Source organism: Bradyrhizobium sp. SZCCHNR3119 (assembly GCF_032487775.1).
Classification (GTDB): Bacteria; Pseudomonadota; Alphaproteobacteria; order Rhizobiales; family Xanthobacteraceae; genus Bradyrhizobium.
The window spans coordinates 1,249,640-1,306,120 of the sequence record NZ_JAUEUV010000001.1; the positions used below are offsets into that span (position 1 = coordinate 1,249,640).

Below are 56,481 nucleotides of genomic sequence, written 5' to 3' on the forward strand. Positions count from 1 at the left end.
GACGTGGATGCCCGGCACAAGGCCGGGCATGACAGCAGAGCGGAATGCCTACCCCCAGTTCACATCATGCCTCGCGAGCACCTCGCGCACGCCGGCAACGAGCTCGTCCTCCTTGCAGGAGAACTGCGCCGGCCGGCTCTCGCGCCATTCCTGGTTGGAGGCGATCGCGGCCGCCGCCTTGGCGCCCTCGATCAGATCCTTGATCTGCACCTCGCCGCGCGCCTTCTCATCCGAACCCTGGATGATGACGCAGGGCGCGTTGCGGCGGTCGGCATATTTGAGCTGGTTGCCCATGTTCTTGGGATTGCCGAGATAGAGCTCGGCGCGGATGCCGTGATTGCGTAGCTGCGAGACCATGGCTTGATAATCGGCGACGCGATCGCGGTCGAACACAGTGACGACCACAGGTCCGAACGCCGGGCGCGTGTCGAGCTTGCCCAGCATCGTCAGCGCCGCCTGCAGCCGCGACACGCCGATGGAGAAGCCGGTCGCGGGGACCGGCTCGCCGCGAAAGCGCGAGACGAGGCCATCGTAGCGCCCGCCGCCGCCGACCGAACCGAACCGCACCGGCCGTCCCTTCTCGTCCTTGGTGTCGAGCAGCAGTTCGACCTCGTAGACCGGGCCCGTGTAGTATTCGAGGCCGCGGACGACGGAGGGCTCGATGCGAACGCGGCTGTAGCCGTAGCCAGCCGCACTGCAGAGTTTCGCGATCTCAGTCAGTTCATTGATGCCGTCGGCATAGGCCGCGGACGACATGAACAATTTCCGCTGGGCGACCGAGCCCAGCACCGTTGCATTGAACTGCAAATCCTGCTCGTCGTTTTGAAACGCCGGCTGAGCCACCTTCATCTCAAAAAAGGCCAGCAGCGCCTCGATCTGGTTGTTGTCGAGACCCGCGCCCTTGGTGAAGTCGCCCTTGCCGACCTCACCGCCATCCCAGCGGCCTTCACCGAGCAGCTTCCTGATTTCCGCGATCGGAAACTTGTCGGCCTTGTCGATCGCGCGCAGGACTGTGAGCCGGCGTCCTGCATGCTCTTCGCCGCCGATGCCGATCGCCTCCATCACGCCATCGAGCACCTTGCGGTTGTTGACCTTCACGACATAAGAGCCGCGCGGAATGCCCAGCGCCTCCATCGTGTCGGCCGCCATCATGCACATTTCGGCGTCCGCCGCGGGCGAACCCGACCCCACCGTATCGGCATCGAACTGCATGAACTGGCGGAAACGGCCGGGGCCCGGCTTCTCATTGCGGAATACGTAACCGGCCCGATAAGACCGATACGGCTTCGGCAGGTGATCGAAATTCTCGGCGACGTAGCGCGCGAGCGGCGCGGTGAGATCGTAGCGCAGCGAGATCCACTGCTCGTCATCGTCCTGGAACGAGAACACGCCCTCGTTGGGACGGTCCTGGTCGGGCAGGAATTTGCCGAGCGCGTCGGTGTATTCGAACGCCGGCGTCTCCACCGGCTCGAAACCGTAGCGCTCATAGACGGCGCGGATCTTCTCGACCATCTCGCGCGTGGCCGCGATCGCGGCGGGACCGCGATCCTCCAGCCCGCGCGGCAGCCGCGCCTTCAGCTTCTGGGGTTTCTTGGGTTTGTCGGACATGGCGGCTTGGTAGCAGCCGTCGCACAAGGCGGCAACCGCCGCTGACATGCTTCAGTGCTGCGAGCTGCTCACATGTGGCGAGAGCCCCCGATCGCCGCGCATGCGGTGCGCTCCCTCCCCACTTGCGGGGGAGGGGTTGGGGTGGGGGGCGCCGCGGGCAGTCTGCGTGGAGCTACCCCCACCCCCGCCCCCTCCCCGCAAGGGGGAGGGGAGCCTACCGTCCCTGTGGCACGGTTCGCCCGGCTTACTTCACTTCGCGGATCCAGTTGTGCGGATCGGGGCTGCGGCCATACTGGATGTCGACCAGCTTCTTGCGCAGGCCCATGGCGACCGGACCGGCCTCGCCGCCGCTGATCAGGAAGTCGCCGCTCGCCGAGCGCACCTTGCCGATCGGCGAGATCACCGCGGCGGTGCCGCAGGCGAAAGCTTCCTTCAGCCGGCCGCTCTTGGCGTCGGCGCGCCACTGGTCGATCGTGTAGGGCTCCTCGCGCACCACCGTGCCGGCATCTCTCGCCAGCGTGATGATCGAATCGCGGGTGATGCCCGGCAGGATCGTGCCCAGCGGCGGGGTCGACAGCGAGCCATCGTCGAACACGAAGAAGACGTTCATGCCGCCGAGTTCCTCGACATAGCGGCGCTCGACCGCATCGAGGAAGACGACCTGATCGCAGCCGTGCTCGATCGCTTCGGCCTGGGCGCGCAGGCTCGCGGCGTAGTTGCCGCCGCATTTGACGCCGCCGGTGCCGCCGACCGCCGCGCGCGTATATTTCTCGGAGACCCAGATCGACACCGGCGCGGGTCCGCCCTTGAAATAGGAGCCGACCGGCGAGGCGATGACGGCGAAGAGATATTCGCCGGACGGCTTCACACCGAGGAACACCTCGTTCGCGATCATGAAGGGCCGCAGGTAGAGGCTGCCCTCGCCGCCCGGAATCCAGTCGCGGTCGATCCGCACCACCTGCTCGACGGCTTCGATGAACAGGTCCTCGGGTAGTGGCGCCATCGCCATGCGCTCGGCCGAATTCCAGAACCGCTTGGCATTGGCATCGGGGCGGAACAGGTTCACGCCGCCATCGTCGCGCTTGTAAGCCTTCAGGCCCTCGAAGATCTCCTGCGCATAATGCAGGACGGCCCCGGCCGGATCGAGCGGGAAGTGGCTGCGGACGATGATCCGTGCATCGTGCCAGCCCTTCGCGTCGGTGTAGCGGACCACGGCCATATGGTCGGTGAACACCCGGCCGAAGCCCGGATTGGCGAGCTTCGCCGCGCGCTCCTCCGCCGAAATTGGATTGCTTGCCGGCTCGATTTCGAACGTCAGACTCATTTTTGCTTTCCCCGCTGTCCTGGCCATCGCGAGTTGTGGGGACCGACCGATCTGTTCGGCCCCGCTGGCTTGATCAATCCGGACGTCACGACCGCCGGCCCCAGGGCCGGTTGCGGTGCCAGCAAGTCGATGAGGACATGCTTTTGCGCTGGGCGGAAGTCCAGTATGTTTGCCGAAATGCCGCTCGACAACACGGTAGATCGCTGCCCAAGCCCTTTGCCGCCTGCGACGGCTTCTTTGGGCCAATGGGACAACCTGACCTCCGATCGAAAAGACCTAAAATTTCGTCGGGACCGACCGTTTTGTAACATTGAACCCAAGATACGTCAATATGGCTGACATAAATTTCTCGACGTCCGCGCCAGGCTCCGATTCGCGCTCTTCCGAGCCCCAGGCGGCGGCTGGGGACGACCGGGCGTTGCGGTGGGACATCATCGAGCTGTTGTTCTTTGCCTATCGCGATTTCGTCGGCGATGCCGATCACGAGCTGGAAGCTTTCGGCTTCGGCCGCGCCCATCACCGGGTGATCCATTTCGTCACCCGCTATCCCGGGCTCAAGGTCGCCGATCTCCTGGACGTGCTGCGCATCACCAAGCAGTCGCTCGGGCGGGTGCTGAAGCAGCTGCTCGACGAAGGCTACATCGTGCAGAAGACCGGTAACAACGACCGCAGGCAGCGCCTTCTTTTCGCCACCCCCAAGGGCGAGGCGCTGGTGACCAAGCTTGCCGGCTTGCAGACCCGGCGCATCGATCGTGCGCTGGAGCAGATCGGGCCGGCAGGCGCGGACAAGGTCCAGCAGTTCCTGCGCGCGATGATCGATCGCGACGACCCGGACAAGGTGCTGGAAGCGATCTTCAAGATGCCCGTCGTCACCGTAAAGGAGTGATCGTGCCGCTCGCCGCCATCACCACCCGCGCTCCGCAGACACCCGCCGACGACGCGCCGCACCTGCTGCTCGTCGATGACGACCGCCGCATCCGCGATCTGTTGTCGCGCTTCCTGCGCGCCGAAGGCTACCGCGTCACCACGGCGATGAGCGCGAGCGATGCCCGCGCCAAGCTCACCGGCCTCCATTTCGATCTCTTGATCCTCGATGTGATGATGCCCGGCGAGAGCGGCTTCGACCTCGCCCGCTTCATCCGCACCCAATCCTCGGTCCCGATCGTGATGCTGACCGCGCGCTCCGAGCCGGAGAGCCGGATCGAGGGACTGCAGCTCGGGGCGGATGACTATGTCGCCAAACCGTTCGAGCCGCGCGAGCTGGCGCTGCGCATCGGCAATATCCTGAAGCGGGCGGCGCCGCCGCCGGCGGAAGAGGTGATCGAGCAGGTCGCCTTCGGTCCCTTCAGCTATCATCTGGCGCGGGGCGAGCTGAAGCAGGGCGAAGAGGTGATCCACCTCACCGATCGCGAGCGCGAGATGCTGCGCATCCTCGCCAATGCCCGCGGCGAGACCGTGCCGCGCGGTGCCCTCACCGGCAACGGCACCGTGAACGAGCGTGCGGTCGATGTGCAGATCAACCGGCTCCGCCGCAAGATCGAAATCGATCCGGCCAATCCGCTGTTCCTGCAGGCCGTGCGCGGCATCGGCTATCGGCTGATGGTGGCGGGGTGACGTGCGTGAGAGATCGATTTCCGATGATGGCATCATACCGAGCCACAAGCGCGTTGCGCTCCCTCTCCCGTAGGGAGAGGGTTGGGGTGAGGGGTTACGGTCTTTCGATCGAGAGCTCCCCCTCACCCGGATTGCTATGCAATCCGACCCCTCCCCGCAGGGGAGAGGTGTCCCGGATTCGCGGCGCCGTTGTCGGTGCGAAAGCCGCCGTCCGACTCACATGACCACCCTCGACACCGGCTTAGCCTTCATCCGCACTGCCTCGCGCCGCGTGTCGGCTGCGAACGGCTGGATGGGCCATGCGTTCAAGAGCTGGATGCCGACCGGGCTCTACGCACGTGCGCTCCTGATCATGATCGTGCCGATGGTGATCCTGCAGACGGTGGTGGCCGGCGTGTTCATGGAGCGGCACTGGAACACGGTGACGCGACGACTCTCGACGGCCGTCGTGCAGGACATCGCGGCGCTGATCGACATCTACAAAGGCTATCCGCAGGACAAGGACCGCACGATGCTGCGGCGGATCGCCCAGCAGCGGCTCAATCTCGTGGTTGATTTCCTGCCCGCCGGCGACATGCCGCCGCCAGGGCCGAAACCGTTCTTCAACCTGCTCGATCAGTCGCTGTCGGGCCAGATCGGCCGGCAGATCAGCCGGCCCTATTGGATCGACACCGTCGGCCGCTCCAACCTGGTCGAGATCCGCATTGCGCTCGACGACGCGGTGATGCGCGTGTTCGCGCAGCGCAGCGCGGCCTATGCCTCCAACACCGACATCTTCCTGTTCTGGATGGTCGGCACCTCGTCCATCCTGCTCATCGTCTCGGTGCTGTTCCTGCGCAACCAGATCAAGCCGATCCTGCGACTGGCGGATGCGGCCGAGAGCTTCGGCAAGGGCCGCGAAGCCCCGAACTTCCGGCCGCGCGGCGCGCGCGAGGTGCGGCGGGCGGCGCACGCCTTCCTGGAAATGAAGGCCCGGATCGAGCGCACCATGGACCAGCGCACGGCGATGCTCGCCGGCGTGAGCCACGACCTGCGCACCATCCTCACCCGCTTCAAGCTCGAGCTCGCCTTGCTCGGCGACGGCCCCGAGATCGATGCGATGCGCAAGGACATCGACGAGATGTCCGGCATGCTGGAAGACTATCTCGCCTTCGCTCGCGGCGACGGCGGCGAGGTGGCGCAACCGACCGACATCTCGAACGCGCTGGAGGAGTTGCGCAGCGATGCCGAGCGCAACGGCCACACGGCCTCGGTCGCATTCCGGGGCCTGCCGGTCGTCACGGTGAAACCGCAGGCGTTGAAGCGCTGTCTCGGCAATCTCGTGTCCAACGCGGCGCGCTATGCCGACACGATCGCGATCTCAGGCCATCGCGATCACCGCTACCTCACGATCACCGTCGATGATGACGGCCCGGGCATTCCGCAGGCGATGCGCGAGGAGGTGTTCAAGCCGTTCCTGCGGCTCGATCATGCGCGCAATCAGGACGAGGGCGGCACCGGTCTCGGGCTTGCGATCGCCCGCGACATCGCCCGCTCCCATGGCGGCGACATCATGCTGGGCGAGAGCCCGGCGGGCGGCCTGCGCGCGACGGTGCGCATTCCGGTGTGAAGGCTGCAAAAGCATGGCAGCCAAGCGACAGGCTCGCGGAGTGTAGGAATCGGACGCTCGGGTGTCGCCGGGGCCTCAGTGATGCCCCTGTGCCTGCGCTCGAATCCCGCCTACTGCTTGGCGCCGGGAATCAATGCCTTCAGCTTGTCCATGTCTTTGACGTTCAGCTTGAAGCCACCGCCTGGCATCACGATGTCACCGGGCTTCTGACCCGGCTTGCAGGCCCCCAACCACTTCGCCTCGATCGTCATCGTGGTGTCGCGCAGGACCTTGGCCAGGCTGGTGTCGCGCACGACATTGCTCACGCCCTCGCTGTGTGAGGTCGTCTTCACCGTGTAGGCCGAGTTGAAGTCGCCGGTGATCTCGGCATGTGAGGCGGTGTTCACGCCGCGCATGCTGCATACCGAATCGACGACATAGCCGGTCGGCGTCTTCTGCACGTCCTGCTTGGAGCAGATCTGCTTGGCCATCGGCGAGACCATGTTGTTGAGGTCCTTGTCGGTGGTCTCGTCGGTGCAGTGCTGCATGGTCATGTCGGGCATCTGCGAGCCCGTCCTGACCATCTTCATTTCCCAAAGCCCCGGCTTGCGGGTCGGCAGCTCGGCGGCGAATGCGTTGCTGAGGGATGCCGCGAGCAGCACGCTGCATCCCAACAGCTTCGCGCCGACCTGTCCGCGGATCATATTCGCCTCAGCTTCCCGGGTGATTCCAGACCGGCTCAGTACAGCGTGCGCAACGGACGCTGCGCCGAGTCGTACGGCACCCAACGGCACGAGAACGACAAATAGCCGCCATACCGGGCGTCCACCGCCAGGAACTTGACCACCTTGCCGTAGGACGCGCAGTGGTCGACCGCCAACTGCCTGGCATCGGTGGTCTGGGCGAGCGAATAGGCGATGATGCCGCCGGTGTCATTACCCTTGAATGCCGGCACCCAGTCGGCCCGAGCCGGGCCTGCAGCCAGCGCGACGCCCACGGCCATCAGCCCGACGGCCTTGGAAACGACGTCGAAAAAACTGGGCTTCGTCATCAGCATTGCAATCTCCATCGGTTAGCTCCCATCCTAAATGGGCTGTCCGCGCAAGAAAAGAACACCGCGCGCGGAGTCCCCGACTTGTCGTGGAGTGTTGCCGCGTTGCACTTGACCTCATCAGGCCGGCACGGCACGTTCCATTCTTCTCTCCAGCTTTGCGGATGGCCTATGCGCGACCTCAGCATCTCGTTCAAGACCATTGGCGCTGTCTGCGGCGCGGTGCTCGGCGTTGTCACGGCTGTTGCCCCAGCGCAAGCTGCCAACCCGCTCGAGCTGAACTTCTGGCTGTCGGGTCCGAAATATGATGGCCGCCTGTCCCCCTGCGAATCGGCCCTGTCCAGAGTCGCCAGCGACTTCCGGGACAAGGAAAGCACGTTCTGGAATTCCTCGTTGACCATCACGGGCTTTTCAAACATCCACGAAATCGCTTTCCGGCCCTGGCAGTCCGACAATATTCCGCGACGCTACTGCACCGGCACCGCGATGATCAGCGACGGCAAGGCGCGCACCGTCAATTTCTCGCTGATCGAGGATGCCGGCTTTGCCGGTTACGGCGAGGGTGTCGAATTCTGCGTGGTCGGCCTCGACCGCAACTGGGCCTTCAACCCCGCCTGCCGCGCGGCGAAGCCCTAAGACTCCCACCGACTGAACGGGACTGGACGAGACGCGTCGCAGGCTTTCGCCGGCGCGCGGCTCCAATTTTGTTCTTGAATTGTTCTTTCGCCTCCTGGTAGAGTTCTCGCCATGTTCCTGGGAGCTCGCCATGTTGGATCGGTTGTCTGATCGCCTGCCCACCTACTCCGGCCGCGGACTGCGGACAATTCAGATCCTCGCCGCTCTCGCGCTCAGCGGGATCACCCTGTGGTCGGCCCAGCTCTCGCCAGCCCAGGCGCAAGACCGCCGCCAGAACGCACCGGGCGCATTCGATTTTTACGTGCTGTCCTTGTCCTGGTCGCCCTCGTTCTGCGCGGACGTCGAGGAGCGCGGCAATGGCGGACGGTCCCAGCAGTGCAGCGGCCGTCCCTACTCTTTCGTGGTCCACGGGCTCTGGCCGCAATATGAGAACGGCTATCCGGAGTATTGCGAGCAGCCGTCGCCGCGGCTGCCGCGCAACATCATGGTCTCGATGCTCGACCTGATGCCGGCGCCGGGGCTGATCTACAACGAGTGGGACAAGCACGGCACCTGCTCCGGACTGCCGGCCAAGGCCTATTTCGAGACCATCCGCAAGGCTCGGGCGGTGATCAAGATTCCGCCGGAATTCCTCGACTTGTCCGAGCCCAAGACGGTGACGCCGGCCGCGGTCGAGGAGGCCTTCGTCAAGGCCAATCCCAACCTCACCAATTCCGCCGTCGCCGTGACCTGCAACCGCACCCGGCTCAGCGAGGTCAGGATCTGCCTCTCGAAGGAGCTGCAGTTCCGCTCCTGCGATGAGATCGATCGCCAGGCCTGCCGCCGCGACGAAGTCACGATGCCGCCAATCCGCGGCGGCTGAGGCCCGCGATCTCGTTCAAGGCGTAATCCCTGGAACGGCGCCATCGCTGATGAGCGCTGTTTCCGTGATGATGCAGGGTTACTTTCGTCGCAAGACGTCGTAACTCACAGCGATGAACTACCGTCACGCCTTTCATGCCGGCGGCTTCGCCGACGTCATCAAGCACATCGTGCTCACGCGCATCCTGATCTATCTGCAGGAGAAGCCGGCCGCGTTCCGCGTGATCGACACCCATGCCGGCGCGGGTCTCTACGACCTCACGGGCGAGGAGGCCAGCCGCAGCGGCGAATGGCGGACCGGAATTGCCCGCATCATGCAGGCGCGGTTCTGCGATCAGGCGCTTGCTCTGGTGGCGCCCTATCTCGACATCGTCCGGGCCTTCAATCCCAAGGCCGAACTCGCCGCCTATCCCGGTTCGCCCTTGATCGCGCGCGCCCTCCTGCGGCCGCAGGACCGGATGACGGCCTGCGAGCTCGCACCTGTCCCGCGCAAGCATCTGATCGACGTGCTGCGGCGCGATACCCAGGCCCGCGTCGTCGATCTCGATGGCTGGGTGGCGCTGCCGGCTTTCGTGCCGCCAAACGAACGGCGCGGCCTCGTGCTGATCGATCCCCCCTTCGAGGCGAAGGATGAATTCGAGCGGTTGGGCGAGCGCTTCGCAATCGCATTCGCCAAGTGGCCGACTGGTATCTATTTGCTCTGGTATCCAGCAAAGAGCCGCCGTGCGACCGACGAGTTGGTGCAGCACGTGGCGGGGCTGGCGGCGGCGGCAAAACCGCCCGGTAAGTTGTTACGTGTCGAGTTCAGCGTGGCGCCGCAGGTCGCCGGAGAGGGGCTGGCCACTACCGGCCTCCTGGTCGTGAACCCGCCCTGGACGTTGCATGACGAGCTTAAGGTCATCCTGCATGAGTTGGAGAAGCCGCTCGGCCAGGGCGGGGCCGCGCGCTTCCGGCTCGAGTTCCCCAAAGCCGGGGCCGGCAATTAGTCGAAAATCCATAGGCAATTGCCGAGGAACCGTAGTAAAATAACTGATTGAGACTGGCTTTACGTTCCGCTTCCGCGAATGGTTGCGGCGGGGTGATCAAGGCCCAACAAGAATCCGAGCGACCCGACACATGCACAATGTCGGCTCGTAAAGGTGGCCACGCTTTCCGATTCAGTGATGCCCGGTCGGACGCTGCGCATGTCGCGCAGTGGAGGAAGCAATGCGGGGGGAGGAGTTTCCCGATGCCAATGACGGGTACGGTCAAGTTCTTCAATGGTGAACGCGGCTACGGCTTCATCAAACCGGATGATGGCGGGCGCGACGTGTTCGTGCATATCACCGCGGTCGAGCGCGCCGGATTGAAGGATCTGACTGAAGGACAGCGGATCAGCTTCGAGGTTGAACCGGACAAGAAGGGCAAGGGCCCGAAGGCGGTCAATCTGGTGCTGTCGTCGTAAGGCCGCCGATCGACACTCGTCCGCAGTTTGCGGCGGAGTGCGAAGGCGAGGAATACGAACGTCCTTTTGTTTGTCGTTTGAACTTGGAGCCGCGGACGGCGCAGCCGGCTCGTGTGCGGCGAAGCTCGCAGCCGACATTCGCGTAGATGATGCAAAAAAATCCCGGCCGCGCGCGGCCGGGAGGTTATGATTTTTGCGGTTTCTTCTTCCTATCAGAAGTGGAAGTTGATGCCTGCGCGCACCACTCCAAACCGATAGTCGTTCTTCGCCCCCGTAACCACGAAATTGCTGCTGTCGAGATCGACATAGAGATATTCGATCTTGGCGGTCCAGTTCTGCGCCAGCCCGAATTCGGTGCCTGCGCCCAAGGTCCAGCCGATCGTCGAATGCGATTCGGACAGGCCGAAGGTTTCGCCGCGCAGCTCGCCGAAGGCGAGACCGCCGGTGCCGTAAAACAGGATGTTGTTGAAGGCGTAGCCGGCGCGGCCGCGCACGGTGCCGAACCACGGGTTGGAGAATTTCCAGGGCGCGAAGGTGTCGTTGGCGCCGGTCAGGTTGATGTCGCCCTCGATGCCGAACACCCAGGGACCGGTCTGCCAGTTGTAACCCGCCTCGATCCCGCCGGTGATGCCCGACGGCTTGGTCGGATTGTTGCCGACCTCGCCCCAGCTGTAACCGAGCGTGCCGCCGAGATAGGGGCCGGCCCAGCTATAGGCATTCAACGGCTGGTTCACCGTGTAGCCCGGACGCGGTGCATAGTTGAAATCGGCGGCCTGCGCCGACACCGTTCCCAGCGCCCCGAGCGCAACCGCGCCGGCGACGAACCTCTTCATGACCTACTCCACGCAACACCCGTGCCCGCCGGCTGCGTGCGGCGCCTGCACGAGGCAGCGCACCTGACCGGCATGGTTACGGAACTCCAGCTTTTTTCGTGAAGATTTATCGAGAGTTTGAGGTTAAAGCCTCATTAAGCGCGGTTACCGGCCGCTTAACGTCCTTAATGGACGGTTACCGCCGCGCCTGTGCATGGGCGCCGCCGCGTGCTGGCATGCGCAGCCCCCAAAGCTTAAATTCGTCCCATGGCCACCCACAGCTCCGATCCACCAAAGGCGCTCGCGCCCGAGATGAAGCGCGCCGACGCCTCGCCGCAGCCCCTGGAATCCCCCGACATCGATCCAGCCGCATCCTCGACCGACGAGGACGAGGAAGGGCGCCTGCCCGAGCTGACCGAGGAAAGCACCGAGGTTGTTGCCGAAGGCCCGCTTGCGATCGGCCATGAGGCGATCGAGAAGGCGGTGCGGCTGGCCCCGACCTCGCCTGGCGTCTATCGCATGCTGAATGCGAACAACGACGTGCTCTATGTCGGCAAGGCCAAGAACGTCAAAAAGCGCCTGTCGTCCTATGCGCGGGCCAACGCACCGCTGCCGGCGCGCATCCTGCGCATGATCGCAGCGACCGTGAACGTCGAGATCATCTCGACCACGACCGAGACCGAAGCGCTGCTGCTCGAGGCCAACCTCATCAAGCAGCTGAAGCCCCGCTTCAACGTGCAGCTACGCGACGACAAGTCGTTCCCCTATATCCTGATCACCGGCGACCATTGGGCGCCGCAGATCCTCAAGCATCGCGGCGCGCAGTCGCGGCCCGGTCGCTATTTCGGCCCGTTCGCGTCCGCCGGCGCCGTCAACCGCACCATCACAGCGCTGCAGCGCGCCTTTCTGATCCGCTCCTGCACGGATTCCTTCTTCGAAAGCCGTACCCGGCCCTGCCTGCTCTACCAGATCCGCCGCTGCGCCGGCCCGTGCACCGGCGAGATCGATTTCCCCGGCTATACCGAGCTGGTGCGCGAGGCGACCGACTTCCTCTCCGGGCGCAGCCATGCGGTGAAGCAATTGCTCGCGGTGGAGATGGAGAAGGCCTCCAGCGAGCTCGAATTCGAGACCGCGGCGGTCTATCGCGATCGCCTCGCGGCACTGTCGGCGATCCAGTCGCAGCAGGGCATCAATCCACGCACGGTCGAAGAGGCCGACGTGTTCGCCATCCATCAGGAAGGCGGCTATTCCTGCGTCGAGGTGTTCTTCTTCCGCACCGGACAGAACTGGGGCAACCGCGCCTACTTCCCGCGCGCCGAAAAGACCTTCACGCCCGAAGAGGTGCTGGCGGCGTTCCTCACCCAGTTCTATGACGACAAGCCGCCGCCGAAACTGATCCTGCTGTCGCACGAGATCGAGGAGACCGAGCTGCTGGCCGAGGCGCTCTGCGTCAAGGCCGGCCACAAGGTCGAGGTCACGACGCCGAAGCGCGGCGAGAAGAAGGAATTGGTGATCCACGCGCTGACCAATGCGCGCGAGGCCTTGGGGCGCAAGCTCGCGGACACTGCGACGCAGAGCCGGCTGCTGGAGGCGATGACGTCCACGCTCGGCCTGCCGACCGTGCCGAAGCGGATCGAGGTCTACGACAACAGCCACATCCAGGGCACCAACGCGGTGGGCGCAATGATCGTGGCCGGCCCCGACGGCTTCATGAAGAACCAGTACCGCAAGTTCAACATCAAGTCGGAAGGGCTGACGCCCGGCGACGACTATGCGATGATGAAGGAGGTGCTGCAGCGCCGCTTCAAGCGGCTGTTGTCGCCGTCGGAAAAGGACACCGCGCGCGCCAAGGAGGACGATGTCCCGCAACGACCCGACCTTGTCATCATCGACGGCGGCCGCGGCCAGCTCAACGCCGTCAGAGAGATCTTCAGCGAGCTCGGCGTCACCGATGTCGCGCTGATGTCGGTCGCCAAGGGTCCGGACCGCGACGCCGGCCGTGAGACGCTGTTCATCCCGGAGCGCGAGGCGATCAAGCTCGAGCCGCGCGATCCCGTGCTCTATTTCATCCAGCGGCTGCGCGACGAGGCGCATCGCTTCGTGATCGGCTCGCACCGCAAGCTGCGCAAGAAGGACATCCGCGAGGCCGGCCTGCAGGAGATCCCCGGCATCGGTCCCGCCCGCAAGCGCGCCCTGCTGTTGCATTTCGGCACGCTGAAGGAGATCGAGCGCGCCTCGATGGCCGATCTCGGCAAGGTGCCCGGCGTCTCGGCCGAAAGCGCGCGCAAGATCTTCGAGTATTTCCACAGCCAGCCGAATTAGGGCATGTATTGACAAGCGAGGGGCGCGGAACAGACCGCCTGTGACGTCCGTTGTGGTCCAAGCGGAGCGACGCCTTACTTCACCCAAATGTAAGATCGAACATATAGACCGCGAATCCGAGGCAGGCGCGGGACAGGCATCTCAACCGGGGCATGACATGGTCAATCGAGTAGCGGCGCCGCAATCCACCGGAACGATGCGGCGCTGGGGGCTCTCCGCCATCGGGGTGCTTGCAGCAACGCTTGCGTTGACCGCCCATGCCGGGGCACGGCAGGCGCGCCCTGCCCACACCGCGGAGGCTGTGGCGCCGCGCGAGGCCGGCGAGCCGATCATGGCGATCGTGTCGATCAAGGCTCAGAAGGTCACGTTTTACGACGCCGAGGGGTGGATCTATCGCGCGCCGGTGTCGACCGGAATCACGGAGCGCGAGACGCCGGCGGGTGTCTTTGCCGTGATCGAGAAGGACAAGGACCATCATTCGACGCTCTACGACGACGCCTGGATGCCGAACATGCAGCGCCTGACCTGGAACGGCATCGCGCTGCATGGCGGGCCGCTGCCCGGTTATCCGGCCTCGCATGGCTGCGTGCGGATGCCTTACGGCTTTGCGCAGAACCTGTTCGACAAGACGCGCATCGGGATGCGGGTGATCATTGCGCCCGACGATCCGGCTCCGGTCGAAATCTCCCACCCGGCGCTGCTCGTCCCGAATGCGCAGGCGCTGGCCGCCGCATCTGGACGTGCCGAGACGCTGGCGCGCGAGGCCGCGGACGCGGCCCAGGCGGCCGACCAGGCCAAGCAGGCAGCCGCCGCGAGCTCGCGCGAGGCGACCTCGCTCACGACCTCGTTACGTAAGCTGGAAAGGGCCAAGACTCGCGCCGACGCCGAGCTCGCCTACACCGACAAGCTGCTCGCCGCGGCGAAAACCGACCAGGCCAAAGCGCGCGCCGAGGACCTGAAGCAAAAGGCCGCCCTCAAGGCCACCGATATCGGGACGCAGCTCGAAGCCGCCAAAGCCGACTCGAAGCCGAAACTCGATGCTGCCGCGGCAACGAAGGATGCGACCAAGGCGGCGGAGGCCAGGAAGGCCGAAACTGCCAAGGCGGCGACCGAGGCGAAGCTCGCGCTCGAGCCGGTCTCGGTCTACATCAGCCGCGCCACCCAGAAGCTCTATGTGCGGCGCAACACGCACAAGCCGGCGCGGGACGGCGGCGGCGAGGTGTTCGATACCAGCATCGAGGTTCCCGTCACGATCCGCGATCCCAACAGGCCGATCGGCACGCATGTGTTCACGGCGATGGCACAGAACGGTGCGGGCCTGCGCTGGAGCGTGGTCACGATCGACAACGGCGACGACGCCAAGACTGCGCTCGACCGCATCACCATCCCGCAGGAGGTGCTCGATCGGATCGCGCCCACCGCATTGCCGCGCTCCTCGATCGTGGTCTCGGATGAGCCGCTCAGCGAGGAGACCAACTATCGCACCGAGTTCGTCGCGGTGCTGAGCAACCAGCCCCAGGGCGGCTTCATCACCCGTCAGCCGACGGCCGACATCGTGAGCAGAGACGATACGTACGACGACGGCTACGGGTCCTATTACCAGCAGAGCTGGGACTCGCAGCCCACCTACACCCGTCGGCGCGGCGGCCAGAATTATCGCCCGATGCAACAACAGGGGTTTTGGCCCTCCTGGTAAGGCGCGCCAGGGCGGATACACGCCTCCGCCTGCTCTCGAAGGAGATGATCCCGATGCGCTCCAAGTAGATATTGACCCGGATAAAAAAGTAAGGCAATTATTATCCGGGTAATAATTACGGAACACGCGATGACCCCGGCCCAACGCAAGGCGGCCCTTGCCGCCTACAAGGAGCGCAAGACCGCCGGCGGCATCTATGCCGTCGTCTGCCGGGTCACGGGCCAGCGCTGGATCGGCCGCGCCGCGGACTTGGACAAGATCCAGAATCGGCTCTGGTTTACGTTGCGCCAGGGCGGCCATCCGCACGCCGGTCTACAGGCCGCCTGGTCGGCCCATGGACCCCAGGCCTTTGCGCTGGAGGTGTTGGAACGGCTCGACGACGAGGCGGTCGCCTATGTTCGCGACCGGGTTTTCGCGGAGCGCCAGGCCCACTGGCGCAAGGTCCACGGCGCAGAAGCGATCTGACCGCCCCGCCGGGCTGGCGCCCTGCCGATCAGTCTGCTTAATGGCGTTTTGAAATCGCGTTGCCGGCCTGCGCGCCAGCTCATATCTCCCGCGAACGGCTTCAATGCGATTAGCGTAATATCTCCGTCATCTTCCAGAGGGCACTCCTGCTCTACGGTTGACGTCCGCGCGACAGCAGTATTGGTACATCGGATGAACATCGCCACCGCCCGTGGGACCAGCAAGATCTCGACGTCCCTGCCGAACATCCTGACCTATGCGCGGATCGCCGCCATACCGGTCGTGGTCGGCTGCATCTACGCGCAATCGATCCTGGATTATCCGCTGTGGCTGCGCTGGGTCGCCGTCGCGGTGTTCATCGCGGCCGGCGTCACCGACTATCTCGACGGCTATTATGCGCGGATCTGGAACCAGCAATCGGCGTTCGGCCGCATGCTCGACCCGATCGCCGACAAGCTCCTCGTTGCCTCCTGCCTTCTGATGTTGGCGGCCGACGGCATCATCCATGGCTGGACCTTGTGGGCTGCGATCGTGATCCTCTGCCGCGAGATCCTGGTCTCGGGCCTGCGCGAATATCTGGCGGCGCTGCGCGTCAGCGTTCCCGTCACCAAGGTCGCGAAATGGAAGACCACGATGCAGCTGGTTGCGATCGGTTTCCTGCTGGCGGGCGAGGCCGGCGACATGGTGGTGCCGGTGGTGACCCAGATCGGACTCGTGCTGCTGTGGACCTCGGCGATCTTCACGATCTACACCGGCTATGATTATTTCCGTGCCGGCATCCACCATCTCATCGAGGAAGACGCCCGATGAAGGTGAAATATTTCGCCTGGGTGCGCGAGCGAATCGGCAAGGCCGAGGAGACGATCGAGCCGCCGGAACACGTGCACACGGTCTCCGAGTTGATCGCCTGGTTGAGCGACCGTGGCGAGGGTTACGCCTACGCATTCGAGAAGCCGAAGGTCATTCGCGCTGCGATCGACCAGGCCCATGTGCAGCCGGACACGGCGATCTCGGGCGCGCGCGAGATCGCGTTCTTCCCGCCGATGACCGGCGGCTGAAACCGCATCGCGCGTCGAACAACAGGACGCCCATGACTGCCATCGTCACCGTCCGCGTGCAGCAGGAAGACTTCGACACGGCGCGCGAGATCGCCGCGCTCAGCCGCGGGCGCACCGATGTCGGCGCGGTCGTGACCTTCTCCGGCATCTGCCGCGGCAGCGACCACAACGCGCCGCTGGCGGCGCTGACCCTGGAACATTATCCCGGCATGGCCGAAGCCGAGATCATGCGGCATGCCGAACAGGCGATGGCGCGCTGGCCGCTCGCGGGGCTGACCGTGATCCATCGCTACGGCCGCATCACGCCGGGCGAGAACATCGTGCTGGTGGTGACGGCGTCGAGCCATCGCCAGGCGGCATTCGAAGCCGCCGAATTCCTGATGGATTATCTGAAGACCAACGCGCCGTTCTGGAAGCGCGAAGAAACCGAGGACGGTACGAGCTGGGTCGAGGCCAAGAGCCACGACGATGCAGCCGCCGCGCGCTGGAAGGCATGATGACGAAACCGGTCAAGAAGGCGTCCCCGCCCAAGGTGTCCAACCTGCCGAAGGTCGGCGCGGGCGAATTGCAGACGCTGCTCGATTACGTCCGCTGCGCCGTGAGCTGTTTCCAGGCGGCCGAGCTTACATTCGCGCATGGCACCACGGACCCGATCGCGGAGGCCGCGTTCCTGGTCGGCGAGGCGCTGCACCTGCGCCCCGAGCAGTTCGAGAGCTTCGCTACCGCGCGCGTCACCGCAACCGAAGGCAAGACGATCCTCGACCTGGTCGAAGCGCGGGTGACGACGCGCAAGCCCGCCGCCTATCTCGTCAACAAGGTCTACATGCTGGGCTTGCCGTTCTATGTCGACGAGCGCGTCATCGTGCCGCGGTCTTTCATCGGCGAACTTTTGGAGTCGCATTTCGGCGGCAGCGAGAGCGAGGGCACATCGCTGATCGACGATCCGTTCGCGGTGGAGAGCGTGCTCGATCTCTGCACGGGATCCGGGTGCCTTGCGATCCTCGCCAGCCGCCATTTCCCGGACGCCACGATCGATGCGGTCGACATCTCCAAGGATGCGCTCGCCGTGGCGGAACGCAACGTCGCCGATTACGGCCTTCAGGACCGCATCTCGCTGCATCGCGGCGACCTGTTCGCGCCGATCAAGGGCCGCCGCTACGACCTGATCATCAGCAACCCGCCTTACGTCGATGCCGAGGGCATGGCAGCCCTGCCCGATGAATGCCGCGCCGAACCCAAGCTCGCCTTCGACGGCGGTGCTGACGGCATCGACATCATCCGCCGCATCCTCGAGCACGCCCGCGACCACCTGACGGCGGAAGGCGGCCTCTTATGCGAGGTCGGCCGCGACCGTCCGCAGATCGAGGCCGCCTATCCCGACCTGCCGCTGCTGTGGCTGGACACCGAGGATTCCGAAGGCGAGGTGTTCTGGATCACCGCGTCGGATTTGAGCTGAGAGCGTCCGCCTCTGCTGCGGGCTCCCTGATCGGGATTTGCCGGGAAAAGATGCAAGCACTCCGATCCGCAGGATTTTCACGCGGACGCCGTGCAGAAACCGCTCATCAGCTCAGCAGAGAACGCCGGTCCTTTGACATTTCCGTCCGCTTGCGAAGCTGATAGCTTGCGCGCAGCCGGGAGCCGCGGTCTTTGCCGCGCATCCGACCTTGAGCACCATCGTTCCGGAAAACGGGTCTTCCACTTTTCCTGACCATGCTGCCGATCTGAACATTCGCCTTGAACGTCCGAAGAGGTCCCCATGCTGGACAAGAGCCCACATTCCCCTGTCACCGTCCCGAACGATCTTGCCGCGCATTGGATGCCGTTCACTGCCAATCGGGCCTTCAAGAAGAATCCACGCCTGCTCGCGGGCGCCAAGGACATGCACTACATTACCGTCGACGGCCGCAAGATCATCGACGCCGCCTCCGGCATGTGGTGCACCAATGCCGGCCATGGCCGCACCCAGATCGCGACCGCGATTGCCAAGCAGGCCGAGGCGTTGGACTATGCGCCGCCGTTCCAGTTCGGCATTCCGCAGGCCTTCGAGCTTGCGAGCCGCATCGCCGACCTCGCGCCGGCCGGCCTCGACCATGTCTTCTTCTGCAACTCCGGTTCGGAAGCCGCCGATACCGCGCTGAAGATCGCGCTCGCCTATCACCAGATCAACGGCCAGGGCAGCCGCACCCGACTGATCGGCCGCGTCCGCGGCTATCATGGCGTCGGCTTCGGCGGCACCTCGGTCGGCGGCATCGTCAATAACCGCAAGCTGTTCGGCACGCTGCTCACCGGCGTCGACCACATCCCCGCGACCTATGACCGCGAGAAGCAGGCCTTCACCAAGGGCGAGCCGGAGTATGGCGCGCACTTCGCGGACGAGTTGGAGAACCTCGTCAACCTGCACGGCGCCAACACGATCGCCGCCGTGATCGTCGAGCCGATGGCGGGCTCGACCGGCGTGATCCCGGCGCCGAAGGGCTATCTGAAGCGGCTGCGCGAGATCACCCAGAAGCACGGCATCCTGCTGATCTTCGACGAGGTCATCACCGGCTTCGGCCGTCTGGGCTATGCCTTCGCCTCCGAGCGCTATGGGGTGACGCCGGACCTGCTCACCTTCGCCAAGGGCGTCACCAATGGTGCGGCGCCGATGGGCGGCGTGGTGGTGCGCGACACCATCCACGATGCCTTCATGACCGGCCCAGAGCACATGGTGGAATTCACCCATGGCTACACCTATTCGGCCCACCCGATCGCCTGCGCGGCCGGTCTCGCGACGCTCGACATTTATCGCGACGAGAAGCTGTTCGAGCATGCCCGCGGTCTCGAACAGAAATTCGCCGACGCCGTGATGTCGCTGAAGGGCCTGCCCAACGTGGTCGACATCCGCACCGTCGGACTCACGGCCGGCATCGATCTCGCATCGCTGCCCGACGCCGCCGGCAAGCGCGGCTACGCCGCCATGGAGTCCGCGTTCCACAACAATGACCTGATGCTGCGCATCGCCGGCGACACCCTGGCGCTGACCCCGCCTTTGATCATCAACGAGGACCAGATCGGCGAAATCGTCGAGAAGGTCGGCAAGGTGATCAAGGCCGTCGCTTAAGAGTCTCCTCTTCAGCGGCTCCCTCACGTCTCGATCCCCTCCATCGCGCGCGATGGAGGGGATTTTTCGTTGGGGTGACGCGGACGGAATGATCCGGCCCCGGCAACGGAACCATCCAAATCGCTCCACGTTCATCCCGGCGAGCACGGCGGGGCGACCGGCTTTGCTCGAGGATTGGCTTTTTTCCGAAAAGGAGACGCGCATGCTCGCGCCGCCGGGAGATTTGTTGCGACTGGGCCTCGAGCAGCGGCTCACCCGCGTCAAGCGCGCGACCAACGCTTATTTGCGCGACCGCGCGCGCCAGGCCACCGGGACCGCAAAATCCTACGCCATGGCCGGGGCGATGTTCGCCGCCGCCGGCCTGTTCGTGCTGCTGGCTTTCCTGGTCGGGCTCGGCACGTTGTTCTACTGGGTCCGGACTGTCGCCGGCACCTACGCGGCGTTCGGTACGGTCGGCGGTGTCTTGCTCTTAATTGCCATCGTCTGCGCCGTGATCGGCGCCATCCGGATGAAGCGGCCGGCGCCGGAGTATCCATCGCTCGCCAGCCGGCTCCGGGTCGCGATCGCAGCGCCTGTCCGCGATCCCGCTGCCGACGATGTCGACCCCGACACCATTCCGCTTGCGCCGTCAGCGGCCGACAGGGATGGGGCGGCCCGTTCCGTCCGCAACAATACTGTCAACATCCCGGTCGGCATCGCCGTTGCGGGTCTGCTGCTTGGCTTGGCCGCGCTGCGCCGCCGCCAGCGCTGACTCGTGTTTCCGGAGTCGTCCCGCAACGCTCGCGTGGCGGATGACGGTTCCTCGTCGAATGCGCCCAAAAGCAACGCAACGCAGAAATCGACTGCGCACGCGAGCTTTTGAATCCGCGCCGCTATCCTCGCGAATCAGCAACAGTGCTAAGAGTCGTTCTCGGTTGGGAGCGTCTCACAGCATGATCCGTATTTCCACGATCTTCGTCGCCATCTGCATGGTTCTGGTCGCAGCGTCGCTCGGCCTCATCCTTTATTCGGTGGCCGGCATCAGCGGTCCCGAATCGGCGATCGTGGCGCTGACAGCGCTCACTTTCCTGATCCTCTACAACGCAGTGTCGATGCGGCTGCGTGACCGCAGCGATGTCGGCAACCAGATCGCCGACCTGTCGCGCGGCACCGCGGACCTCGCCCGCCAGGTGGCCGAATTCGGCCGCAGGCTCTCGGCCATCGAAGGCCGGGTCGCTTCATCCAATTCCGCCGGCAATGATCGGCTGCAGGGAGTCATCGGCGAGATCAACGAGCTCGGCGGGCTCGTCAAGCAGCTCGCGACCACGGTCGCGCAACACGAGGATGTCTTGGCTGCGGCGGCGGAGGCGCCCGCGCAGGCTCCTTCGCTGCAAGGACCGCTCGATGACGCTCCGGCCGCGAAGCCAGAGGCAGACATGCTCCAGATCCAAACCCAAGTCCACGCCCAGCTCCATCCCGAGCTCCGGACCCAAGTCCCCGCCCAGCCTTCTGCCGACGAATTCAAGCAAGTGCCGGCCAAGGCGCCCGCGGCGAAGACTTTGCCGCAAGCTGCAGCCGGCAGTGCCGCAGCGACGGCGGCGGCTCCAGCCCCGCAGCCAGCTCCCGCGGCCGGTGCCGCCGCCCCTGCCCCGCGCAGCCAGGCGCAGATTCTCGCTGCCGTCAGGGGCGCGATCGACCAGAACCGGCTCGACATCTACCTGCAGCCGCTGGTCAGCCTGCCCCAGCGCAAGGTGCGCTTCTACGAGGCGGTGACGCGGCTGCGCGACGAGCGCGACCAGGTGTTCGCCGCAGAGGATTTCATCGGCGTTGCCGAGGCCGCCGGCCTGGTCGGGCGGATCGACCACATGGTGGTCCTGCGCTGCGTGCAGGTGCTGCGCCGGCTGATGGTCCGCAACAAGGAGGTTGGCATCTTCTGCAACATCTCCTCCGCGACGTTGCGCAATCCCTCGATCTTTGCCCAGTGCCTCGACTTCCTCGAAGCCAACCGGGCGCTGGCGCCGTCCTTCGTGCTGGAGTTCAAGCAGTCGACCTTGCGCAGTCTCGGGCCGACCGAGACCGAGCACCTCGCCGCCCTTGCGCAGCGCGGCTACCGCTTTTCGATCGATCATGTCACCGACCTGCGCTTCGAGCCGCGCGAGCTCGCCGATCGCGGCGTGCGCTACATCAAGGTGCCGGCGGCGCTGCTGCTCGATCCGAAGCAGAGCTCGGCCTCCGACATCCATCCCTCGGACCTGTCCGACCTGCTCGGCCGCTTCGGCATCGACCTCATCGCGGAGCGGATCGAGGGGGAGCGTTCGGTGGTGGACCTGCTCGATTACGATGTCCGCTTCGGCCAGGGCTTCCTGTTTGCGCCGCCCCGCCCATTGCGGCCCGAAGGCGCATCTGCTACCGGCGAAGCCGCACCCGGCCCGGGAACCGGGCAGGACATCAAGATTCAGGACCCCAATGTCCCCGGCAACACAGTATCCGATGCCGCAAGCGCCAATCCGCCGCCACGCGCGGTCGGCAACGCTGCGCTGGCCCGTCGGATCGCAGGGTCGGTTTAAGCGGTTTTACGAGGCATGACCGAACTCCGCTTCGTCGAGCGGTTGCGCGACCTTCTCGACGGCAAAACGGTCGTGCTCAGCGACATCTGGGGCGTGGTCCATAACGGGCTCGAATCCTTCCCCGAGGCCTGCGATGCGCTGCATCGCTTTCGCCGGGACGGCGGTACCGTCATCCTGATTACCAACGCGCCGCGGCCGGCGGATTCGGTGCAGCGGCAGCTGCGCAAGCTCGGCGTCGCCGACGAGACCTACAACGCGATCGTCTCCTCCGGCGACCTGACCCGGCTCTATGTCGCCGAGCATCCCGGACGCAAGCTGTTCTGGCTCGGCCCGGAGCGCGACAACTCGATCCATCGCGGCCTCACGCCGGTGCTGTCGACACTGGAAGAGGCCGACTACATCATCTGCACCGGGCTGCTCGACGACGAGACCGAGACGGCCGAGGATTACCGGCCGATGATGCTGCGTGCGCGCGAACGAAAGCTGCCCCTGATCTGCGCCAACCCGGATATCGTGGTGGAGCGCGGCGACCGGCTGATCTACTGCGCCGGCGCCATCGCCGAGCTGTATCGCGATCTCGGCGGCGAGGTGATCTTCTACGGCAAGCCACACCGCCCGATCTATGACCGCGCCATGACGCTGGCCACCGAGCATGCCGGCCACAGCATCGCGCCTGGCCAGGTGCTGGCGATCGGGGATTCCGTGCGGACCGACCTCGCCGGCGCGCACGGCTTCGGCATCGACTGCCTGTTCATCACCCGCGGCATCCACTCGGAGGAATTCGCCGGCGTCGACCAGCTCGACCCGGCCTCGGTCAGGGAGCTGTTCGGCCATCCGCCGCGCGCCTTGATGCGCGAATTGAAGTGGTGAAACGAAAACGCCCGGCGCGTGCCGGGCGTTTTCTCTTGTCTCTTGGTGAGTCGTAATGCCCGAGCGCACGCTCAGGCGGTCGCGAGATCCGGGAACACCGCCTCGATCTTGGTCTTCAGCGTGGCCGCGTTGAACGGCTTGACGATGTAATTGTTCACGCCTGCCTTTTTCGCCGCGATCACGTTCTCGGTCTTGGATTCCGCGGTGATCATGATGAAGGGCGTGGTGGCGAGATTGGGATCGGCGCGCACCTCGCGCAGCAGATCGTAGCCCGTCATCGGCTCCATGTTCCAATCCGAGATCACCAGGCCGTACTTCTTGGCGCGCATCTTGTTCAGCGCCATCGAGCCGTCGCTGGCATCGTCGATATTCTCAAATCCAATCTGTTTCAGAAGATTCCGGATGATACGGATCATGGTGCTGTAATCGTCGACGACGAGCACCGGCATCGTCAAATCCACCGCCATCTTGACTCCCCCACACGCGAACAAACGCGCAGACTCAATACTTGAACTCAACCGCGGACGAGGCCGGCAACGGCCCTCCGCATCCACTTCCACGACTAGCATCAGGCGTTAAACAGCCCGTTAACTGCGGCCGGTTCGCAACTTCGAACCACTGCCTGAGCCGGAGCCAGCGGCTTGACTTCGAGGCCCCCGCCGCCCACGGTCCCGCCAACGATCGGCCCTTCCCGGCCAACCGCAGAATTCTTAAGGTCGTCCCGCGACATGCCTGGCTTCACCGTGATCCGCGACACCACCCCGTCATCGGCAATCCCCAGGGGGGCGGTGGTGGCGATGGGCAATTTCGACGGCGTTCATCTCGGTCACCGCGCCGTCATCAACGCCGCGCTGGAAATGGCCAAGGCGCATGGCCGCCCCGCTCTGGCGCTGACCTTCGAACCGCATCCGCGCCGCTTCTTCAGCCCCAATACCCCCCAATTCCGCCTGACCGACGAGAGCGCCAAGCTGCGCCTCCTGGCCGGGATCGGGCTCACGGGCGCCGTGGTCATGACCTTCGACAAGAGCCGGGCGCAAACGACGGCGCAAGATTTCATTCACCATGATCTGATCGGACGGCTCGGCGCGTCCGGGATCGCGGTCGGCTACGACTTCCATTTCGGCAAGGGCCGGGTCGGCTCCCCGAGCCTTTTGGTCAACGAGGCGCCGCGGCTCGGTATGGAGGTCGATGTCCAGCCGCATGTCGACATCGACGAGCGTCCGGTCTCCTCCACCGCGATCCGGGAGGCGCTGGCAGAGGGCCTCATCGACGAGGCCACCACCATGCTCGGCGGCCCCTGGTTCGTCACCGGCGAGGTGATCCACGGCGACAAGCGCGGCCGCGACCTCGGCTATCCGACCGCCAACATCCGGCTCGACCGCGACTGCGGGCTCAAGCATGGCATCTACGCCGTCCGCGTCGGCCGCGGCCGGGGCGCCAGCCGGGTCCTGATCGACGGGGTCGCCAATTTCGGCCGCCGCCCGACCTTCGACAATGGCGCGCCGCTGCTCGAGGTCTTCCTGTTCGACTTCAAGGACAGCCTCTATGGCGAGACGCTCGATGTCGCTTTCATCGGCTATATCCGGGAAGAGGCCAAATTCACCTCGATCGAAGCCCTGATCCGGCAGATGGACGAAGACAGCGCCAAGGCGCGCGCCCAGCTCGCCGCCGACCCGGCCGCCTTCCCGAAGCTCGGCGAGATCGGCTAAATCGGCCCCCAAGGCTTTGCGAAACCGGCCCGCGGCTGCTATGGAAGCTCCATGTTGACGCGGCGCATCATCGGCATTAGCGGCCCGGCTTCCGCCTGAGCTTTTCAAGCTCGGCGCAAGACCGGGATTTCTCTGTTTCGCCGCCGCGATCCAATCGCGCCTCAGCGCCCTGTTTTCAGCCAGCCAGATCACGATGTCCGAGAAGCCGCAAAAGTCCGACGCCAACGACTATTCCAAAACCCTGTTCCTGCCGCAGACGGATTTCCCGATGCGCGCCGGCCTGCCGCAGCGCGAGCCGGAGATCCTCAACTACTGGAACGAGATCGACCTCTACGGCAAGCTGCGCGCGAGCGGCGAGAACCGCACGAAGTTCGTGCTGCATGACGGCCCGCCCTATGCCAACGGCAACATCCATATCGGGCACGCGCTGAACAAGATCCTCAAGGACGTCGTGACCAAGAGCCAGCAGATGCTCGGGCACGATTCCAACTACGTTCCCGGCTGGGACTGCCACGGCCTGCCGATCGAATGGAAGATCGAGGAGGAGAACTACCGCAAGAAGGGCAAGACCAAGCCGGACTTCCGCGACTCCGCCGCCATGGTGGCGTTCCGCAAGGAGTGCCGCGCCTATGCCAACCACTGGCTCAACGTGCAGCGCGAGGAATTCAAGCGCTTGGGCGTGATCGGCGATTGGGATCATCCCTACACCACGATGAGCTATCCGGCCGAAGCGCAGATCGCGCGCGAGCTGATGAAGTTCGCCGCCAACGGCACGCTCTATCGCGGCTCCAAGCCGGTGATGTGGAGCGTAGTCGAGAAGACCGCGCTCGCCGAAGCCGAGGTCGAGTACGAGGACCACACCTCGGATACGGTGTGGGTGAAGTTTCCGGTCACCTCGCCGGCGCATGGCGCGCTCGCCGCTGCCTCGGTCGTGATCTGGACCACGACGCCCTGGACCCTGCCCGGCAACCGCGCCATCTCGTTCTCGCCGAAGATCGCCTATGGCCTCTACAAGGTCGCCGACGCCCCCGCTGACAATTGGGCCAAGACCGGCGATCTCTTGATCCTGGCGGATGCGCTGGCCGAAGGCGTCTTCAAGCAGGCCCGCGTCACGGCTTACGAGAAGCTGCGTGACATCCCCGCCGACACGCTGGATGCGGTGGAATGCGCGCACCCGCTCAAGGGTTTTGCCGGCGGCTACAATTTCACCGTGCCGCTGCTGCCCGGCGAGCACGTCACCGACGACACCGGCACCGGCTTCGTGCACACCGCCCCCGGCCATGGCCGCGAGGACTTCGACGTCTGGATGGCCCATGCGCGCGAGCTGGACAGCCGCGGCATCGCAACCACGATCCCTTACACCGTCGACGAAAACGGCGCGCTGACCGATCACGCGCCGGGCTTCACCGGCAGCCGCGTGCTCACCGACAAGGGCGAGAAGGGCGACGCCAACGAGGCCGTGATCAAGGCGCTGGTCGAGGCCGGCATGCTGCTCGCCCGCGGCCGGCTGAAGCATCAATATCCGCATTCCTGGCGCTCCAAGAAGCCGGTGATCTTCCGCAACACGCCGCAATGGTTCATCGCGATGGATAAACCTATTGTGGACGCCCCGGGTAAACCCGGGGCTATGGACATCGCGGACCACGGCAAGGCGACATCCGGCGACACCCTCCGCGCCCGCGCGCTCCGTGCGATCTCGGTGACGCAATGGGTGCCGGCGGCCGGCCAGAACCGCATCAACGGCATGATCGCCAACCGTCCCGACTGGGTGATCTCGCGCCAGCGCGCCTGGGGCGTGCCGATCGCGGTGTTCGTGCGCGAGGCCGGCGACGGCTCGGCGGAAATCCTGCAGGACGAGGCCGTCAACGCGCGCATCACGGAGGCCTTCGAGCAGGAAGGCGCCGACGCCTGGTACGCCGACGGCGCGCGCGAGCGCTTCTTAGGGAAGCGCGCCAACGAAGACTGGAAGAAGGTCGACGACATCTGCGACGTCTGGTTCGACTCCGGCTCGACCCATGCCTTCGTGCTCGACGATCCCGTGCACTTCCCGGGTCTGGCCGGCATCAGGCGCAAGGTCGATGGCGGCCAGGACACGGTGATGTATCTGGAAGGCAGCGACCAGCATCGCGGCTGGTTCCACTCCTCGCTGCTGGAGAGCTGCGGCACCCGCGGCCGCGCGCCCTACGACATCGTGCTGACCCACGGCTTCACGCTCGACGAGAACGGCCGCAAGATGTCGAAGTCGCTCGGCAACACGATCGAGCCGCAGAAGGTGATCAAGGATTCCGGCGCCGATATCCTTAGGCTCTGGGTCTGCGCCACCGACTATGCCGACGACCAGCGCATCGGACCGGAGATCCTCAAGAACACGGTCGAGACCTATCGCAAGCTGCGCAACACCATCCGCTGGATGCTCGGCACCTTGCACCATTTCAAGCGCAGCGAGGCGGTCGCCTATGCCGAGATGCCCGAGCTGGAACGGCTGATGCTGCATCAGCTGTCGCAGCAGGCCGAGATCGTCAGCCGCGCCTATGCCGCGTTCGACTACAAGACGGTGATCGCCTCGCTCGCGGCCTTCATGAACTCGGAGCTGTCGGCGTTCTATTTCGACATCCGCAAGGACACGCTCTACTGCGATCCGCCGTCCTCGGTGGTGCGCAAGGCCGCGCTGACCGCGATCGACATGATCTGCGACGCGATCCTGAAATGGCTGGCCCCGGTGCTCTCCTTCACCTGCGAGGAAGCCTGGCGCATGGCACGGCCGGAGGCTGAGCCATCGGTGCACCTGACGCTGTTCCCGGACGGGCTTGGCGACTATCGCGACGAGACGCTCGCGGCGAAGTGGGAAACCATCCGCGCCGTCAGGCGTGTGGTCACCGGTGCGCTCGAACTCGAACGCGCCGCCAAGACCATCGGCTCCTCGCTCGAAGCCTCGCCGATCATCTATGTCGGCGACCGCGCCCTGCTCGCCACGCTGTTCGATGCTGATCTGGCCGAGATCTGCATCACCTCGAACTACGAGGTACGCGAGGGCGAAGCGCCGGCTGGCGCGTTTCGTCTCGAGTCCGTGCCTGATGTGGCCGTGGTGGTCGAGAAGGCCCAGGGACGCAAATGCGCGCGCTCCTGGAAAGTGCTGCCGACCGTCGGCGAGGATCCCGACTATCCCGACGTCTCGCCGCGCGATGCGCAGGCGCTGCGCGAATGGAAGGCGCTGGGGGTGAGTGTTTAACCCGGCCCAGCCACCTCGAACTCCGCCGTTATCCCGGCGAACGCCGGGATCCATAACCACCGTCCTCGCTTGTCAGAAAAGACAGATGATCGGAAGTCTTTCCGCCAAAAACCATCACGCGGTATGGGTCCCGGCGTTCGCCCGGACGACGTCCTTGATTGCCGCGAGCACCCCGGCATGAAATCTCCGCTCCGTCTCGGCCTGATCGCCGCCCTCGCCACCTTGGTCATCGACCAGGCCTCCAAGCTCTGGCTGCTCTATGTCTTCGATATTGCCAATCGGGGCCGGGTCAGGGTCACGCCGTTCTTCGACTTGGACCTCGCCTGGAACATCGGCATCAGCTTCGGCTGGCTGCAGAACGACAGCCCCCTGGCCCAGTTCGCCTTGATGGCGGTGAAGGCCGTCGCGGTGGTCGCGCTCGCGATCTGGATGGTCCGCTCCCAGACCAGGCTCGCGACGACCGCGCTCGGCATGATCATCGGCGGCGCGGTCGGCAATGCCATCGACCGCCTCGCCTATGGCGCGGTGGTCGACTTCGCCCTGTTCCACGTCGAGATCGCCGGCCACGTCTATAATTGGTACGTGTTCAATCTCGCGGATGTGGCCATTGTTGCTGGCGTGGCCGCCCTATTGTATGATTCCTTCATCGGAGTCCCCGCCGCAAAAGCGCCCTGATCCGGGTCGATACGACGCTTTGGCGAGTGATCGCTGAGGGGCAGCAAGGGATTGAGCCTCCTCACTTTTTCGCGATCGGCGGATATTTGCACCGTTCGGGGACACGAGCCGAAACGAGGGAAAGCCATGCGCAAGACCGATAGCACCGAGACCCGCGCAAGGAGCACTCATCGCGCGATGACGAGCGTCCTGAAGCTCTCCGCCGCAGCCTTCGGCATCGGCCTGCTGCTCGTCTCCGGCGCCGCCCGCGCCCAGGACGACGAAGAGGACGACAAGACCTTCGAAGAGAAGATCATCGACAACCTCATGCGCGGCATGGGCGCGACCAACATGGAGACGCCCTCCATCGACTATCGGGAGCGCTCCCCGCTGGTCGTGCCGCCCAAGATCGACCTGCCGCCGCCGGCCGCTTCTGCCGAAGCCAACGCACCGAACTGGCCGAAGGATCCGGACGTGCAGCGCCGCAAGGCGGCCGCCGCCGCCCGCAAGAAGGACAACAAGGATCCGGCGGCATCCGCCCGTCCGCTGACGCCGGCCGAGTTGAGGGCCGGGACCGCGGTGGCGGAGAAGAAGAGCAACGATCCGGTCCAGCCGGGCGTCACCGGCAACCCGATGCTGAGTCCGGCCCAGCTGGGCTTCAAAGGCGGCCTGTTCGGCATGTTCAAGGGCAACGACAGCGAGAGCAAGCCCTTCAGCACCGAACCGACCCGGGAAACCCTCACCCAGCCACCGCCGGGCTATCAGACGCCGTCGCCGAACTATGCCTACGGCACCGGTCCGATGGAGCCTTTGAACAACAAGCAGATGGACATCATGTCCGGCAAAGAGAAGTGAGGCGCGCGCTGCCCGCATTTTTCCGGGATTGTGCGCATCATGCTTAACGCGTGTGGTGGTTCGGAATGCGCCCCGGCTGCGCTCACGGCGCGGAGGGTTGCTGAACCAAGCCACGCTGGAACTTTGAGCATGATCCGGAAAAGTGGAAGCCGGTTTTCCGAAAAGATCATGCTCAATCAAAGAGATGAGATCATGATGCGATTCCTTCTAATCGCATCATGATCTAGGGTTTTTGAACTGCCCTTCGAATCCTCATTCGCTGACGTGGTCGTCGGGAATGTTAATTCGGATTCGGAATACGCCGGCGCTGCGATTTTCGTCGCCGCTTTGTGACGCCGGGCGTTTTCGGCTCGGTGTAGGATGCCGTTGCCCCACCCGATCGCTTGTCTTCGGGTTTTCAAAAGGATCAGGATGTCCGCTTTCCGCTTCGTCTTCGCCGCCGCCCTCATGTCGCTCGCGGCGATCTCCACCGGCGCCAAGGCACAAACGACGTTCGCATCGGAGCCTCCCGCCAGCTTCACGCTTCCGAATGGCCTGCAGGTGGTGGTGATCCAGGATCACCGTACCCAGGTGGTCACGGAGATGATCTGGTACAAGGTCGGCTCCGCCGACGAGACGCCCGGCAAATCGGGCCTCGCGCATTTTCTCGAACACCTGATGTTCAAGGGCACGGCCAAGCATCCGGCCGGCGAGTTCTCGCAGACCGTGCTGAAGATCGGCGGCAATGAGAACGCCTTCACCTCCGTCGACTACACCGGCTACTTCCAGCGGGTGCCGCGCGATCAGCTCGCCAAGATGATGGAGTTCGAGGCCGATCGCATGACCGGGCTCGTGCTGAAGGACGAGAACGTGCTGCCTGAGCGCGACGTCGTGCTCGAAGAATACAACATGCGGGTTGCCAACAATCCGGAGGCGCGGCTCAACGAGCAGATCATGGCTGCGCTGTATCTGAACCATCCTTACGGCCGGCCGGTGATCGGCTGGAAGCCCGAAATCGAGAAGCTCGGCCGCGAGGATGCGCTGGCCTTCTACCGGCGCTTCTATGCGCCCAACAACGCGATCCTGGTGATCGCGGGCGACACCGATATCAACGAAGTCCGTCCGATGGTCGAGCAGACCTTCGCCAAGGTCCCGGCCCAGCCCGATATCCCACCGCGACGCATTCGCCCGCAGGAACCCGAGCCGGTGGCCCCGCGCACCGTCACGCTCGCCGATCCGCATGTCGAGCAGCCCTCGATGCGCCGCTTCTACCTGGTGCCGTCGGCCGCGACCGCGGCCCCGGGCGAGTCCGCCGCGCTGGACGTGCTGGCGCAGCTGATGGGCAGCGGCAGCAACTCCTATCTCTACCGCGCGCTGGTGGTCGACAAGCCGCTCGCGGTCAATGCGAGCGCGTCCTATCAGGGCACCTCGCTCGATCCGACCCAGTTCTCGATTGCGGTCTCGCCAAGGTCCGGCGTCGACTTCGCGCAGGTCGAGGCGGTGGTCGATGGCGTGATCGCCGAACTCGCGCAGAACCCGGCACGCGCCGAGGATCTCGAGCGCGTCAAGACCCAGCTGGTCGCAGAAGCGATCTACGCCCAGGACAACCAGGCGACCATGGCGCGGTGGTATGGCGGCGGCCTCACTACGGGCCTCAGCATCGAAGACATCAGAAGCTGGCCGGATCGGATCAAGGCCGTCACCGCCGAGCAGGTGCGCGCGGCGGCCCAGAAGTGGCTGCAGAAGACACGCTCCGTCACCGGTTATCTGGTCAAGGACAATTCGGCCAAGCGCGAGGAGAAGCGTTCGTGAGCCATATCAGCACTTTCGCCCGCCGCTTCGCCTGCGTGCTCGTCGTCGCAACGGCCGCGCTTGCGGCATCGACCTCTGCGCAGGCCGCCGCCAAGATCCAGCATCTGATCTCGCCCGGCGGGATCGAGGCCTGGTTCGTGCAGGACTCCACCGTGCCGCTGATCGCGATGGAATATGCCTTCGCCGGCGGCGCTTCGCAGGATCCGGCGGGCAAGCCCGGCGTCAGCAATCTCGTCGCCAGCCTGCTCGACGAGGGCTCCGGCGACCTCGATTCCAAGACCTACCATGAGCGGCTTGATCGCCGCGCCATCGAATTGAGCTTCTCGACCTCGCGCGATCAGCTTCGCGGCTCGCTGCGCATGCTGCGCGACAACAAGGACGAGGCGTTCGATCTGCTCCGGATGGCGCTGACCTCGGCGCATTTCGACAGCGAGGATGTCGAGCGGATCCGTTCGCAGGTGATTTCGAACCTGCGGCGCGAGAGCACCAATCCGTCCGCGATGGCGGGCCGCAAATTCCTCGAGCTCGCCTATCCCGGCCATCCCTATGGCCGGCCGGCCAACGGCACGCTGGAAAGCGTCCCGACCATCACCATCGACGACCTCAAGGACTATGTCCGCCATGTCGTCGCCAAGGACACGCTGAAGGTCGCCGTGGTCGGCGATGTCGATCCGGCGACGCTCGGCAAGCTGCTCGATCAGACCTTCGGCTCGCTGCCGGCCAAGGCCAGCCTGACTCCGGTGCCCGACGTTGCCGCCACCCAGCCGCCGCAACGCGTGCAGGTCGCGCTCGACGTGCCGCAGACCGTGATCACCTTCGGTGGCCCCGGCATCGCCCGGCACGATCCGCAGTTCATGGCGGCCTATGTCGTGAACCACATCCTCGGTGGCGGCGGGCTGTCGTCGCGGCTCTACCGCGAAGTGCGCGAGAAGCGCGGGCTTGCCTATTCGGTCTATGACGCGCTGATCTGGATGGACCATTCGGCGCTGTTCATCGGCAACACCGGCACGCGCGCAGACCGCGCCGGCGAGACCATCGACGCCGTGGACCGCGAAATCCGCCGTATCGCCGAGGAGGGCCCGACGCAGAAGGAGCTCGACGAGGCCAAATCCTACATCAACGGCTCGCAGATGCTCGCGCTCGATACCTCCTCGAAGCTGGCCCAGGCGCTGTTGCAATACCAGCTCGACAAGATGCCGATCGACTACATCGAGAAGCGCAGCGAGGTCGTCAACGCGGTAACGCTGGAGGACGCCAAGGCCGTCGCCAAGCGGCTGTGGAGCCAGGGCCTGCTGACCGTGATGGTCGGCCGCACGCCGCAGGCCGTGGCCCAGCCCGCCGCCGCCACCGCACCGGCGATCAAGCCGGATTGAGCCGACCAACCAAAGATGCAGCAAATTGAGCTTAGCCCTGCCCTCATCGGCAGGGCTTTGCTTTATGGCCGGCAGCCGCACGGTTCGAGATGCGCCGCTACCGGCGCTCCTCGCCATGAGGATCGCACATTGCGCCGCAGAGCCTGTCCTCATCCCGAGGAGCCCGCCATCGGCGGACGTCTCGAAGGAGGGCCACAAAGAAAGACCGACAGCTTCCAGCCTCTGGAACAGGCGGAAATGACATGCGCGCTGAGGCGAATTTCGCGTGCCACTTCAAGCTGATTTGGCCTGTCCAGCCTTGCCGTGAGAAATAAATCACTTTCGTATTTTCAGAAATCATGGTTGTCTAGCGCCATCCCGCCTCGGCGAGAGGGGCGTTGCGCGCGATCGTCACGACACGTGAGGCGGGGATGCGATGGCCGCTGCCATGACGCAACGTAGCTTGCTACGCAGACGAACGGCATGGCGCGGACGTGAAGTCGCAGGGTCCTGATACCCCGACGCTGGTATCACCTGCGCAACGCGCCTCGCGCGTTGTCGCAGCATGGTGGCCAACAAGCCCGGCGCACCAGGGAGACTGCGTATAAGCGTTAAGACCGTCGCGCGGGGAATGCCGGTTGATCGGCTGCACCTGTGGTGACTGCCGCCTGCTTTTTTTCTGCAGGCGGGCCATGGGTGAGGCCTTCACCCGGCATTCCCCGCGCCCTCTCGATTTTCAAGAGGGACGAACTGATTGCAGACCTCGGGCGCGATGCGCCGCGAGACCGCGCTGACACGTCCGTTACCTGCCATGGCTGTTTGAGACGTAAATCCAACCTCGCCTCCGCTGTCGTCCCGGGCAAGCCGCGACGCGCGCCAGCGCGGTCGTGGCGCCGACCCGGGACCCATACGCCGCGGCGGATGTGATGCGGGAGGTCCAACGACGAGCGTGCCCCGAACTGCTCCCTGGGAGTATCGGTCCCGGCTGAACGCCGGGACGACAGCGGAGTTTTAGTTTCTTACCCGGGCCAGCCTCGCTCCAGCCATCCAGACCCGCGCAAACCCGCCATAAACCCGCTATGGTGCACGCCGAATCCTTAGCGCCTGGTGCCTTCATGCTGCGGATCGCCCGCGACCTTGCCATCGACGAGAACGACATCGAGATCACTTTCGTTCGCGCCTCCGGTCCCGGCGGGCAGAACGTGAACAAGCTCTCGACCGCGGCGCAGCTGCGCTTCGATGCGGCTCGTCTGCCTCTGCCGGAAGATGCCGCGGCGCGGCTGCAACGCCTGGCCGGGCAGCGCATGACCAAGAACGGCGTCATCGTCATCCAGGCCGATCGCTTCCGCACCCAGGAGCGCAACAAGGCCGACGCGATCGAGCGGCTGGTCACGCTCCTGCGCGAAGCGATGGTGCGACCGAAGGTGCGCCGTCCGACCAGGCCGACGCTCGGCTCCAAGCAGCGCCGGCTCGAAGGCAAGAAGCACCGCGGCGACATCAAGGCCGGCCGCGGCGCGCGGAGGTTTGATGATTAAGTGAAGTCGATGACCGATGCGACCTCGCGGCACGCTCGGTTCACCTCTCCCGGCGGGAAGAGGTCGATGGCGAATGTAATGAGTGATCCGGTGCGGGGGCTCCACGCTCACGAAGGACCGTAACCCTTCACCCGGATTGCATCTGACGATGCAATCCGACCTCTCCCAACGGGAGAGGTGAACCGAGCTCGCCGCACGAGATCGACCCCATTTCATCCTATTAAGGCGGAGATTCTGAAGCCTTGCGCATTGCAAGGAGTGCATCACCCGCTTTGTTCTTTCCTGAAATAGCCCGCTACTACCAACGCCAATTCGCTACGACCTAGTCTCCTCCAAAACGATGGGGAGGCTCGATGTCGGGACGGCGTGCAGCGCGGCGCATTGGAATTGGACTGAGCCTTGGACTGAGCCTTGGATGTTGCGGCGCGGTGCTGCTTGTCGGCGTCGCGACGGCGCAGATGCCACTGCCCGCGCCCAAGCCGGTCGACGGCGCGACGCTGTTCAAACAGCAATGTGGCACCTGTCATACCACGACACTCTCCGAGCCGATCCGCCAGGGCCCGCCGCTGGTGGGCGTGATCGGGCGCCGCGCCGGCAGCTTCGCGGGCTTCCACTACTCGGCGGGCTTCGCCAAAGCCGATTTCACCTGGGACGCGGCGAAGCTCGATAGCTGGCTGACCAACCCGCAAGAGGTGATCCCCGGCGCCGTGATGGCCTATCGCCAGGCCAAGCCGGAGGTCCGCACCGCGATCATCACCCATCTGAAGGAGCTGAAGTAACATGGCCAAACCCGTTCATTCGATGATCCGTGTCTTCGACGAGGCGAAGTCGCTCGATTTCTACAAGCGCGCCTTTGGCCTCGAGATCGCCGATCACCTGCGGTTCGACGATTTCGCGCTAATCTATCTGCGCCATCCGTCATCGCCGTTCGAGGTCGAGTTGACCGTGAACTACGACCGCAAGGAGCCCTATGTGCTCGGCGACGGATATGGCCACCTCGCCGTCGTGGTCGACGACCTCGAGGCCGAGCACGCCCGCTTCGAACGCGAGCAGCTATCGCCGGGGCCCCTGCGCGACTTCAAGCACAATGGAGCAACGCTCGCCCGCTTCTTCTTCGTCACCGATCCCGACGGCTACAAGATCGAGGTGATCCAGCGCGGCGGGCGCTTCGGCTGAGAACGGCAAAGACCCAATCAAAATCCCACGGAGGAAACCATGAGAGAAGTCGATCCGCGCAGCAAGTTCGACCGCCGCGTCTTTCTCAAAGGTGCGGCATCGACGGTCCCCGCCGTTGCCGTTGCCACCACCACCGGCCTCGGGGTCACCGACGCCTGGGCCGAGGACGCCAAGACGCTGACGCCGGCGACCTTGAAGACGCTGGTGAAGGTGGCGCGCGACATCTATCCGCACGATATCCTCGCCGACCGCTACTACATCGTCGCGGTGAAGCCATGGGACGGCAAGGCGGCAGCAGACGCCGCGGTCAAAAGCATGATCAATGACGGTGTCGCGCGCCTCGACCAGGATGCGCGCGACCGCCACAACGTCGCTTACGCGGACGTACCATGGGAAGCCGATCGCGTGGCGCTCCTGCAGGGCATAGAGCACACGGCCTTCTTCAAGGCGATCCGCAGCGATCTCGTCGTCTCGCTCTACAATCAAAAAGAGGTCTGGCCGAAATTCGGCTACGAGGGCTCCTCCGCCGAGCACGGCGGCTACATCAACCGCGGCTTCTCCGACATCGACTGGCTGCCGAAAGCCTGAGCCCGAAAAACCAAGAACGCGGAGGAAACCACAATGGCCAAATTCGATCAGAACGATTCAAGCGTGGTCGTCATCATCGGCTCCGGCGCCGGCGGCGGCACGCTGGGCAACGAGCTCGCGCAGAAGGGCATCAAGGTCGTCATCCTCGAGGCGGGAGACCGCTACGAGATCCCCGACTTCATCAATGACGAGTGGGACAGCTTCACCCAGCTCGCCTGGAAGGACATGCGCACGACCTCCGGCACCTGGCGCGTCCATCAGGACTTCCCCAATTTGCCGGCCTGGATCGTCAAAGCCGTCGGCGGCTCGACCGTGCACTGGGCCGGCGCGTCGCTGCGCTTCGACGAGCATGAGTTCAAGGTCAGGACCACCTATGGCGCAGTGCCCGGTGCCAACCTGCTGGATTGGCCGATCACCTTGGCCGAGATGGAGCCATGGTACGCCAAGGCCGAGTTCAAGATGGGCGTGACCCGCACCAACGGCATTCCGGGGCTGCCCGGCAACAACAATTTCAAGGTGCTGGAGGCCGGCGCCAAGCGGCTCGGCTACAAGACCGTGCACACCGGCAACATGGCGATCAATTCCGAGCCGCGCGACGGCCGCGGCAGCTGCCAGCAGATCGGCTTCTGCTTCCAGGGCTGCAAGTCCGGCGCCAAATGGTCGACGCTCTACACCGAGATCCCGAAGGGCGAAGCCACCGGCAATCTCGAAGTGCGCCCCAACAGCATGGCCATCAAGATCGAGCATGATGCCTCGGGCAAGGTCACTGGTGTGGTCTATGCCGATGGCCAGGGCCAGATGCAGCTGCAGAAGGCGCGCGTGGTCGCGGTCGCCGGCAACTCGATCGAGAGCCCGCGGCTTCTGCTCAACAGCGCCTCCAGCATGTTCCCGGACGGCCTCGCCAACTCATCGGGCCAGGTCGGGCGCAACTACATGCGGCACATGACCGGCAGCGTCTATGCGAGCTTCGAAAATCCGGTGCACATGTATCGCGGCACCACCATGGCCGGCATCATCCGCGACGAGGCGCGGCACGACCCCAAGCGCGGCTTCGTCGGCGGTTACGAGATGGAGACGCTGTCGCTGGGCCTGCCCTTCATGGCCGCGTTCCTCAATCCCGGCGCCTGGGGCCGCAGCTTCACCGCGGCGATGGAGACCTATCCGCGCATGGCCGGCATGTGGCTGGTCGGCGAGGACATGGCGCAGGAAACCAACCGCATCACGCTCGATCCAGTCGCAAAGGATAAGTTCGGCATGCCGGTCGCGTCCGTGCATTTCGACGATCATCCGAACGACCTCGCGATGCGGGCGCATGCCTACAAGCAGGGCGCGGCGGTCTATGAGGCGGTCGGTGCGACCGTGACCTATCCGACCACGCCCTATCCCTCGACGCACAATCTCGGCACCAACCGGATGAGCGAGAAGCCGAAGGACGGCGTCGTCAACAAGTTCGGCCAGACCCACGACATCAAGAACCTGTTCGTCTCCGACGGCAGCCAGTTCACATCGGGCGCGGCCTGCAACCCGACGCTGACGATCGTGGCGCTGGCGATCCGCCAGGCCGACACCATCGCCGGCATGATGCAGAAGAAGGAGATCTGAACGCGTGACTTTGAAGGGGCCTCATGGTTATCAAGGCGATGCGTAGCATCGTCCGGAGACGCGCGGCTTCGCCGCTCACCATGAGGATCAAGGATCGCGCCGCAAAAACATCCTCATCCTGAGGAGCCCGCCGCAGGCGGGCGTCTCGACGGATGGTTGCGATTCATTCCGCCGCATCCAGGATCGCGGCCGCGCTGTCGGGGAATGCCGGCATCGCGGCGGTGGTCCTGGCGCGATAGATCAGGCAGGAGCAGCGCAGCAGCGAGGCGAAGTTCCTGACCTCGCCATGATGGTCGAGCACTTCGCTGTACAGCGTGGTGAGGAACTTGGCGAGGCTCATGCCTTCCTTCGCCGCGATCTCCTCCAGCGTGTCCCAGAACGACAGTTCGAGCCGGATCGAGGTGCAGTGGCCGCCGATGCGCAAAGACCGCGTCTGCGATTCATAGTCGCGTTGCGGCTGGTGGGCGAACAGATGGCACATGGTTCCCTCCCGGCAGATCGCTGTTTTTCGAAACGATATACCCGCGCCTGTCGCCTCACAATCCACCTGAGGCCGGGCTGTCCTCCCGGGGGCGGGATTCGATGGCTCGGCGCCATAATTCTGGCGCGACGCCATGGGGACAGGCGCGATTTCGCTGCATCCATCGACCTCGAGCGCGGCTACAATGGGCGGCTCTTTCGAATCGCAGTGCAGCATCGCCCATGCCCGTCCGCCAGTTACCCGAACAGGTCGTCAACCGCATCGCCGCCGGCGAGGTGGTCGAACGGCCCGCGAGCGTGGTCAAGGAGCTGGTCGAGAACGCGATCGATGCCGGCGCGAGCCGGGTCGACATCTTCACCGACGGCGGCGGCCGCCGGCGCATCGCCATCACCGATGACGGCGCCGGCATGACCGCAGCCGATCTTGCGCTTGCGGTCGAGCGCCACGCCACCTCCAAGCTCGACGACGAGGACCTGCTGCAGATCAGGACACTGGGCTTCCGCGGCGAGGCGCTGCCCTCGATCGGCTCGGTGGCGCGGCTCTCGATCACCACGCGCCACAAGAGCGAGCCGCATGCCTGGGCGCTCTCGGTCGACGGTGGCGTGAAGTCGAAGGTGATGCCGGCCGCGTTGAACCAGGGGACCAGGGTCGAGGTCAGCGATCTCTTCCATGCGACCCCGGCGCGGCTGAAGTTCCTGAAAACGGACCGCACCGAAGCGGAAGCGATCCGCGAGGTGGTGCGCAGGCTGGCGATGGCGCGACCCGATATCGCCTTTACGCTTGCCGGCGAGGAGCGTGCGCCCGTGACCTGGGCCGCGGCGCTGCCGGGAGCGCCGGGGCAGCTCACGCGGCTTGGCGACATCCTCGGCGCGGATTTCCGCAGCCATGCGATCGTGGTGCGGAGCGAACGAGACGGAGTGGTGGTCGAGGGCTTTGCCGCGGCACCGGCGCTGACCCGCGCCAACGCGCTTGGCCAGTATCTCTTCGTCAATGGCCGTCCGGTGCGCGACAAGCTGATCCTGGGCGCCGTGCGCGCCGCCTATGCCGATTACCTACCGCGCGACCGGCACCCGGTGGTGGCGCTGTTCGTCACGCTGGATTCCCGCGAGGTCGATGCCAATGTGCACCCCGCCAAGACGGAGGTGCGCTTCCGCAATGCCGGCCTGGTGCGCGCGCTGATCGTGCATGCGCTGAAAGAGGGGCTGGCGCGCGAGGGCCGGCGCACCGCGGCCAATGAGGGCGGCGCCACCATTACCGCGTTCCGGCCCGCCTTCGTGGCGCCAGCGCGTCCGGGCAATTGGGACTGGCGCAATTCGCCATCGTTTCCGGCGGGCCCGATGGCCGCGCTGGCCGGCGCCGCAGCCAACGCCTTCGCCGAAGCGGGGCAGCGCGCCTTCGATGTCGGCGCCCCCACCGCCGATGTGCGGCTGCATGAGCAGCCCGCCCCGGTCGATCTGCTCGACCGTCCGCTGGGCGCGGCGCGCACGCAGATCCACGACACCTATATCGTGTCGCAGACCCGCGACGGGCTCGTCATCGTCGATCAGCACGCCGCGCATGAGCGCATCGTCTATGAGCGGCTGAAGGCCTCGCTCGCCGCGCATGGCGTGCAGCGGCAGATCCTTTTGATCCCTGATATCGTCGAGCTGGATGAAGCCACCGTCGAGCAGCTGCTGTCGCGCGCCGAAGAGCTCGCCTCTTTTGGACTTGCGATCGAATCCTTCGGTCCCGGCGCGATCGCGGTGCGCGAGACGCCGTCCCTGCTCGGCAAGATCGATGCGGCGGCGCTGCTCCGCGATCTCGCCGAGCACATGGAGGAATGGGGCGAGGCGCTGCCGCTGGAGCGGCGCCTGATGCATGTCGCCGCCACCATGGCCTGTCACGGCTCGGTGCGCGCGGGCCGCCGACTCAAACCGGAAGAGATGAACGCGCTGCTTCGCGAGATGGAGGACACGCCGAACTCCGGCCAATGCAATCACGGCCGGCCGACTTATGTCGAACTGAAATTATCGGATATCGAGAAGCTGTTCGGGCGGAGATAGCGGATCACGCGCGCAGGAATACGAACTCGGTATCGTCATAGGCGCGGCGCTCGAGCTCCTCGAAGCCATCAGGCGCTTTGAACGCGGCAGCCTTGGCCTCTTCGACCACGACCAGCGCCGATGGCACGAGCCAGCCGCCCTCGCGCAAGGAGAGGAGCGCCTTCTCCGCGAGGCCCTTGCCATAGGGCGGATCCAGAAAGACGAGCGAGAACGGCTCGATCGGACGCGCAGGGCCGAGATTGGTCGCATCGCGACGATAAACCTTGGTGACGCCGCCGAGCGCGAGCGCCTCGACATTGTTGCGGAGCAGCGCCCGCGCTTCCGCGCCATTATCGACGAACAGCACAAACGCAGCCCCGCGCGAGACCGCCTCGATACCGAGCGCACCGGTACCGGCGAAGAGGTCGAGCACCCGCGCGCCTTCGATCGGGTTGTCGTAGGCGTGGATCAGGATGTTGAAGACGGACTCGCGCAAGCGATCCTGCGTCGGACGGATCTCTCGCGAGGCAGGCGAGGCGATGTTGCGGCCCTTCAGCCGTCCCCCGACGACGCGCATCAGAACGTCCTATTCGTCCCGCGGCGCGAGATCGCGCTTGCCGTGATAGCCGCGCTTCGGCCGCCGCGGCGGGCCGGGGAAACGCGCCTCGGCCTCGTGGCGGGCACGCGCCTCCTCGCTGCCGGTCCGCTGCACCAGCACGCGGCGGCCCTTGCGATCGGCCACCACTTCCCGCTTGGCTTTCGGCTTCGGCGACGGCAGCGGTTCACGTTCTCCGCTTCCCGATTTGCTCTCCGCCGCCACTCCGAAATCGGCACCGGCCTGCGCAATCACCTTCTCGCCGAGCTGCTCGCGCAGCACCCGCGACTTGATCTCCTGCACCTCGCCCTCGCCGAGCTCGCCGAGCTGGAACGGTCCGTACGAGACGCGGATCAGCCGGTTCACCTCCAGCCCGAGATGCGACAACACGTTGCGCACCTCGCGGTTCTTGCCTTCACGGATCGCCACCACCAGCCAGACATTGGCGCCCTGGTCGCGCTCGAGCGTGGCCTCGATGGGCCCGTATTTGACGCCGTCGACCTCGACGCCTGCGGCGAGCTGATCGAGCTGCGCCTGCGTGACCTCACCATGGGCGCGGACGCGATAGCGGCGCATCCAGCCCGTTTCCGGCAGCTCCAGCACACGCGCCAGGCCGCCGTCATTGGTCAACAGCAACAGGCCCTCGGTGTTGAAGTCGAGCCGGCCTATCGAGATCAGCCGCGGCAACCCCTCCGGCAGATTGTCGAACACCGTCGGCCGCCCTTCGGGGTCGCTGTGCGTCGTCATCAGCCCGCGCGGCTTGTGATAGAGGAACAGTCGCGTGCGCTCGCGCTCCGGCAGTGGCGCACCGTCGACGGTGATTACATCATTCGCGGTGACGTCGAGCGCTGGCGAGTTGATCACCCGCCCGTTCACGGCGACGCGGCCCTGCGTGATCATCTCCTCGGCGTCGCGGCGCGAGGCAAGACCTGCCCGGGCCACCACCTTGGCGATCCTCTCGCCGGTCTTCTTGGACGTCGCCGGCTCAACAGCCGTGCGTGCACTGCGCTTGTCCGTGTCAGGCTTGCGTTCGCGATAGGGTCCGCGACCGCCAAAGGCCGGACGCTTGGCGAACACCTGACTATCATCCTCATTCTCACGGCGCGGCCGCTCGGCGAAACGGTCACCGCCACGGCCCTCGCTGCGCGGATGCTCCTGCCAGTCGCTGCGGCCGCGACTCGGCCGCTCGTCGCCCGCACGTTCGAAACGCGGACGGCCGAACTTCGGACGGTCCTCGCCCGTGCGCTCGGATCGCGGCCGGTCGAAATTGCGCGCGCCCTCCCGAGGCGGACGTGCGCTGCGCTCCGGACGATCCGCATCGGGCCCGCGTTTCTGCCAAGGCTTGCTGTCGCCACGGGATGGACGGTCACCAAAATTGCTGCGCGGACCGCGATCGCCTTTGCGGTCCGTCCAGGAGCTCTTGCGATCGCCGTCCGCACCGCGCGAGAACTTCTTGTCCCCACCGAATTTCCGCTCCGGCCGATCGCCGCTGCGGGGTGGACGGTCGCCAAAGCTTCGCTCTCCGCGGGGGCGATCGTTGCGGTCACCGCGCGGCGCGTAGGGGCGTTTGTCTCCGTCGCGGTCTCGCGAGGCGTAAGGCTTTCGCTCGCCAAATTTCCGCTCGGACGATCGGGCTGCGGGGCGGCCCTCATCGCGATTGGCGCGCGGCGTGTAAGGACGCTTATCGCCTCCACGATCGTCGCGGTCGAATTTCGGCCGGTCTCCGCGCGGCTTGAAGGCGCGCTTCTCGCCGTCCTCGCCGCGCGAGCGACGATCGGCGAACGGCCGGTCGCCCCGCGGACGTTCATCGCGGTTGAAGCGTGGCTTGTCGCCATAGGGACGGCGCGGCGCATCGGCGTCCTCGCGACGGCGCGGCGGTCGCCCCTCTCCGGCGGTGCGCTTACCGCCGTCGCGCTTGGCGGCGAAATCCTTGCCGCCGCCAGCGCCGCGCTTGGCGAACTTCTTCTCCGGTCCGCGAGCCGCGCCGGAACGGCCCTTGCCGCCATCAGACCGAGCCCGCTGAGGCCGATCACGCCGGCCGCGGGAGTCGTTGTCTTTATCGGTGTCGCGGGGCATGAAGGTCTCACTTCGAGGTACAGGACGGAAAGAGTGATACACGCGCTCTCAGCGGCGCATGTCACGCAAAAAACCGGGGTTCACTTGTGCTGAAGGCCAACCCAGTAGCAGACTTATCCAGGCAATACGAGCCATGAACACGCCTTCTTTCATGGATTTGGCGCTGGAAGCGGCCGAATCGGCCGCAAAGGCCGGCGAAGTCCCGATCGGCTGCGTGGTGGTACGGAACAATGCTGTCATTGCCACGGCCGCCAACCGGACCCTTACCGACCGCGATCCGACCGCCCATGCCGAGATGCTGGCGTTGCGCCAAGCGGCCCAGGTGATCGGCAGCGAGCGGCTGGTCGATTGCGATCTCTACGTCACGCTCGAGCCCTGCACCATGTGCGCCGGCGCGATCTCCTTCGCCCGCATCCGCAGGCTCTATTACGGCGCCGCCGATCCCAAGGGCGGCGCGGTGGAATCGGGCGTCCGCTTCTTTGCGTCGCCCACCTGCCATCATGCGCCGGAGGTCTATTCCACCGTCGGCGAGCAGGAGGCGGCGACGCTGCTGCGGGAATTCTTCAAGGCGAGGCGGTAAGGATGCCCTGCCTTCACTCTCTCGCCTTCTCCTGCTCGATGGCTTGCCAAGCGATGTCGCGGCGGCAAAAGCCATCGGCCCATTTGATGCGATCCACGGCCTGATAGGCGCGGGCCTGCGCTTCGGTGACCGTCTTGCCGGAAGCGCAGACATTGAGCACACGGCCGCCATTGGCCACGATCGTGGCATCCTTCGCCACCGTGCCGGCATGGAAGATCTCGACACCTTCGATCCTGGCCGCCTCGTCAAGTCCCTCGATGACGCTGCCCTTCTTGTAGTCGCCGGGATAACCCTTCGCCGCCATCACCACCGTCACTGCAGGCTCCCGGAACCAGCGCAGGTCGAAATTCTTCAACTGCCCGTCGCAGGCGGCGAGCATGGCCGGCACCAGGTCCGACATCAGTCTGAGCATCAAGACCTGGCATTCGGGATCGCCGAAACGAACGTTGTATTCGAACAGCTTCGGCCCCTGCTCGGTCAGCATCAGCCCGGCATAGAGGATGCCCTTGAACGGCGTGCCACGCGCCTTCATGCCCGCTATCGTCGGCAGAATGATGCGATCCATGATCTGGTCGTGGATGTCTGGCGTGACGAACGGCGTCGGCGAATAGGCGCCCATGCCGCCCGTATTCGGTCCCTCGTCATGGTCGAACACGCGCTTATGGTCTTGCGCCGAGGCCAGCGGGATCGCGGTCTCCCCATCACAGAGCGCGAAGAACGAAACCTCTCGTCCTGAAAGGAACTCTTCGATCACGACCTCGGCGCCGGCACTGCCGAATCCGCCGCCGAACATCATCTCGATGGCCGCTTCAGCCTCCGGCAACGTCTTCGCCACCACGACGCCCTTGCCGGCGGCGAGGCCATCTGCCTTGACCACGATCGGCGCGCCCTGCGCCCGCACATAGGCCAGCGCGTCGGCGGCGTTGGCGAAGCGGCGATAGGCGCCGGTTGGAATGTCGAACTCACGGCACAGATCTTTCGTGAACCCCTTCGATCCCTCGAGTTGCGCAGCCGATCTGCTCGGCCCGAACGCCTTGATCCCGGCAGCGGTGAGGTCGTCGACGATGCCGGCGGCCAGCGGCGTCTCCGGCCCGACCACGACCAGCGCCACGTCGTTCGCCCGGCAGAAGGCGATCACGGCCGCGTGGTCGCTGACATCGAGCGCGACGCATTCTGCCTCCTTCGCGATTCCCGCATTGCCGGGCGCACACCACAATCTGGTCACCAGGGGAGAGGCGGCGATCTTCCAGGCCAGGGCGTGTTCGCGGCCGCCGGAACCGATCAGGAGAATATGCATGTGTCGCGCCGTCGCTGTGGTGGAAGCGCCAGTGCGAAGCACGAATCGGCAGGATCTCGCAAGAGCCCCCCATTTCCACAGCGCCGACGGGCGGCACGCGGCAGAATATGATTGGCGACGCCGGCCCAAAATCCCTACGTTGGGGCTACCCCAAACCCGAATCAGTTGCGATGCCGCCCGCAGAAGCCCTGCCCAACGCGCCCGAATTTACCGTTTCCGAGCTCTCCTCGGCGCTGAAGCGCACGGTCGAGGACCGGTTTGGTCACGTCCGGGTGCGCGGCGAGATCACCGGCTTCCGCGGTCCCCATTCCTCGGGCCACTGCTATTTTTCGCTCAAGGACGAGAACGCCAAGATCGAGGCGGTGATCTGGAAGGGCACCCACTACCGGATGCGCTTCAAGCCCCAGGAAGGGCTCGAGGTCATCGCCACCGGCAAGCTCACCACGTATCCGAACTCGTCGAAATACCAGATCGTGATCGAGGCGCTGGAGCCCGCCGGCATCGGCGCGTTGATGGCGCTGATGGAGGAGCGGAAGAAGAAGCTTGCTGCCGAAGGCCTGTTCGATCCGGCACGCAAACGACCCCTGCCCTGGCTCCCGGAGGTGATCGGCGTGGTCACCTCGCCTACCGGCGCAGTGATCCGCGATATCCTGCACCGGCTGGAGGACCGCTTTCCGCGTCGGGTCTTGGTGTGGCCGGTGAAGGTGCAGGGCGACGGCTCGGCCGAGCAGGTCGCAGCCGCCATCCGCGGCTTCAATGCGCTGCCGGAACACGGCCGCATCCCTCGCCCGGACGTGCTGATCGTCGCCCGCGGCGGCGGCTCGCTGGAGGACCTCTGGTCCTTCAATGAAGAGATCGTGGTCCGCGCCGCGGCCGAGAGCATGATCCCACTGATCTCGGCGGTGGGTCATGAGACGGACGTCACACTGATCGATTTTGCGTCCGACAAGCGCGCTCCGACGCCGACCGCCGCCGCCGAGATGGCGGTGCCGGTACGCAGCGATCTGATCCAGGAGATCGAGAGTCTCGCGCGACGCACCCGGATATGCTGGCTCAGAGGCCAGGAGAACCGCCGCAACGAGCTGCGCGCCGCCGCGCGCGCTCTGCCGAATGCAGGCGACCTGCTGGCGATCCCGCGCCAGCGGTTGGACGCTGCGGCCGGCCGCCTGCCTCGCGCACTGAAGACCAACACCCACGTGCATTTCCGCCAGTTTGCCGCGGCGAGCGCCAGGCTGACCTTGCGGGTGCTGCATGCGCAGATCGGCCAAGCCGACCATCGTCTCGTGGTCGCCGCCGAACGGCTGTCGCTGTCGGCCCGTGCTTTGTTACACCGCCGGCGCGAGCGCTGTGACGGACTTTCCGCGCGTCTGAAGGCCTCCAAGTTCGCCAACGCGCAAGCGCAGCGCCAAAGAATCGGGCGCGACCGCGAACGCACCCAGCGTCTCGCAGAGCGCGCGCGACGCGCGCTTTCGACGTCGTTGCAGCGGCTTTCGGCCCGCATCGAGCAGAATGAGAAGCTGCTGGCGGCGCTATCCTATCGCAGCGTGCTGGCGAGGGGCTTCGCGCTGGTGCGGGACGGCGCCGGCCATCCGCTGCACAATGCCGCGAGCATCAACCCCGGTGCCGCACTCTCGATCGAGTTCGCCGACGGGCGTGTCGGGGCGACGGCCGATGGCGATCGGCCGACCACGGTCAGGCCCGAGGATCATCAAAGGACCACACGCGAAGCGCGGCCAGCATCGAAGCGCGTGTCGAAACCGGCCGGCCAAGGAAGCCTGTTTTAGACCATGATCCGGTTTCGGAGCATGATCCGGAGAAACGGCAACCAGTGCTCCCTCACGACAAAGGTCGAGCGCGCTTACGCAGAGATCACGCTCAGGCAAAGCGATGAGATCGGAATCCGATTCCGTCTCGCCGGATGATGATCCAGCAGCTCAGCGCGCGAGCCACTCGGCGACAAGCTTCTGCGCGTTGGCGCGTGCTTCCGGATCCGACCCGACATGGCCGCGCTCGGGTGTCCCGGCATCGGTACCAGCCAGCGCATGCACGGGCAGATTGACGCGGTCGAAATCGTGATAGGCGCCCGGATAGATCACGATCCGCGTCAGAGCGCTGCGGCCCCGCGCCCCCTCGATCATCTGCCGGCAGGCCGGCGGGGAGTAAACGTCATCCTTGCCCCCGATCAGGATCAAGGTCGGCACACGTGCGCTCCAGCCAAGGCCGGACGAGGCGCGGCAATCGGGATAAAACGCGATCGCCGATCGAAAGTCCGGCTCGACATGATCGGGCAGTTGCGGGCGCACCGCCCACAACATCGCGCTGGCACCGCTGCCCCATCCGAGCAAGCTGACGCGGTCGGGCATGGCCCAGGCCTGCTGCGCCAGCCACTTTCGTGCGGCGATGATGTCCGCGACGCGGTCGCGGCGACCGGTGATGTGGCGCTCCTTGACCCGGCATTGCGGCCCCAGTCCGCGCGAGCCATAGCTGTCGGGCAGCAGCACGGCCTTGCCGTCCTTGACCAGCTCTTCGGCCCAATCGCGATAGCGCGGCAACACCGACTCGGAGCGGCCGGACAGACCGCCGCAGCCATGCAGCGCGATCACGATCGGAAACGGCCCGGCCCCGGGGGGTTTGTACAGCTGCGCGTGCAGAACCACGCTGCCGGAGGGGATCTCGACTTCACCAGGCGGAGCTGACGACCCGGCATTTGCCGCCGAAAGGGCAGCACAGAGCAGCAGGACGACTGAGAGTGCGAGGGAGCGCATCGATTGGTGAGACGCGGGATCTGCGGCGGACCGTCCCCTAGCTAGCACGGGGTTTTGGCCAGAAGCATCACAAATCGGTGGGTTTGCGGAAGCGACAGGACGGCTTATCTATGCTAGATATCAATGAACAATCGGTTTTACCTGCTTGAGACGCAAGCGGTATTGGAGACAGTGGACGTGCTCAACAAGTTTGGCCCTTCGAGCCAGGGCGAAGCCCAGGTGCAGTATCTCGACGGCGATTTCCGCGTGATCTCGCCGGGGAGCTATGTACGCTGCGCCATTACCGACGTGCGGATTCCGCTGGACGAGCTCAAATATTGGAGCGTCGACCTGCAGGAGGCCTATGCGGTGCCCAGTGCCGTGCTGCAGCGGCATTTTCCCGGCGCATTGAAGGCGCAAGGCTGAGCAGCTGTCAGCCGAGCTGGACCAAGCCAAAGCTGGAACAGTGGCTGCCGAGGTGCAACTCAGCCTGCGTCCTGGAATCGTTTCTGACGCGATGAGAAGAGGCGAGCACTCAGAAAGTCTCGCAATCTCGCGACATCATCAAACTGGAGTGTCACCGGGAAGGCAGCGATCGCCCGCGCGGCCGGCGGCAACGCCCCGCCTCGGCGCAGCCGGGCCAGGTCCTTCTCCGTGGTGACCAGGGTTAGCCCGTCTTTTTCCGCCTCCGCGATCAGAGCGGTGATTTCATCGGCGGCGAAGGGGTGGTGATCCGCAAAGGCCCGCTCGCGTTGCACGTCGATGCCGGCTGCACGCAGGGTGCGGATAAAGCGCGCCGGATCGCCGATGCCGGCGAAGGCGAGCACTTGCTGGCCCTTCAAGGCGGTCACAATTTCCGCATCGGGTTGCAAGCTTGCCGCCAGCACGGGTTTGCCGGCCGACGCGATGGCCGCAGACACCGTATCGGCGGCGTGGCCCCGTCCGATCACGATCAGCGCATCCGTAGCAGCAAGCTGCGGCGGCAGCGGCGCGCGCAAGGGTCCTGCGGGAAACACCTTCGCATTGCCGAGCCCGCGCTCGCTGTCGATCACGATCAGCGCGACGTCCTTGGAAATGGCCGGATTCTGGAAACCGTCATCCATCAGGATCAGGCTCGCACCTTGTGACTTCGCCAGGGCGACACCGTCGATCCGGTTACGCGCCACCGCCACCGGCACATGGGCCGCCATCATCAGCGGTTCGTCGCCGACCTCCGCCGCGCTGTGCCTCGCCGGATCGACCATCACAGGACCCTGCAGCCGGCCGCCATAGCCTCGGCTCAGCACCACCGGCCGCTCGCCGAGATCGCGCAGGATATTCGTCAGCGCCAATACGGTCGGCGTCTTACCGGCGCCCCCGACATGATAGTTGCCGACACAGATCACCGGGATGCCGGCATCGAGACCTGCGCGCTGCAGCCGATGCGCGGCCACGGCGCCATAGAGGGCCGACAGCGGGGAAAGCAGGTGGGATTGCCAGGAGGATGGCCGGTGCCAGAAGGCCGGCTCACGCACTGGCGGCTCCCATCTCGAGTTGGACCTGCAACAGATACGGCTCCAGCGCCGCGAGCGTGCGCTCCAGCGCACCGCCGAGCTGCTCGACGACGCGCCCTCCCGCCGACGCCAGCGCCTGCCGCGCCTCCTGATCCGCCAACAGCTGGCCGAGCTGCCGCACCAGGGCTTCCTGTCCATCGGCGAGCCGTGCACCGCCGGCGGCATCCAGCGCCTCGTAGACGTCGCTGAAGTTGAAGACATGCGGTCCGTGTACGATCGCAGCCCCCAGCTTCACGGCCTCGATCGGGTTCTGGCCACCATGAGCAACCAGCGACCCGCCCATGAACACGATCGGCGCCAACCGATAGAACAGGCCAAGTTCGCCCATCGTATCCGCGACGTAGATGCCGGTCGCGGCGTGCGGCAGCTCCTCGCGGGAGCGCAAGCCGACCTGCACGCCGGATGCGGCAACCAAATGCGCGATGGCGACGCCACGATGGGGGTGCCGCGGCACGATCACGGTGAGCAGCCCGGGAAAGAACCCGGACAGCGTCTTGTGCGTGGCGATCAGGATCTCGTCCTCGCCTGGATGGGTGGAGGCAGCCACGATCATCGGACGCCCCCGCATCGTCGCCATCAGCCGCTCGAACTTGGCCGGATCAGCCGGGGGCGCCGGCACGTCGAGCTTGAGATTACCTGTCGTCACCACATTGCGGCCGCCAAGCGCGATGAAACGCTCCGCGTCGGCTTTCGATTGTGCGAGGCAAACATCGAACCGGCCGAGCAGCGCCGAAATCGTGCCCGACATCCGGCGCCAGCGCGGAAACGACCGCGGCGACATGCGGCCGTTGATCAACACCATGGAGAGCCGCCGCGCCGCCCCAGCCAGAATCAGATTGGGCCACAGATCGGATTCGATGAACAGCGCAAGCGAGGGTCGCCAATGGTCGAGGAACCGTTCCACGAAGCGTGGCGAATCGTAGGGGACGTATTGGTGGATGACATCGGGCGGAAAGCGCTTGGCCACGATCGCAGCGGAGGTCACCGTGCCCGACGTAATGAGAATGCGCAAATTCAGCGCCCGCAGCCGCTCGATCAAGGCCGCCGCTGCCAGCACCTCGCCCACGCTGGCGCCATGAATCCAAACCAGCGGCCCCTGCGGCCGCAGATCATGGCTGAGCCCGCGCCGTTCCTCGGTGCGGGCCGGATCTTCCTTGCCGCGTTTCAGGCGCTGCCTGATCACGGCGGGCGCGAACGGTGCCGCCGCCGAGGACAATCCGCGGTAGACGCGCAATGCCATCGGCAGCGTGTTAGGCACCGGATGCTCCCTGAGGACAATCTTGAGGTCGGCCGATGATCTCGTAGGCGCGGCGCGCGCATTCGTTCAGCGTCGCCTCAAGGTCCAGGCGAAGCTGTTCCATGGTCGCGGCATCTGCGTCAGGGGGCACGCTGATTTCCTTGATCCCCACCAATGCGCCGCGACCGAATGGCAAATTGATGGTGGTGCTGTCCCAATTCTTCAGCCGGATGAAACGGCTGGTGACCATCGCAAACGGCATGATCGGTCGTCCCGATTCCCGCGCCAGCATGATGATGCCGAGGCCCGCCGCCCGTGCGCGCTTCGGCACGTCGGCAGTCAGTGCAACGTTATAGTTCTCATCGAGCGCGCGCACCATCTCCTTGAAGGCTCCTACCCCGCCTTTGCGGTGGAAGGCCGCGCCATGGTCGCCCGAGCCCCTGATCGTGCCGACGCCGAGCCGCTCGACGGCGATCGCGTTGAATTCGCCGTCCCGATGCCGCGAGATCAGGACCTTGGCGCGGTAGCTCGCCTTGGTCTTGATAAACGGCGTCATGAAGTGCTGGCCGTGCCAGAACGCGAAGATCGCCGGCATCTGCGGTTCGACGATGTCGTAGACGTCCGGCGGCTCATAGGTGAAGCGGTTGGTCAGCCACACCAGGCGAAGATACTCGGCCGCGAGGAAGCCCACAGCACGCTGAAACCAGTTGCTGCGCAGCGTATTACGAATGAGTTGCTTCAAGTCGCGGGCTTTGCGTCGTGACCCGGGTCGAGCAGGCGGTGCAGATGCACGATGAAGTAGCGCATGTGCGCGTTGTCGACGGTCTGTTGTGCCTTGGCTCTCCACGCCGCATAGGCGGTCGCGTAATTCGGGAACACCCCGACGATATCAACCTTATCGAGATTCTTGAATTCGTTCGTCTCGAGGCTGACGAGCTCGCCACCAAGAACGAGGTGAAGCAGCTGCTGAGGGGCGCTATCTGGCATAATGGCAGTTCCTAATTCCGCGCCTGGTGTCCCGGCGCTGACATTCATAGTGCGACGAATGTCAAATCCACCGCACTAACAGGCGGCGACTTGAACGGCGCAGATCGAAGGCTCAAGGCTTGGACGCTTCTCGAAAATGCGTGACGATTTCAGCATGTCGATCGCGTCCTGCTGCTACCAGCACCCCGTGCGCCACATCCCGACGATTATAGAGGATCGGATCGCCGGACAATGCGGTCATTTTACCATTCGCTTCCTGCACGATCAAATGCGCCGCCGCAAGATCCCAATCGCGGCTTTGTCCGCCTGCAAAAGCAGCATCGAGTGCGCCATGCGCGACACGGCACAGCCGCAGTGCTAACGAGCCGATTCGCGGATGAGGTTCAATCCGGGCTGTTCCGGACACAAGCTTTTCAACCAGCGGTTTCGGACCCGCCATGCGCGAGACGTCGAGCACGCTGCCTGCGGAGGCGCTGACAAGCTCGCCATTGCGGATGGTGCCCTGCCCGCGCGCAGCGAAGAAGAACTCGTCGGTCACGGGAACGAACACCGCCGCCAGGATCGGCGCCGAATCCTCGACCAGGGCTACGCTGACACACCAATCGTCGCGGCCACCGAGATAAGAGCGCGTGCCATCGATGGGATCGACGATCCAGACCCGCCGTTTGCCGAGGCGCGCCTCGTCGTCGACACTCTCCTCCGAAAGCCAGGCATATTCGGGGGTCGCCGCGCGCAGCCGGCTTTCCAGGAGGTCGTTGACCGCAATATCGGCTTCCGAAACCGGCGACGAGGCCCCCTTGGTCCACCTCCGCAAATCCGTTCCGAACAGCGACAGCGCGAGCCGGCCAGCGTCTCGCACCGCGTGCTTCAGGAGCTCGGCATCGCGCAGCAAGCTTTGTGCGTCGGAAGGTTCGAGATCAGCGGCCGCCAAGCGTCAATCCTTCGACGCGCACCGTCGGCGCATTGACGCCGTAGCGGAATTCCAGATCGTTGGCGGGCACCATCGACTTGAATATCTCGAACAGATGGCCGGCGATCGTCACCTCGCTGACAGCATAGGTCGCCTTGCCATTCTCGATCCAGAAGCCGGAGGCGCCGCGGCTGTAGTCGCCGGTCACGCCGTTGACGCCCGAGCCGATCAGATCGGTGATGTAGAAGCCCTGCTTGATGTCGGACATCAGTTCGGCCGGGCTGACGCTGCCGGCTTCCAGATGCAGATTGTAGGGCCCCGGGGATGGGGAGGAGGAAACGCCCCGATGCGCGTGACCGGTGGTGACCAGGCCAAGCTCGCGCGCGGTCCCGGAATCGAGCAGCCATGTCGTCAGTACGCCGTCATCGACAAGCGCCGTGGTCTTGACCCTGACGCCCTCGGCATCGAAGGGCTGCGAACGAAGCCCGCGCTTGCGCAAAGGATCGTCGATGATGCGGATGCCCTTGGCGAACAATTGCGCGCCAAGCTTGTCCTTCAGAAAGCTGGTCTTGCGCGCGATCGAGGCGCCATTGATGGCCCCGACGAGATGGCCGACCAGCGAGCCCGAGGCGCGCGGATCGAACACGACCGGCACCTGGCAGGTCTCGACCTTGCGCGGATTGGCACGCGCGACCGCGCGCTCCCCGGCATTGCGCCCGACCGCCCCAGGCGGCAGCAGATCAGCACCGTGCGGTGCGGACGTGTAGTCATAATCCCGCTCCATGCCGGTCCCCTCGCCGGAGATCGCGGTGGTCGAGATGCTCTGGCTGGAGCGCAGATAGGCGCCACGGAAGCCGGCGCTGGTCACCAGCACCATGCCGCCAATGCCTGCCGCGGCCGAGGCGCCGCCTGACCTTGTCACGCCTTTCACCGCGAGTGCCGCAGCTTCGGCCTCCTGCGCCCGGCGCTCCAGTTCCGCGGTCGACGGGATATCCGGATCAAGCAGATCGAGGTCGGGGAAATCGCGCGACAGCAGCGCCGGATCGGCGAGGCCGACATATTTGTCGTCGGGCGCGACGCGCGCCATCGCGACTGCGCGTTCGGCAAGCCGGGCCACGCCGTCGCCGCTGACATCGTTGGTCGAGACCACCGCCTGACGCTGGCCCACGATCACACGCAGGCCGACGTCATCGCCTTCCGAACGTTCCGACTCCTCGACGCGGCCATCGCGCACCTCGACTCCTTGCGAAACGCCGCGCACCGCGATCGCATCGGCAGCATCCGCGCCAGCCTTGCGCGCCGCCTCGACGAGGCGTTCAGCCAATGCACTGAGCGCAGATTGATCGAGCAGATCGCTCTGGGCGGCTTTCGTGGGCGAAGTAGCTGATGGTGAAGAGGTCACGAACAGGATCCCAATGGGTACGGGTGGCGCCGAGACGGCTCTATTGAGACAAATGTGCGCGACGGCCGCCGACTTCAAGCTGATGAGGCCGATTACGCGTCGGATTGTCGGCAACTCGGCAAGGCTTCGTCAATCATGCAAGCCAAGCTCTTGTCAATCATGCCAGCAAGAGCATGCCTCGTCACGTCTGATTAACCAGGCTTTTTAAGCAGAAACGGGCGGGAGCCGTGGCAAGGTCATACGCATCGACCGGGAACATAATCCTGGCGGGGAGATCAAGCCGTGAGGCGTCAAACAGCAACAGGCGGAAGCAATTCCGCTGGGTCGGGCCGCAGCCTGCGGCTCGACCCTCCTTCCCTGCCCGTCTCGTTTTCCACGCACGATATCCGTGCCGATGGCGGCGTACGGCAGGTCGAACTTCATCGCGAGCGCGTCGTGCTGCGTCGCGCCGTGCGCGGCATGCGGATGGCGGTGAATGTTCGGGTCAGCGACTTCCGCGGCATCGCATTGCGCGAGGCCGATAGCGTGCACATGCTGGTGCTGGTGCACCGCGACCCCTCGCTCAGCGTGCCGCTTTGCATCAGTGCCGATGACGACGAGATCGAAGCCGCCTGGACGATGTGGAGCGAAATCTTCGCGCTGCCCCAACTGCAGGACACCACAAAGGAAGCGGCCCCGCGCCGCCGCCGCCGTAATGCGATCCGTTCGCGCCGCCCGCGTTTCCTGATGCGCCGCCGCGTCGGTGACCTGCTGAACGGCGCGACGATCCATCGCGGTGAGCGCGAGATCATCGCCCGGGATTGAGTTACACCAGCGACCGCAGCACCGCATCGGCCACGAGGCCGGCGAACAGGAACAGCCCGGCGTCACGGTTCGAATAGAATACCCGCTTGCACAGCGCTGTGTCGGAGATGTCGAGCCGACGGATCTGCGAGCCGAGTTGCACCGCAAAGGCGGCAAGACCGACCCAAGCCGCGACGTGAGAGCCGGCCGACAGCAGCGACGCGCCAATCAGCACGACGGCAAGTGTGTAGAGGATCGCCAGGGCGCGATACGTGCGCGCGCCGAACAGCCGAGCCGTCGACTTGATGCCGATCAGCGCGTCGTCCTCGATGTCCTGATGCGCATAGATCGTGTCATAGCCGATCACCCAGAAGATCGAGCCGGCATAAAGCAGAAACGCCGTTGCATCGAGCCGCGCGAAAGCGACGGCAAATCCCATCAGCGCGCCCCAGGAGAAGGCGAGCCCGAGCACGGTCTGTGGCCACCAGGTGATGCGTTTCATGAACGGATAAATCGCAACAATCAGCAGCGAGGCGATCCCGGTCACAATCGCGAACCGGTTGAACTGCAGCAGCACGATCAGTCCGATCAGCGCCTGCGCGACCAGAAACACCAGCGCCTGCTTGACACTGATCTGGCCGGCCGGAATCGGCCGGGACCGCGTGCGTTCCACCTTGGCATCGAGGTCGCGATCGGTGATGTCGTTCCAGGTGCAGCCCGCCCCGCGCATCACGAAAGCGCCGATGAAGAACAGCGCGATCCAGAGCGGCAACCGGATAAGATCGTGTGCAATGCCTGAGGCCAGTGCGGCCGACCACCAGCACGGCATCAACAGCAGCCATGAACCGATCGGCCGATCGTAGCGCGCGACTCTAAGATAGGGCCGCGCCCATGGCGGCGCCGCCGTATCGACCCAATTGCCGGTCGCGTCAGCAACGCGTACGGCCGCGTCGCTCATCGCGTCAGAACGTTGCCGGTCAAGGTATCGAACGCCGATCCGCCCTTCTTGGCCGTGTTGGCTTCGGGCAGCGAGGCCGAAGACCCCAGCACGTCGCTCAAGGTGGGACCGGCCGGCCCGCGCTGCTGCATCTGCTGGGCCACGTTGCAGACCTTCTTCTGCAGCGCCTCGGTGTTCTTATGGCCAGCCTTCAGCTGATCGGCGATCTGGGACGGAATACCGCAGCCCGCGGCATGCGCATCGACATATTTGATCATCTTCAGTTCGGCAGCACCGAAATTGCCGATCAGCTTGCAAGCCTCCTCGGGAGAGGCGTGGCGGTCACTCGCCGCCTTAATCAGCTTTCCGCGCCGTTCCGCTTCCTCGCGCAGCGGAAGAAAATCCTTCATGCAGGTGTCGGACGGACCGCCCTGCGGACGAGCCATTGGCGACGAGAAGCCGCCGCCTCCCCCAAAGGGAGCGGTACCGGCGCTCGGGAACGGGCTCGCCGGCGCGGCGGCGCTGGCGCCGGAATTGCCGTTGACAGGGGGAAAAGGTGAACTGCTGGTCTGCGTCTGGCCCGGCAGCGGCGCAGGAAACGCGCTCTGCGCGACCGCCTGCCCCGCAAACAGGGGCACGGCGGCGACGGCGAGCGGCATAATCAGGCTGCGAATGATCAAGGCTGGTTCTCCGGCAAGACCAAGCTGTCCTTCAAGCTTCCGGATCAAAGCGCGATCGGATTCAGGGGCTTTTACGATTCCTCTCACTTGTAAACAACCGCCGAATTCGTGAGCAACGCGGCGCAGAGGCGCAGTCCACCGGCCAAAAGGACCGTTTCGGACCCAAACCGACCCGTGGGAACTGCGATCAGAGTTCAGGCAGGCGAATCGCCGCCGCCAGGTTCGAGGGTTCAGCATTGTCCTTGGTCACCATGGACTGTACCACCATCCCAAAACGGACGGGCTCGATCAACGAAGCACGATCACCGGGCTCTACAGGCGCCCGCTGAGTCAGCGTGCAGACCTTCTTCATCAGCGCCACGGTGCTCTCATGGCCCGCCCGGAGCTGATTGGTGATCTTGGCCGGAATCCCGCAGGTCTCGGCATGTGCCACAGCAAAATCGATCATTTTGCTCTGGGCCAATTCGTAGTCATGCACCAGCCGGCAAGCTTCCGCATTTGGCGCATGCCGCTCGCCCGCCGCTCTCATCAGCCTGCCGCGGAGCAGCGTTTCGTCGCGCAAGGGCGTGAACTCCTTGAGGCAGCTTTCGGGCGGCTTGAAACCGCCGGCGAGCGGGCGCGACGGTGCCACGGCCGGAGGCGACGGATTGCCGGTCTGGGCAGTCCCTGGTGATGACCCTTGCGCCGAAGCCTGGCCAGCCAGCGCTAGCGC

The 56,481-nt window shown here is 65.2% G+C and carries 54 protein-coding genes; 34 read left to right on the forward strand and 20 right to left on the reverse strand.

Going from position 1 to position 56,481, the window contains the following annotated elements:
* Positions 1-48 precede the first annotated feature (48 nt).
* The gene (hisS, locus tag QX034_RS06050) at positions 49-1,656 is read right to left on the reverse strand and encodes a histidine--tRNA ligase (protein ID WP_409977586.1); all 1,608 of its coding nucleotides are present in this window, start codon (positions 1,654-1,656) and stop codon (positions 49-51) included.
* A 196-nt stretch (positions 1,657-1,852) separates the two neighbouring features.
* The gene (locus QX034_RS06055) at positions 1,853-2,932 is read right to left on the reverse strand and encodes a branched-chain amino acid aminotransferase (protein ID WP_315706689.1); all 1,080 of its coding nucleotides are present in this window, start codon (positions 2,930-2,932) and stop codon (positions 1,853-1,855) included.
* Positions 2,933-3,263: 331 nt separating this feature from the next.
* On the opposite strand from QX034_RS06055, the gene QX034_RS06060 reads away from it, so the two are divergent.
* The 3 genes from QX034_RS06060 to QX034_RS06070 all read left to right on the forward strand — a co-directional run bounded on the left by QX034_RS06060 (position 3,264) and on the right by QX034_RS06070 (position 6,155).
* The gene (locus QX034_RS06060; RefSeq protein ID WP_316188891.1) at positions 3,264-3,818 is read left to right on the forward strand and encodes a MarR family winged helix-turn-helix transcriptional regulator; all 555 of its coding nucleotides are present in this window, start codon (positions 3,264-3,266) and stop codon (positions 3,816-3,818) included.
* The gene (locus QX034_RS06065) at positions 3,815-4,546 is read left to right on the forward strand and encodes a response regulator transcription factor (RefSeq protein WP_315706687.1); all 732 of its coding nucleotides are present in this window, start codon (positions 3,815-3,817) and stop codon (positions 4,544-4,546) included. Before QX034_RS06060 ends, QX034_RS06065 begins: the two co-directional genes overlap by 4 nt.
* 220 nt (positions 4,547-4,766) lie before the next feature.
* Positions 4,767-6,155: an ATP-binding protein gene (locus QX034_RS06070; protein ID WP_315706686.1), complete on the forward strand. Its 1,389-nt coding sequence runs from the start codon at positions 4,767-4,769 to the stop codon at positions 6,153-6,155.
* Positions 6,156-6,265: 110 nt separating this feature from the next.
* Here QX034_RS06070 and QX034_RS06075 read toward each other — a convergent pair whose 3' ends face one another.
* Both QX034_RS06075 and QX034_RS06080 read right to left on the reverse strand, forming a co-directional pair.
* On the reverse strand, positions 6,266-6,838 hold the full coding sequence (locus QX034_RS06075) for a DUF3617 domain-containing protein (protein ID WP_315706685.1): 573 nt from the start codon (positions 6,836-6,838) through the stop codon (positions 6,266-6,268).
* Positions 6,839-6,873: 35 nt separating this feature from the next.
* Positions 6,874-7,191, reverse strand: a complete 318-nt coding sequence (locus QX034_RS06080) for a hypothetical protein (protein WP_316195070.1) — start codon at positions 7,189-7,191, stop codon at positions 6,874-6,876.
* 165 nt (positions 7,192-7,356) lie between these two features.
* Between QX034_RS06080 and QX034_RS06085 the strand changes: the two genes are divergently transcribed.
* The 4 genes from QX034_RS06085 (at position 7,357) to QX034_RS06100 (ending at position 10,126) form a co-directional block, all read left to right on the forward strand.
* Complete coding sequence (locus tag QX034_RS06085) at positions 7,357-7,821, forward strand: hypothetical protein (protein WP_315706683.1); 465 nt, start codon at positions 7,357-7,359, stop codon at positions 7,819-7,821.
* 130 nt (positions 7,822-7,951) lie between these two features.
* A complete protein-coding gene (locus tag QX034_RS06090; protein ID WP_315706682.1) occupies positions 7,952-8,683 on the forward strand; it encodes a ribonuclease T2 in 732 nt (243 codons plus the stop codon).
* A gap of 112 nt (positions 8,684-8,795) precedes the next feature.
* Positions 8,796-9,668 (forward strand): 23S rRNA (adenine(2030)-N(6))-methyltransferase RlmJ, encoded by an 873-nt coding sequence (locus QX034_RS06095; RefSeq protein ID WP_316192355.1) that lies wholly within the window; start codon positions 8,796-8,798, stop codon positions 9,666-9,668.
* A gap of 242 nt (positions 9,669-9,910) precedes the next feature.
* Positions 9,911-10,126 carry a cold-shock protein gene (locus QX034_RS06100; protein ID WP_315706680.1) on the forward strand — a complete coding sequence of 72 codons (216 nt, stop codon included), beginning with the start codon at positions 9,911-9,913 and terminating at the stop codon, positions 10,124-10,126.
* 212 nt (positions 10,127-10,338) lie between these two features.
* Here the strand turns inward: QX034_RS06100 and QX034_RS06105 are convergent, their stop codons facing one another.
* Positions 10,339-10,959 carry a porin family protein gene (locus QX034_RS06105; protein ID WP_315706679.1) on the reverse strand — a complete coding sequence of 207 codons (621 nt, stop codon included), beginning with the start codon at positions 10,957-10,959 and terminating at the stop codon, positions 10,339-10,341.
* Positions 10,960-11,205: 246 nt separating this feature from the next.
* On the opposite strand from QX034_RS06105, the gene uvrC reads away from it, so the two are divergent.
* The 11 genes from uvrC to QX034_RS06160 all read left to right on the forward strand — a co-directional run bounded on the left by uvrC (position 11,206) and on the right by QX034_RS06160 (position 22,995).
* Complete coding sequence (gene uvrC / locus QX034_RS06110; RefSeq protein WP_316195072.1) at positions 11,206-13,260, forward strand: excinuclease ABC subunit UvrC; 2,055 nt, start codon at positions 11,206-11,208, stop codon at positions 13,258-13,260.
* A gap of 157 nt (positions 13,261-13,417) precedes the next feature.
* Complete coding sequence (locus tag QX034_RS06115; RefSeq protein ID WP_315706678.1) at positions 13,418-14,956, forward strand: L,D-transpeptidase; 1,539 nt, start codon at positions 13,418-13,420, stop codon at positions 14,954-14,956.
* A 129-nt stretch (positions 14,957-15,085) separates the two neighbouring features.
* Positions 15,086-15,421 carry a GIY-YIG nuclease family protein gene (locus tag QX034_RS06120; RefSeq protein WP_315706677.1) on the forward strand — a complete coding sequence of 112 codons (336 nt, stop codon included), beginning with the start codon at positions 15,086-15,088 and terminating at the stop codon, positions 15,419-15,421.
* A 192-nt stretch (positions 15,422-15,613) separates the two neighbouring features.
* On the forward strand, positions 15,614-16,231 hold the full coding sequence (pgsA, locus tag QX034_RS06125; RefSeq protein WP_315706676.1) for a CDP-diacylglycerol--glycerol-3-phosphate 3-phosphatidyltransferase: 618 nt from the start codon (positions 15,614-15,616) through the stop codon (positions 16,229-16,231).
* Positions 16,228-16,479, forward strand: a complete 252-nt coding sequence (gene moaD / locus QX034_RS06130; RefSeq protein ID WP_315706675.1) for a molybdopterin converting factor subunit 1 — start codon at positions 16,228-16,230, stop codon at positions 16,477-16,479. Before pgsA ends, moaD begins: the two co-directional genes overlap by 4 nt.
* Positions 16,480-16,511: 32 nt before the next feature.
* The gene (locus QX034_RS06135; RefSeq protein WP_315706674.1) at positions 16,512-16,976 is read left to right on the forward strand and encodes a molybdenum cofactor biosynthesis protein MoaE; all 465 of its coding nucleotides are present in this window, start codon (positions 16,512-16,514) and stop codon (positions 16,974-16,976) included.
* Positions 16,973-17,935 carry a 50S ribosomal protein L3 N(5)-glutamine methyltransferase gene (gene prmB, locus QX034_RS06140; protein ID WP_315706673.1) on the forward strand — a complete coding sequence of 321 codons (963 nt, stop codon included), beginning with the start codon at positions 16,973-16,975 and terminating at the stop codon, positions 17,933-17,935. Before QX034_RS06135 ends, prmB begins: the two co-directional genes overlap by 4 nt.
* A gap of 300 nt (positions 17,936-18,235) precedes the next feature.
* Entirely contained in the window at positions 18,236-19,579 is a 1,344-nt protein-coding gene (locus QX034_RS06145; RefSeq protein WP_315706672.1) for an aspartate aminotransferase family protein, read from the forward strand.
* 202 nt (positions 19,580-19,781) lie between these two features.
* The gene (locus QX034_RS06150) at positions 19,782-20,330 is read left to right on the forward strand and encodes a phage holin family protein (protein ID WP_315706671.1); all 549 of its coding nucleotides are present in this window, start codon (positions 19,782-19,784) and stop codon (positions 20,328-20,330) included.
* A 181-nt stretch (positions 20,331-20,511) separates the two neighbouring features.
* The gene (locus QX034_RS06155; protein ID WP_315706670.1) at positions 20,512-22,125 is read left to right on the forward strand and encodes an EAL domain-containing protein; all 1,614 of its coding nucleotides are present in this window, start codon (positions 20,512-20,514) and stop codon (positions 22,123-22,125) included.
* 15 nt (positions 22,126-22,140) lie between these two features.
* Positions 22,141-22,995 carry a TIGR01459 family HAD-type hydrolase gene (locus QX034_RS06160; protein WP_315706669.1) on the forward strand — a complete coding sequence of 285 codons (855 nt, stop codon included), beginning with the start codon at positions 22,141-22,143 and terminating at the stop codon, positions 22,993-22,995.
* A 71-nt stretch (positions 22,996-23,066) separates the two neighbouring features.
* On the opposite strand, the gene QX034_RS06165 is transcribed toward QX034_RS06160, so the two are convergent.
* Complete coding sequence (locus QX034_RS06165) at positions 23,067-23,462, reverse strand: response regulator (RefSeq protein ID WP_315706668.1); 396 nt, start codon at positions 23,460-23,462, stop codon at positions 23,067-23,069.
* A gap of 261 nt (positions 23,463-23,723) precedes the next feature.
* Between QX034_RS06165 and QX034_RS06170 the strand changes: the two genes are divergently transcribed.
* The 11 genes from QX034_RS06170 (at position 23,724) to QX034_RS06220 (ending at position 37,486) form a co-directional block, all read left to right on the forward strand.
* Entirely contained in the window at positions 23,724-24,704 is a 981-nt protein-coding gene (locus QX034_RS06170) for a bifunctional riboflavin kinase/FAD synthetase (protein ID WP_315706667.1), read from the forward strand.
* Positions 24,705-24,897: 193 nt separating this feature from the next.
* Positions 24,898-27,933 carry an isoleucine--tRNA ligase gene (gene ileS / locus QX034_RS06175; protein WP_315706666.1) on the forward strand — a complete coding sequence of 1,012 codons (3,036 nt, stop codon included), beginning with the start codon at positions 24,898-24,900 and terminating at the stop codon, positions 27,931-27,933.
* A 177-nt stretch (positions 27,934-28,110) separates the two neighbouring features.
* Complete coding sequence (gene lspA, locus QX034_RS06180) at positions 28,111-28,608, forward strand: signal peptidase II (RefSeq protein WP_315706665.1); 498 nt, start codon at positions 28,111-28,113, stop codon at positions 28,606-28,608.
* Between the two features lie 126 nt (positions 28,609-28,734).
* The gene (locus QX034_RS06185) at positions 28,735-29,442 is read left to right on the forward strand and encodes a hypothetical protein (RefSeq protein WP_409977587.1); all 708 of its coding nucleotides are present in this window, start codon (positions 28,735-28,737) and stop codon (positions 29,440-29,442) included.
* A gap of 411 nt (positions 29,443-29,853) precedes the next feature.
* Positions 29,854-31,233, forward strand: a complete 1,380-nt coding sequence (locus QX034_RS06190) for a pitrilysin family protein (RefSeq protein ID WP_315706664.1) — start codon at positions 29,854-29,856, stop codon at positions 31,231-31,233.
* Positions 31,230-32,606 carry a pitrilysin family protein gene (locus QX034_RS06195; protein ID WP_315706663.1) on the forward strand — a complete coding sequence of 459 codons (1,377 nt, stop codon included), beginning with the start codon at positions 31,230-31,232 and terminating at the stop codon, positions 32,604-32,606. The genes QX034_RS06190 and QX034_RS06195 overlap by 4 nt, the downstream gene beginning before the upstream one ends.
* Positions 32,607-33,700: 1,094 nt before the next feature.
* Positions 33,701-34,120, forward strand: a complete 420-nt coding sequence (gene arfB / locus QX034_RS06200) for an alternative ribosome rescue aminoacyl-tRNA hydrolase ArfB (RefSeq protein WP_315706662.1) — start codon at positions 33,701-33,703, stop codon at positions 34,118-34,120.
* Between the two features lie 458 nt (positions 34,121-34,578).
* Entirely contained in the window at positions 34,579-34,899 is a 321-nt protein-coding gene (locus tag QX034_RS06205) for a c-type cytochrome (RefSeq protein ID WP_315744108.1), read from the forward strand.
* 1 nt (position 34,900) lies between these two features.
* On the forward strand, positions 34,901-35,296 hold the full coding sequence (locus QX034_RS06210) for a VOC family protein (protein WP_315706661.1): 396 nt from the start codon (positions 34,901-34,903) through the stop codon (positions 35,294-35,296).
* Positions 35,297-35,335: 39 nt separating this feature from the next.
* Complete coding sequence (locus QX034_RS06215; protein WP_315747626.1) at positions 35,336-35,884, forward strand: gluconate 2-dehydrogenase subunit 3 family protein; 549 nt, start codon at positions 35,336-35,338, stop codon at positions 35,882-35,884.
* Positions 35,885-35,917: 33 nt separating this feature from the next.
* The gene (locus QX034_RS06220) at positions 35,918-37,486 is read left to right on the forward strand and encodes a GMC family oxidoreductase (protein WP_315744006.1); all 1,569 of its coding nucleotides are present in this window, start codon (positions 35,918-35,920) and stop codon (positions 37,484-37,486) included.
* A 163-nt stretch (positions 37,487-37,649) separates the two neighbouring features.
* Here the strand turns inward: QX034_RS06220 and QX034_RS06225 are convergent, their stop codons facing one another.
* Positions 37,650-37,967, reverse strand: a complete 318-nt coding sequence (locus tag QX034_RS06225) for a ribbon-helix-helix domain-containing protein (RefSeq protein ID WP_315706658.1) — start codon at positions 37,965-37,967, stop codon at positions 37,650-37,652.
* Positions 37,968-38,188: 221 nt separating this feature from the next.
* Between QX034_RS06225 and mutL the strand changes: the two genes are divergently transcribed.
* A complete protein-coding gene (gene mutL, locus QX034_RS06230) occupies positions 38,189-40,009 on the forward strand; it encodes a DNA mismatch repair endonuclease MutL (protein WP_315744004.1) in 1,821 nt (606 codons plus the stop codon).
* 4 nt (positions 40,010-40,013) lie between these two features.
* On the opposite strand, the gene rsmD is transcribed toward mutL, so the two are convergent.
* On the reverse strand, positions 40,014-40,565 hold the full coding sequence (gene rsmD / locus QX034_RS06235) for a 16S rRNA (guanine(966)-N(2))-methyltransferase RsmD (RefSeq protein WP_315766028.1): 552 nt from the start codon (positions 40,563-40,565) through the stop codon (positions 40,014-40,016).
* 9 nt (positions 40,566-40,574) lie between these two features.
* Positions 40,575-42,659, reverse strand: a complete 2,085-nt coding sequence (locus QX034_RS06240) for a pseudouridine synthase (RefSeq protein ID WP_315706655.1) — start codon at positions 42,657-42,659, stop codon at positions 40,575-40,577.
* A gap of 133 nt (positions 42,660-42,792) precedes the next feature.
* On the opposite strand from QX034_RS06240, the gene tadA reads away from it, so the two are divergent.
* Positions 42,793-43,239 carry a tRNA adenosine(34) deaminase TadA gene (tadA, locus tag QX034_RS06245; protein WP_315706654.1) on the forward strand — a complete coding sequence of 149 codons (447 nt, stop codon included), beginning with the start codon at positions 42,793-42,795 and terminating at the stop codon, positions 43,237-43,239.
* A gap of 13 nt (positions 43,240-43,252) precedes the next feature.
* On the opposite strand, the gene purD is transcribed toward tadA, so the two are convergent.
* On the reverse strand, positions 43,253-44,536 hold the full coding sequence (gene purD, locus QX034_RS06250; RefSeq protein WP_315744000.1) for a phosphoribosylamine--glycine ligase: 1,284 nt from the start codon (positions 44,534-44,536) through the stop codon (positions 43,253-43,255).
* A 170-nt stretch (positions 44,537-44,706) separates the two neighbouring features.
* On the opposite strand from purD, the gene xseA reads away from it, so the two are divergent.
* Complete coding sequence (gene xseA / locus QX034_RS06255; protein WP_316195074.1) at positions 44,707-46,320, forward strand: exodeoxyribonuclease VII large subunit; 1,614 nt, start codon at positions 44,707-44,709, stop codon at positions 46,318-46,320.
* Between the two features lie 150 nt (positions 46,321-46,470).
* Here xseA and QX034_RS06260 read toward each other — a convergent pair whose 3' ends face one another.
* Positions 46,471-47,301, reverse strand: a complete 831-nt coding sequence (locus QX034_RS06260) for a dienelactone hydrolase family protein (protein WP_315706651.1) — start codon at positions 47,299-47,301, stop codon at positions 46,471-46,473.
* A 177-nt stretch (positions 47,302-47,478) separates the two neighbouring features.
* Here QX034_RS06260 and QX034_RS06265 point away from each other — a divergent pair, with 177 nt between their 5' ends.
* On the forward strand, positions 47,479-47,706 hold the full coding sequence (locus tag QX034_RS06265; protein ID WP_315706650.1) for a DUF2093 domain-containing protein: 228 nt from the start codon (positions 47,479-47,481) through the stop codon (positions 47,704-47,706).
* A gap of 59 nt (positions 47,707-47,765) precedes the next feature.
* On the opposite strand, the gene lpxK is transcribed toward QX034_RS06265, so the two are convergent.
* The 6 genes from lpxK to QX034_RS06295 all read right to left on the reverse strand — a co-directional run bounded on the left by lpxK (position 47,766) and on the right by QX034_RS06295 (position 53,369).
* Positions 47,766-48,794, reverse strand: a complete 1,029-nt coding sequence (gene lpxK / locus QX034_RS06270; protein ID WP_315706649.1) for a tetraacyldisaccharide 4'-kinase — start codon at positions 48,792-48,794, stop codon at positions 47,766-47,768.
* Entirely contained in the window at positions 48,787-50,091 is a 1,305-nt protein-coding gene (locus QX034_RS06275) for a 3-deoxy-D-manno-octulosonic acid transferase (protein WP_315706648.1), read from the reverse strand. Before QX034_RS06275 ends, lpxK begins: the two co-directional genes overlap by 8 nt.
* On the reverse strand, positions 50,084-50,812 hold the full coding sequence (locus QX034_RS06280; protein ID WP_315743996.1) for a lysophospholipid acyltransferase family protein: 729 nt from the start codon (positions 50,810-50,812) through the stop codon (positions 50,084-50,086). Before QX034_RS06280 ends, QX034_RS06275 begins: the two co-directional genes overlap by 8 nt.
* Positions 50,809-51,057: a DUF4170 domain-containing protein gene (locus QX034_RS06285; RefSeq protein ID WP_315706646.1), complete on the reverse strand. Its 249-nt coding sequence runs from the start codon at positions 51,055-51,057 to the stop codon at positions 50,809-50,811. Before QX034_RS06285 ends, QX034_RS06280 begins: the two co-directional genes overlap by 4 nt.
* A gap of 112 nt (positions 51,058-51,169) precedes the next feature.
* Positions 51,170-51,988, reverse strand: coding sequence for a 3'(2'),5'-bisphosphate nucleotidase CysQ (locus tag QX034_RS06290; RefSeq protein ID WP_409977588.1), 819 nt, complete (start codon positions 51,986-51,988; stop codon positions 51,170-51,172).
* On the reverse strand, positions 51,975-53,369 hold the full coding sequence (locus tag QX034_RS06295; protein ID WP_315743994.1) for a TldD/PmbA family protein: 1,395 nt from the start codon (positions 53,367-53,369) through the stop codon (positions 51,975-51,977). Before QX034_RS06295 ends, QX034_RS06290 begins: the two co-directional genes overlap by 14 nt.
* Positions 53,370-53,651: 282 nt before the next feature.
* On the opposite strand from QX034_RS06295, the gene QX034_RS06300 reads away from it, so the two are divergent.
* Complete coding sequence (locus tag QX034_RS06300; protein WP_315706644.1) at positions 53,652-54,173, forward strand: DUF6101 family protein; 522 nt, start codon at positions 53,652-53,654, stop codon at positions 54,171-54,173.
* 1 nt (position 54,174) lies between these two features.
* On the opposite strand, the gene ubiA is transcribed toward QX034_RS06300, so the two are convergent.
* From ubiA to QX034_RS06315, 3 genes are all read right to left on the reverse strand, one after another.
* Positions 54,175-55,110, reverse strand: coding sequence for a 4-hydroxybenzoate octaprenyltransferase (ubiA, locus tag QX034_RS06305; RefSeq protein WP_315706643.1), 936 nt, complete (start codon positions 55,108-55,110; stop codon positions 54,175-54,177).
* Positions 55,107-55,748: a hypothetical protein gene (locus tag QX034_RS06310; RefSeq protein ID WP_409977593.1), complete on the reverse strand. Its 642-nt coding sequence runs from the start codon at positions 55,746-55,748 to the stop codon at positions 55,107-55,109. Before QX034_RS06310 ends, ubiA begins: the two co-directional genes overlap by 4 nt.
* Positions 55,749-55,956: 208 nt before the next feature.
* Complete coding sequence (locus QX034_RS06315; protein WP_316195076.1) at positions 55,957-56,331, reverse strand: hypothetical protein; 375 nt, start codon at positions 56,329-56,331, stop codon at positions 55,957-55,959.
* Positions 56,332-56,481: the final 150 nt, after the last annotated feature.

Coding starts and splice junctions, on each gene's coding strand:
- QX034_RS06115 (WP_315706678.1), top strand. CDS start 13,418: ATGGTCAATCGAGTAGCGGCGCCGCAATCCACCGGAACGATGCGGCGC.
- QX034_RS06085 (WP_315706683.1), top strand. CDS start 7,357: ATGCGCGACCTCAGCATCTCGTTCAAGACCATTGGCGCTGTCTGCGGC.
- QX034_RS06210 (WP_315706661.1), top strand. CDS start 34,901: ATGGCCAAACCCGTTCATTCGATGATCCGTGTCTTCGACGAGGCGAAG.
- QX034_RS06145 (WP_315706672.1), top strand. CDS start 18,236: ATGCTGGACAAGAGCCCACATTCCCCTGTCACCGTCCCGAACGATCTT.
- QX034_RS06055 (WP_315706689.1), bottom strand. CDS start 2,932: ATGAGTCTGACGTTCGAAATCGAGCCGGCAAGCAATCCAATTTCGGCG.
- QX034_RS06285 (WP_315706646.1), bottom strand. CDS start 51,057: ATGCCAGATAGCGCCCCTCAGCAGCTGCTTCACCTCGTTCTTGGTGGC.
- QX034_RS06105 (WP_315706679.1), bottom strand. CDS start 10,959: ATGAAGAGGTTCGTCGCCGGCGCGGTTGCGCTCGGGGCGCTGGGAACG.
- QX034_RS06150 (WP_315706671.1), top strand. CDS start 19,782: ATGCTCGCGCCGCCGGGAGATTTGTTGCGACTGGGCCTCGAGCAGCGG.
- moaD (WP_315706675.1), top strand. CDS start 16,228: ATGAAGGTGAAATATTTCGCCTGGGTGCGCGAGCGAATCGGCAAGGCC.
- QX034_RS06070 (WP_315706686.1), top strand. CDS start 4,767: ATGACCACCCTCGACACCGGCTTAGCCTTCATCCGCACTGCCTCGCGC.
- QX034_RS06060 (WP_316188891.1), top strand. CDS start 3,264: ATGGCTGACATAAATTTCTCGACGTCCGCGCCAGGCTCCGATTCGCGC.
- QX034_RS06185 (WP_409977587.1), top strand. CDS start 28,735: ATGCGCAAGACCGATAGCACCGAGACCCGCGCAAGGAGCACTCATCGC.
- QX034_RS06260 (WP_315706651.1), bottom strand. CDS start 47,301: ATGCGCTCCCTCGCACTCTCAGTCGTCCTGCTGCTCTGTGCTGCCCTT.
- prmB (WP_315706673.1), top strand. CDS start 16,973: ATGATGACGAAACCGGTCAAGAAGGCGTCCCCGCCCAAGGTGTCCAAC.
- pgsA (WP_315706676.1), top strand. CDS start 15,614: ATGAACATCGCCACCGCCCGTGGGACCAGCAAGATCTCGACGTCCCTG.
- QX034_RS06090 (WP_315706682.1), top strand. CDS start 7,952: ATGTTGGATCGGTTGTCTGATCGCCTGCCCACCTACTCCGGCCGCGGA.
- QX034_RS06205 (WP_315744108.1), top strand. CDS start 34,579: ATGCCACTGCCCGCGCCCAAGCCGGTCGACGGCGCGACGCTGTTCAAA.
- QX034_RS06160 (WP_315706669.1), top strand. CDS start 22,141: ATGACCGAACTCCGCTTCGTCGAGCGGTTGCGCGACCTTCTCGACGGC.
- QX034_RS06080 (WP_316195070.1), bottom strand. CDS start 7,191: ATGCTGATGACGAAGCCCAGTTTTTTCGACGTCGTTTCCAAGGCCGTC.
- QX034_RS06240 (WP_315706655.1), bottom strand. CDS start 42,659: ATGCCCCGCGACACCGATAAAGACAACGACTCCCGCGGCCGGCGTGAT.
- QX034_RS06075 (WP_315706685.1), bottom strand. CDS start 6,838: ATGATCCGCGGACAGGTCGGCGCGAAGCTGTTGGGATGCAGCGTGCTG.
- QX034_RS06135 (WP_315706674.1), top strand. CDS start 16,512: ATGACTGCCATCGTCACCGTCCGCGTGCAGCAGGAAGACTTCGACACG.
- QX034_RS06165 (WP_315706668.1), bottom strand. CDS start 23,462: ATGGCGGTGGATTTGACGATGCCGGTGCTCGTCGTCGACGATTACAGC.
- QX034_RS06120 (WP_315706677.1), top strand. CDS start 15,086: ATGACCCCGGCCCAACGCAAGGCGGCCCTTGCCGCCTACAAGGAGCGC.
- arfB (WP_315706662.1), top strand. CDS start 33,701: ATGCTGCGGATCGCCCGCGACCTTGCCATCGACGAGAACGACATCGAG.
- mutL (WP_315744004.1), top strand. CDS start 38,189: ATGCCCGTCCGCCAGTTACCCGAACAGGTCGTCAACCGCATCGCCGCC.
- QX034_RS06170 (WP_315706667.1), top strand. CDS start 23,724: ATGCCTGGCTTCACCGTGATCCGCGACACCACCCCGTCATCGGCAATC.
- QX034_RS06225 (WP_315706658.1), bottom strand. CDS start 37,967: ATGTGCCATCTGTTCGCCCACCAGCCGCAACGCGACTATGAATCGCAG.
- QX034_RS06220 (WP_315744006.1), top strand. CDS start 35,918: ATGGCCAAATTCGATCAGAACGATTCAAGCGTGGTCGTCATCATCGGC.
- purD (WP_315744000.1), bottom strand. CDS start 44,536: ATGCATATTCTCCTGATCGGTTCCGGCGGCCGCGAACACGCCCTGGCC.
- QX034_RS06190 (WP_315706664.1), top strand. CDS start 29,854: ATGTCCGCTTTCCGCTTCGTCTTCGCCGCCGCCCTCATGTCGCTCGCG.
- QX034_RS06155 (WP_315706670.1), top strand. CDS start 20,512: ATGATCCGTATTTCCACGATCTTCGTCGCCATCTGCATGGTTCTGGTC.
- tadA (WP_315706654.1), top strand. CDS start 42,793: ATGAACACGCCTTCTTTCATGGATTTGGCGCTGGAAGCGGCCGAATCG.
- QX034_RS06310 (WP_409977593.1), bottom strand. CDS start 55,748: ATGCCGCTCGCCGTCGCCGCCGTGCCCCTGTTTGCGGGGCAGGCGGTC.
- uvrC (WP_316195072.1), top strand. CDS start 11,206: ATGGCCACCCACAGCTCCGATCCACCAAAGGCGCTCGCGCCCGAGATG.
- xseA (WP_316195074.1), top strand. CDS start 44,707: ATGCCGCCCGCAGAAGCCCTGCCCAACGCGCCCGAATTTACCGTTTCC.
- QX034_RS06095 (WP_316192355.1), top strand. CDS start 8,796: ATGAACTACCGTCACGCCTTTCATGCCGGCGGCTTCGCCGACGTCATC.
- QX034_RS06100 (WP_315706680.1), top strand. CDS start 9,911: ATGCCAATGACGGGTACGGTCAAGTTCTTCAATGGTGAACGCGGCTAC.
- hisS (WP_409977586.1), bottom strand. CDS start 1,656: ATGTCAGCGGCGGTTGCCGCCTTGTGCGACGGCTGCTACCAAGCCGCC.
- ubiA (WP_315706643.1), bottom strand. CDS start 55,110: ATGAGCGACGCGGCCGTACGCGTTGCTGACGCGACCGGCAATTGGGTC.
- ileS (WP_315706666.1), top strand. CDS start 24,898: ATGTCCGAGAAGCCGCAAAAGTCCGACGCCAACGACTATTCCAAAACC.
- lspA (WP_315706665.1), top strand. CDS start 28,111: ATGAAATCTCCGCTCCGTCTCGGCCTGATCGCCGCCCTCGCCACCTTG.
- QX034_RS06215 (WP_315747626.1), top strand. CDS start 35,336: ATGAGAGAAGTCGATCCGCGCAGCAAGTTCGACCGCCGCGTCTTTCTC.
- rsmD (WP_315766028.1), bottom strand. CDS start 40,565: ATGCGCGTCGTCGGGGGACGGCTGAAGGGCCGCAACATCGCCTCGCCT.